The organism is Planktothricoides sp. SR001 (genome assembly GCF_001276715.1).
Lineage (GTDB): Bacteria > Cyanobacteriota > Cyanobacteriia > Cyanobacteriales > Laspinemataceae > Planktothricoides > Planktothricoides raciborskii.
On sequence record NZ_LIUQ01000031.1, the window covers coordinates 1 to 57,671 of the forward strand.

The 57,671-nt window shown below is 43.1% G+C and carries 45 protein-coding genes, 2 tRNA genes and 1 pseudogene; 22 read left to right on the forward strand and 26 right to left on the reverse strand.

Going from position 1 to position 57,671, the window contains the following annotated elements:
• On the reverse strand, window positions 1-1,669 hold a 1,669-nt coding region (locus AM228_RS17670), incomplete at its 3' end, for an ATP-dependent Clp protease ATP-binding subunit (protein ID WP_054467646.1).
• A 494-nt stretch (window positions 1,670-2,163) separates the two neighbouring features.
• On the opposite strand from AM228_RS17670, the gene AM228_RS17675 reads away from it, so the two are divergent.
• From AM228_RS17675 to AM228_RS17685, 4 genes are all read left to right on the forward strand, one after another.
• Complete coding sequence (locus AM228_RS17675; RefSeq protein ID WP_054467648.1) at window positions 2,164-3,024, forward strand: alpha/beta fold hydrolase; 861 nt, start codon at window positions 2,164-2,166, stop codon at window positions 3,022-3,024.
• Window positions 3,025-3,027: 3 nt separating this feature from the next.
• The gene (locus AM228_RS32935; protein ID WP_156331868.1) at window positions 3,028-3,474 is read left to right on the forward strand and encodes a hypothetical protein; all 447 of its coding nucleotides are present in this window, start codon (window positions 3,028-3,030) and stop codon (window positions 3,472-3,474) included.
• 20 nt (window positions 3,475-3,494) lie between these two features.
• Window positions 3,495-5,516 (forward strand): bifunctional serine/threonine-protein kinase/formylglycine-generating enzyme family protein, encoded by a 2,022-nt coding sequence (locus AM228_RS32940; RefSeq protein WP_054467650.1) that lies wholly within the window; start codon window positions 3,495-3,497, stop codon window positions 5,514-5,516.
• 229 nt (window positions 5,517-5,745) lie between these two features.
• Entirely contained in the window at window positions 5,746-6,414 is a 669-nt protein-coding gene (locus tag AM228_RS17685; RefSeq protein WP_054467652.1) for a hypothetical protein, read from the forward strand.
• 35 nt (window positions 6,415-6,449) lie between these two features.
• Here AM228_RS17685 and AM228_RS17690 read toward each other — a convergent pair whose 3' ends face one another.
• The 3 genes from AM228_RS17690 to cobN form a co-directional block, all read right to left on the reverse strand.
• Window positions 6,450-6,731, reverse strand: coding sequence for a DUF433 domain-containing protein (locus AM228_RS17690; RefSeq protein ID WP_054467654.1), 282 nt, complete (start codon window positions 6,729-6,731; stop codon window positions 6,450-6,452).
• 445 nt (window positions 6,732-7,176) lie between these two features.
• Complete coding sequence (locus AM228_RS17695) at window positions 7,177-7,467, reverse strand: hypothetical protein (protein WP_054467655.1); 291 nt, start codon at window positions 7,465-7,467, stop codon at window positions 7,177-7,179.
• Between the two features lie 353 nt (window positions 7,468-7,820).
• On the reverse strand, window positions 7,821-11,792 hold the full coding sequence (gene cobN / locus AM228_RS17700) for a cobaltochelatase subunit CobN (RefSeq protein ID WP_054467658.1): 3,972 nt from the start codon (window positions 11,790-11,792) through the stop codon (window positions 7,821-7,823).
• 718 nt (window positions 11,793-12,510) lie between these two features.
• On the opposite strand from cobN, the gene AM228_RS17705 reads away from it, so the two are divergent.
• The gene (locus AM228_RS17705; protein WP_082348931.1) at window positions 12,511-14,823 is read left to right on the forward strand and encodes a GAF domain-containing hybrid sensor histidine kinase/response regulator; all 2,313 of its coding nucleotides are present in this window, start codon (window positions 12,511-12,513) and stop codon (window positions 14,821-14,823) included.
• Between the two features lie 119 nt (window positions 14,824-14,942).
• On the opposite strand, the gene AM228_RS36275 is transcribed toward AM228_RS17705, so the two are convergent.
• On the reverse strand, window positions 14,943-15,077 hold the full coding sequence (locus AM228_RS36275; protein ID WP_255353221.1) for a hypothetical protein: 135 nt from the start codon (window positions 15,075-15,077) through the stop codon (window positions 14,943-14,945).
• Window positions 15,078-15,352: 275 nt separating this feature from the next.
• Window positions 15,353-15,598 (reverse strand): hypothetical protein, encoded by a 246-nt coding sequence (locus AM228_RS17710; protein WP_072160822.1) that lies wholly within the window; start codon window positions 15,596-15,598, stop codon window positions 15,353-15,355.
• A 12-nt stretch (window positions 15,599-15,610) separates the two neighbouring features.
• Here AM228_RS17710 and AM228_RS32945 point away from each other — a divergent pair, with 12 nt between their 5' ends.
• Entirely contained in the window at window positions 15,611-15,751 is a 141-nt protein-coding gene (locus tag AM228_RS32945; RefSeq protein ID WP_156331869.1) for a hypothetical protein, read from the forward strand.
• Window positions 15,752-15,888: 137 nt separating this feature from the next.
• Here AM228_RS32945 and murJ read toward each other — a convergent pair whose 3' ends face one another.
• Window positions 15,889-17,544, reverse strand: a complete 1,656-nt coding sequence (gene murJ, locus AM228_RS17715; protein WP_054467662.1) for a murein biosynthesis integral membrane protein MurJ — start codon at window positions 17,542-17,544, stop codon at window positions 15,889-15,891.
• 181 nt (window positions 17,545-17,725) lie between these two features.
• Between murJ and AM228_RS31075 the strand changes: the two are divergent.
• From AM228_RS31075 to AM228_RS35400, 4 genes and pseudogenes are all read left to right on the forward strand, one after another.
• A pseudogene (locus AM228_RS31075) lies at window positions 17,726-18,059 on the forward strand (aconitase family protein); the annotation flags it as partial.
• 391 nt (window positions 18,060-18,450) lie between these two features.
• Window positions 18,451-19,611 carry a hypothetical protein gene (locus AM228_RS17725; protein WP_054467666.1) on the forward strand — a complete coding sequence of 387 codons (1,161 nt, stop codon included), beginning with the start codon at window positions 18,451-18,453 and terminating at the stop codon, window positions 19,609-19,611.
• 156 nt (window positions 19,612-19,767) lie between these two features.
• A complete protein-coding gene (locus tag AM228_RS35395) occupies window positions 19,768-21,153 on the forward strand; it encodes a hypothetical protein (RefSeq protein ID WP_054467667.1) in 1,386 nt (461 codons plus the stop codon).
• A 67-nt stretch (window positions 21,154-21,220) separates the two neighbouring features.
• On the forward strand, window positions 21,221-22,297 hold the full coding sequence (locus AM228_RS35400; protein WP_054467670.1) for a GUN4 domain-containing protein: 1,077 nt from the start codon (window positions 21,221-21,223) through the stop codon (window positions 22,295-22,297).
• Window positions 22,298-22,593: 296 nt separating this feature from the next.
• Here the strand turns inward: AM228_RS35400 and AM228_RS17745 are convergent, their stop codons facing one another.
• Window positions 22,594-23,421, reverse strand: coding sequence for a transposase (locus AM228_RS17745; protein WP_231636845.1), 828 nt, complete (start codon window positions 23,419-23,421; stop codon window positions 22,594-22,596).
• A gap of 177 nt (window positions 23,422-23,598) precedes the next feature.
• Here AM228_RS17745 and AM228_RS32950 point away from each other — a divergent pair, with 177 nt between their 5' ends.
• Window positions 23,599-23,814 (forward strand): hypothetical protein, encoded by a 216-nt coding sequence (locus AM228_RS32950; protein ID WP_156331870.1) that lies wholly within the window; start codon window positions 23,599-23,601, stop codon window positions 23,812-23,814.
• Between the two features lie 191 nt (window positions 23,815-24,005).
• Here AM228_RS32950 and AM228_RS17750 read toward each other — a convergent pair whose 3' ends face one another.
• A complete protein-coding gene (locus AM228_RS17750) occupies window positions 24,006-24,710 on the reverse strand; it encodes a diacylglycerol/polyprenol kinase family protein (RefSeq protein ID WP_190879947.1) in 705 nt (234 codons plus the stop codon).
• Window positions 24,711-24,784: 74 nt separating this feature from the next.
• Here AM228_RS17750 and yidD point away from each other — a divergent pair, with 74 nt between their 5' ends.
• From yidD to AM228_RS17760, 3 genes are all read left to right on the forward strand, one after another.
• On the forward strand, window positions 24,785-25,006 hold the full coding sequence (gene yidD, locus AM228_RS29860; RefSeq protein WP_072160823.1) for a membrane protein insertion efficiency factor YidD: 222 nt from the start codon (window positions 24,785-24,787) through the stop codon (window positions 25,004-25,006).
• Between the two features lie 236 nt (window positions 25,007-25,242).
• The gene (locus AM228_RS17755) at window positions 25,243-25,866 is read left to right on the forward strand and encodes a hypothetical protein (protein WP_156331871.1); all 624 of its coding nucleotides are present in this window, start codon (window positions 25,243-25,245) and stop codon (window positions 25,864-25,866) included.
• A 79-nt stretch (window positions 25,867-25,945) separates the two neighbouring features.
• Window positions 25,946-26,419 (forward strand): TspO/MBR family protein, encoded by a 474-nt coding sequence (locus AM228_RS17760; protein ID WP_054467677.1) that lies wholly within the window; start codon window positions 25,946-25,948, stop codon window positions 26,417-26,419.
• Between the two features lie 244 nt (window positions 26,420-26,663).
• Here AM228_RS17760 and AM228_RS17765 read toward each other — a convergent pair whose 3' ends face one another.
• Window positions 26,664-27,515: an Npun_R2479 family HD domain-containing metalloprotein gene (locus tag AM228_RS17765; RefSeq protein ID WP_054467679.1), complete on the reverse strand. Its 852-nt coding sequence runs from the start codon at window positions 27,513-27,515 to the stop codon at window positions 26,664-26,666.
• Window positions 27,516-28,066: 551 nt separating this feature from the next.
• Here AM228_RS17765 and AM228_RS17770 point away from each other — a divergent pair.
• Together AM228_RS17770 and AM228_RS17775 are read left to right on the forward strand one after the other, a co-directional pair.
• Window positions 28,067-29,998 (forward strand): efflux RND transporter periplasmic adaptor subunit, encoded by a 1,932-nt coding sequence (locus AM228_RS17770; protein WP_054467680.1) that lies wholly within the window; start codon window positions 28,067-28,069, stop codon window positions 29,996-29,998.
• 93 nt (window positions 29,999-30,091) lie between these two features.
• The gene (locus tag AM228_RS17775; protein ID WP_054467683.1) at window positions 30,092-33,214 is read left to right on the forward strand and encodes an efflux RND transporter permease subunit; all 3,123 of its coding nucleotides are present in this window, start codon (window positions 30,092-30,094) and stop codon (window positions 33,212-33,214) included.
• Between the two features lie 238 nt (window positions 33,215-33,452).
• On the opposite strand, the gene AM228_RS17780 is transcribed toward AM228_RS17775, so the two are convergent.
• Window positions 33,453-33,821 (reverse strand): EamA family transporter, encoded by a 369-nt coding sequence (locus AM228_RS17780; protein WP_054467685.1) that lies wholly within the window; start codon window positions 33,819-33,821, stop codon window positions 33,453-33,455.
• Between the two features lie 70 nt (window positions 33,822-33,891).
• Window positions 33,892-34,827, reverse strand: a complete 936-nt coding sequence (locus tag AM228_RS17785; protein ID WP_054467687.1) for a glycosyltransferase family 2 protein — start codon at window positions 34,825-34,827, stop codon at window positions 33,892-33,894.
• Between the two features lie 357 nt (window positions 34,828-35,184).
• Here AM228_RS17785 and AM228_RS17790 point away from each other — a divergent pair, with 357 nt between their 5' ends.
• On the forward strand, window positions 35,185-36,420 hold the full coding sequence (locus tag AM228_RS17790; protein WP_054467743.1) for an MFS transporter: 1,236 nt from the start codon (window positions 35,185-35,187) through the stop codon (window positions 36,418-36,420).
• 366 nt (window positions 36,421-36,786) lie between these two features.
• Here the strand turns inward: AM228_RS17790 and AM228_RS17795 are convergent, their stop codons facing one another.
• The 3 genes from AM228_RS17795 to AM228_RS17800 all read right to left on the reverse strand — a co-directional run bounded on the left by AM228_RS17795 (window position 36,787) and on the right by AM228_RS17800 (window position 37,903).
• Complete coding sequence (locus AM228_RS17795) at window positions 36,787-37,662, reverse strand: TIGR02452 family protein (RefSeq protein ID WP_054467689.1); 876 nt, start codon at window positions 37,660-37,662, stop codon at window positions 36,787-36,789.
• Between the two features lie 88 nt (window positions 37,663-37,750).
• Window positions 37,751-37,821, reverse strand: a tRNA-Leu gene (locus tag AM228_RS32955).
• A 10-nt stretch (window positions 37,822-37,831) separates the two neighbouring features.
• Window positions 37,832-37,903: transfer RNA gene (locus tag AM228_RS17800), tRNA-Glu, on the reverse strand.
• Window positions 37,904-38,507: 604 nt separating this feature from the next.
• On the opposite strand from AM228_RS17800, the gene AM228_RS32960 reads away from it, so the two are divergent.
• A complete protein-coding gene (locus AM228_RS32960) occupies window positions 38,508-38,654 on the forward strand; it encodes a hypothetical protein (RefSeq protein ID WP_156331872.1) in 147 nt (48 codons plus the stop codon).
• A gap of 346 nt (window positions 38,655-39,000) precedes the next feature.
• On the opposite strand, the gene AM228_RS17810 is transcribed toward AM228_RS32960, so the two are convergent.
• The 3 genes from AM228_RS17810 to AM228_RS34350 form a co-directional block, all read right to left on the reverse strand.
• The gene (locus AM228_RS17810) at window positions 39,001-39,396 is read right to left on the reverse strand and encodes an alr0857 family protein (protein WP_054467693.1); all 396 of its coding nucleotides are present in this window, start codon (window positions 39,394-39,396) and stop codon (window positions 39,001-39,003) included.
• 66 nt (window positions 39,397-39,462) lie between these two features.
• Window positions 39,463-39,990, reverse strand: coding sequence for an HNH endonuclease (locus AM228_RS17815; RefSeq protein ID WP_054467695.1), 528 nt, complete (start codon window positions 39,988-39,990; stop codon window positions 39,463-39,465).
• A gap of 74 nt (window positions 39,991-40,064) precedes the next feature.
• Complete coding sequence (locus AM228_RS34350; RefSeq protein WP_197285336.1) at window positions 40,065-40,343, reverse strand: hypothetical protein; 279 nt, start codon at window positions 40,341-40,343, stop codon at window positions 40,065-40,067.
• A gap of 91 nt (window positions 40,344-40,434) precedes the next feature.
• Here AM228_RS34350 and AM228_RS17820 point away from each other — a divergent pair, with 91 nt between their 5' ends.
• The gene (locus AM228_RS17820) at window positions 40,435-40,770 is read left to right on the forward strand and encodes a hypothetical protein (protein ID WP_054467697.1); all 336 of its coding nucleotides are present in this window, start codon (window positions 40,435-40,437) and stop codon (window positions 40,768-40,770) included.
• Between the two features lie 54 nt (window positions 40,771-40,824).
• Here AM228_RS17820 and AM228_RS17825 read toward each other — a convergent pair whose 3' ends face one another.
• The 5 genes from AM228_RS17825 to glyS all read right to left on the reverse strand — a co-directional run bounded on the left by AM228_RS17825 (window position 40,825) and on the right by glyS (window position 47,500).
• Window positions 40,825-41,691, reverse strand: coding sequence for a 3'(2'),5'-bisphosphate nucleotidase CysQ (locus tag AM228_RS17825; RefSeq protein WP_054467744.1), 867 nt, complete (start codon window positions 41,689-41,691; stop codon window positions 40,825-40,827).
• Between the two features lie 213 nt (window positions 41,692-41,904).
• The gene (locus AM228_RS17830) at window positions 41,905-42,714 is read right to left on the reverse strand and encodes a PEP-CTERM sorting domain-containing protein (RefSeq protein ID WP_190879943.1); all 810 of its coding nucleotides are present in this window, start codon (window positions 42,712-42,714) and stop codon (window positions 41,905-41,907) included.
• A 743-nt stretch (window positions 42,715-43,457) separates the two neighbouring features.
• Window positions 43,458-44,834, reverse strand: coding sequence for a UDP-N-acetylmuramoyl-L-alanine--D-glutamate ligase (gene murD / locus AM228_RS17835; protein ID WP_054467701.1), 1,377 nt, complete (start codon window positions 44,832-44,834; stop codon window positions 43,458-43,460).
• Between the two features lie 63 nt (window positions 44,835-44,897).
• Window positions 44,898-45,113, reverse strand: a complete 216-nt coding sequence (locus tag AM228_RS32965; RefSeq protein WP_156331873.1) for a hypothetical protein — start codon at window positions 45,111-45,113, stop codon at window positions 44,898-44,900.
• A gap of 215 nt (window positions 45,114-45,328) precedes the next feature.
• Window positions 45,329-47,500: a glycine--tRNA ligase subunit beta gene (gene glyS, locus AM228_RS17840; RefSeq protein WP_054467703.1), complete on the reverse strand. Its 2,172-nt coding sequence runs from the start codon at window positions 47,498-47,500 to the stop codon at window positions 45,329-45,331.
• 440 nt (window positions 47,501-47,940) lie between these two features.
• On the opposite strand from glyS, the gene AM228_RS17845 reads away from it, so the two are divergent.
• The gene (locus AM228_RS17845) at window positions 47,941-50,109 is read left to right on the forward strand and encodes a DUF262 domain-containing protein (RefSeq protein WP_054467705.1); all 2,169 of its coding nucleotides are present in this window, start codon (window positions 47,941-47,943) and stop codon (window positions 50,107-50,109) included.
• A gap of 164 nt (window positions 50,110-50,273) precedes the next feature.
• Here the strand turns inward: AM228_RS17845 and AM228_RS17850 are convergent, their stop codons facing one another.
• Entirely contained in the window at window positions 50,274-51,335 is a 1,062-nt protein-coding gene (locus AM228_RS17850; RefSeq protein WP_054467707.1) for a hypothetical protein, read from the reverse strand.
• A 179-nt stretch (window positions 51,336-51,514) separates the two neighbouring features.
• Between AM228_RS17850 and AM228_RS17855 the strand changes: the two genes are divergently transcribed.
• Both AM228_RS17855 and AM228_RS17860 read left to right on the forward strand, forming a co-directional pair.
• Window positions 51,515-52,561 (forward strand): YhcG family protein, encoded by a 1,047-nt coding sequence (locus tag AM228_RS17855; protein ID WP_231636846.1) that lies wholly within the window; start codon window positions 51,515-51,517, stop codon window positions 52,559-52,561.
• Between the two features lie 116 nt (window positions 52,562-52,677).
• A complete protein-coding gene (locus tag AM228_RS17860) occupies window positions 52,678-53,787 on the forward strand; it encodes a DNA cytosine methyltransferase (protein ID WP_197285337.1) in 1,110 nt (369 codons plus the stop codon).
• 60 nt (window positions 53,788-53,847) lie between these two features.
• Here the strand turns inward: AM228_RS17860 and AM228_RS17865 are convergent, their stop codons facing one another.
• Both AM228_RS17865 and AM228_RS17875 read right to left on the reverse strand, forming a co-directional pair.
• The gene (locus AM228_RS17865; protein ID WP_054467711.1) at window positions 53,848-54,066 is read right to left on the reverse strand and encodes a hypothetical protein; all 219 of its coding nucleotides are present in this window, start codon (window positions 54,064-54,066) and stop codon (window positions 53,848-53,850) included.
• Between the two features lie 213 nt (window positions 54,067-54,279).
• Window positions 54,280-57,546, reverse strand: a complete 3,267-nt coding sequence (locus AM228_RS17875; protein ID WP_190880318.1) for an S-layer family protein — start codon at window positions 57,544-57,546, stop codon at window positions 54,280-54,282.
• Between the last annotated feature and the right edge of the window lie 125 nt (window positions 57,547-57,671).

Consider the following 57,671-nt stretch of genomic DNA (forward strand, 5'->3'; position numbering starts at 1 on the left):
CGGTTTTGCCCACCCCGGTCGGCCCAGAGAAGATAAAAGAGGCGATGGGACGGTTGGGGTTTTTCAGTCCGACCCGGGCGCGACGAATGGCGCGGGATACGGCTTTGACCGCATCGTCTTGTCCGATCATCCGCTGGTGCAGGGTGTCTTCCATGTGCAGTAGTTTTTCCGATTCGGATTCGGTCAGCTTGTTGACCGGGACGCCAGTCCAGGAGGAGACAATGTGGGCAATGTCTTCTTCGGTGACGACTGGGGCAATTTCCGGGGTTTGGCTGCCGTCTTTCTTTTTGTTTTGCGCGATCGCCCGAATTTGTTCTTTTATTTCCAATTCGCGATCGCGCAGTTCTCCGGCTTTATCGTAGTCTTGAGAACGCACCGCCTCATCTTTTTCTTTCAGGACTTGGCGCAGTTCTTTGTCCAATTCCTTCGCAGCAGGAGGCAACTGGGAGTTAATTAAACGGACTCGGGAACCGGCTTCATCAACTAGGTCAATGGCTTTATCCGGGAGATAGCGGTCGGAAATATAGCGATCGGACAGTTTCGCCGCTGCGTCCAGGGCTTGATCGGAAATTTTCAGTTTATGGTGTTCTTCATAGCGATCGCGCAAACCAAAGAGGATTTCGATCGTTTCTTCTACGGTCGGTTCGCCTACCATCACCGGCTGAAAACGACGTTCCAGGGCGGCATCCCGTTCGATATGCTTGCGATACTCATCCAGAGTGGTTGCCCCAATGCATTGGAGTTCGCCCCGGGCTAAAGCCGGTTTGAGAATATTCGCCGCATCGATCGCCCCTTCCGCTGCCCCAGCCCCAATCAGGGTATGGACTTCATCAATCACTAGGATAATATCTCCCTGAGAGCGAATCTCATCCATAATGCTTTTCAGCCGTTCTTCAAATTCGCCCCGATACTTGGTTCCCGCCACCAGCAAGCCGATATCCAGAGTGACAACCCGCTTGTTTTCCAGGATGTCGGGGATATCTCCCGTGACAATGCGTTGGGCCAGACCTTCGGCGATCGCGGTTTTGCCGACCCCCGGTTCTCCAATCAACACGGGATTATTCTTAGTCCGGCGACCGAGAATTTGGATCACCCGTTCAATTTCTTTCATCCGACCCACCACGGGATCGAGTTTGCCCTCGACGGCCAATTGGGTTAAATTCGTGCCAAACTCATCCAGAGTGGGAGTTTTTTGTCGGCCTTTGCTGCCACCAGCCCCAGGGGTGACTTCGGCAGTTTCTCCCAGCATCCGAATCACCTCAGTGCGGACTTTGCTCAGGTCAACTCCCAAATTTTCCAACACTCGTGCCGCCACCCCTTCCCCTTCGCGGATCAACCCCAGGAGCAAATGTTCTGTGCCGATATAATTGTGACCTAATTGGCGGGCTTCTTCTAAGGATAGTTCTAAAACCCGCTTGGCGCGAGGAGTGAAGGGAATTTCCACCGCCACGAAGCCAGAACCGCGACCAATAATTTTTTCTACTTCAATCCGGGCATCTTTAAGATTTACCCCCATTGCCTTAAGAACTTTGGCCGCGACCCCAGTTCCTTCTCCAATGACACCCAGTAAGATTTGCTCCGTACCCACGAAGTTATGGCCCAGACGGCGGGCTTCCTCCTGAGCGAGCATAATCACTTTAATTGCTTTTTCTGTGAAGCGTTCAAACATGGCTTTTTTCCCTCAAGAGACACTTATGGCACTAAATTCCCTGCGAAGGTACAGAGATGACTTTTCATATAGTGCTTTAAATTTAGCTCAAATTACAAGGCGGATTACCTCACTGTTTTTAGATATGTTTACCGAAGGCAAACCTACTTTCCATGAGATCGATCCCTGTTGTGCCACATTATAGAGTCAATTTGTGTTTCTGGGGGCACGAAATCTGAATGGCTGGTTTTTGGTCGTCCAGGGAGAATCCGGCGCCGGGGAGTCAGAGCCGGCGATCGCACCGATCCTTCCCTTATCCCTACCATAAACCCTGATGAGCTTCTAAGTTTACAGGCAGGAATAAATGCACCACAGACTCCATTAGAAGAAAAACTGTCATTCCCGCGCAGGCGGGAATCCAAAGCTTATCGGCGGGGAACGAAAAGTGCAATTAATTATGTTCACCTACTTATGTGATATTTCTGAATAATAAATCGTTGATTCCTGGTTAATCTATGGCTACACATCAAACATTAAATTTAGGGGATATTCAGCTTTCTTATTGGGAATGGAACCAAGGGAAAGAACCATTGCTGTTGTTGCATGGGTTGGCTAATCATGCCCTGGTTTGGGCAAGTTTGGCCGAATATTTACGCGATCGCTATCATATTGTGGCGGTGGATATGCGCGGACATGGTGATAGCAGTAAGCCCAAAACTGGCTATACCTTTAAAGAGGCGATCGCGGACTTAGAAGCATTATTAGACCATTTAGGGTGGCAATCTACCCATATCGTCGCTCATTCTTGGTGTGGCAAACTAGCCCCAATTTGGGCAGTAAAATCCCCCCATCTAATTCGCAGCATGGTATTAGTTGACCCGATTTTCATCACCAAAATGCCAGCGGCCATGAAACTCACCTTTCCTATTTTATATCGAGTCTTACCATCCTTAAAAGAAATTGAACCAGTCCCCACATATCAAGCCGCAGAAAACCGCGCCAAAGCATTACCCCTTTATCAAGGATGGAGTCTGGAACAACAACAAATATTTCAAACCGGAATAGAACAAAAACCCGACGGAACTTGGGCAAGTAAATGTACCATTGAAGCCCGAAACGAGATATTTGAAGAAGTAATGCGCGTCCCCGGGCTTACCGAACCGATTCAGATTCCCACTTTATTTGTGCAACCGGAAAAAGGGGTTAATCGGATGGAATGGCAACTCAAACCTTACAAAACGTACTTAAAAAAATTACGCATTTGCCAAGCCCCAGGCAACCATTGGCCATTCTTAGTAGAACCGGCAGCATTTAACCGCATTGTCGAAGAATTTCTAGCCGAACAACAACCCCAGAAACCGGGTTTCTTCAGATAAACTTTGCCACCAACCAACAACTTTTATAGAAACCCGGTTTCTTCTTTGCCGAAGTCAAATAACCCAAAAACCCAACCCCAGAAACCGGGTTTCTTCAGACAACCTTTGCCACCAACCAACAACTTTTATAGAAACCCGGTTTCTTCTTTGCCGAAGTCAACTCCCCAGAAACCGGGTTTCTGCTGTAAATATCAAAGTTATCTGTTTTTAGCGAAAAAGAAACCCGGTTTCTTGAGGTTACTTGCGGGGGTAGAGAAACCGGGTTTCTGTTGTGGATATCAAGGTTATCTGTTTTTAGCGAACAAGAAACCCGGTTTCTTGAGGTTGCTTGCTGGGGTAGAGAAACCGGGTTTCTTTAGACAAACTTTGCCACCAACAAACAAATGTCATAGAAACCCGGTTTCTTTTTTGCCGAAGTCGAAGCGCCAGAAACCCGCTAGAATAAAATAGCCCTTACCCACATCAAGCAGATGAGTCTGTGCATCAACCCCAACTGCCAAAAACCGCAAAACCCTGACAATCAGCTATTTTGCCAAACCTGTGGATCGGAACTTCTCCTCGCAGGACACTACAAAGTCACTCAACTCCTCAGTGACAAAGGAGGTTTTGGCAAGACTTACCAGGTGGAAGATTTATATGACAATAACAAAGTCAAAGTCTTAAAAGTGCTGACTTTGAACATTGCCAAAGCGGTGGAACTTTTCCAACAAGAAGCAGCAGTTCTCAAGCAACTACGGCATCCAGGAATTCCCCAGGGAGATGGATATATTGAATTTTTTCCCAAAAATAGCCAAAATCCCGTGCATTGTTTTGTCATGCAATATATCGAGGGGATGGACTTAGAAGAATATCTGGGGCAACGGGGGCGTCCCATTGACCAAAAGATGGCTTTAAAGTGGTTAAAAGAAATTGCGGAAATTCTCCAAGTGGTGCATGGAGAGAATTTTTTCCACCGGGATATTAAGCCTTCTAATATTATGCTCCAACCTAATGGCAAGTTGGCCTTAATTGATTTTGGCACAGTCAGGGAAATGACCGGGACTTATATGGCTAAACAAAATAGTGGGGCAATTACGAAAATTAGTTCCGCAGGGTTTACCCCACCGGAACAAGAGAATAACCGGGCAGTTCCCCAGTCGGATTTTTTTGCCTTGGGGCGAACTTTTGTCTATTTGCTGACGGGGAAACTGCCCACTGACCCGGCAATTTATGATTCCTATAATAATGAGTTAAAGTGGCGGGGGTTTACTAAAGAGATATCGCCACTGTTGGTAGATTTTATTGATGAGTTGATGGCAGGAAAAGCCAGTCAGCGACCGGATAATCCCGGAGTGATTTTACAGAGATTAGCAGAAATAGAATATCAGCTTTATCCGCCACCAAAACCGATACCAAAACCGCAGCCACCAAAACCAAAGACTCAAACAGTTCCTCCTACTCTTGTTTCTCAGCCATTTTTGAGTCGCCGCAAGTTGATTAAAATTGCGGGGTTTGCGGGAGTGGGAATTATGGGAGGGTATGTGTGGCAGGAAGTTTGGTCAGATCCCCCCCAACCCCCCCTTAAAAAGGGGGGGCAAGAAGATTCTCCCCCCGTTTCAAGCGGGGGGCAAGAAGATTCTCCCCCCGTTTCAAGCGGGGGGCAAGAAGATTCTTCCCCCTTTTCAAGGGGGGCAGGGGGGGATCGCTTTTCTTTTACAACGGTGAAAGTAAATGATCGAGGAGAAAAAATTAACTCCGAATCACTGCAAGCAGAATATTCCAGAGAAGACTTAGGTAATGGTGTCACTCTGGATATGGTGGCTATTCCAGGGGGGACATTTATGATGGGTTCCCCAGAAACAGAGAAAGAGAGAAGTAGCAGCGAAGGGTCGCAGCGTTCGGTGACAGTACCCGCTTTTTTTATGGCTAAATACCCCGTGACTCAGCAGCAGTGGCAAGCAGTGATGGGAAATAATCCCTCTAATTTTAAAGGGCTAAATCGTCCGGTGGAAAATGTTAGCTGGAATGATGCAGTGGCATTTTGCCAAAAGTTATCGCAAAAAACGGGTAAAAATTATCGTTTGCCTTCGGAAGCAGAATGGGAATATGCTTGTCGCGCAGGAACTACCACCCCTTTTTATTTTGGGGAAACGATTACTACGGATTTAGCGAATTACGACGGAAACTACACTTATGGTAATGGGCCAGAAGGGGTATATCGTAGGGAAACTACTGATGTAGGCAGCTTTCCGCCCAATGCTTTTGGACTCTACGATATGCACGGGAATGTCTGGGAATGGTGTGCAGACCATTGGCATGAAAATTATAATGGTGCGCCGACCGATGGCAGTGCTTGGACATCTCGGGGAAATTCTAATCTGAGGCTGTTGCGTGGCGGCTTCTGGTACGACGGTCCCTGGTTTTGCCGTTCGGCGCATCGTAACTACCACGTTCCGGGCCTTCGGTATCGCTTTGTTGGCTTCCGTATTGGGATCTCCCTGCCGAGAACTTAATTTCCCTCTGCTCTTTTTCCCTCTTTCCCTCCCCCCTTCGCGCTTTGCGCGAAAAATTTTTTTTTCAAAAATGGCTGCCAACCTTATCCGAAAATAAAATATATCCGCGTTTGTCCCTAAGAAAAGAAACCGGGTTTCTGTGGTGATATCCGCAGTTATCTGTTTTTCGCGAAAAAGAAACCCGGTTTCTGGGGGTTTCTTGCGGGGGTAGAGAAACCGGGTTTCTTTTGTGGATATCCGCAGTTATCTGTTTTTTGCGAAAAAGAAACCCGGTTTCTGGGTCCCAACAGGAGGCGATCGCGACACAAGAAACCGGGTTTCTGTTGTGGATATCCGCAGTTATCTGTTTTTTGCGAAAAAGAAACCCGGTTTCTGGGGGTTGCTTGCGGGGGTAGAGAAACCGGGTTTCTGTTGTGGATATCCGCAGTTATCTGTTTTTTGCGAAAAAGAAACCCGGTTTCTGGGGGTTTATTGCGGGGGTAGAGAAACCGGGTTTCTGTTGTGGATATCCGCAGTTATCTGTTTTTTGCGAAAAAGAAACCCGGTTTCTGGGGGTTTCTGGGGGTTGCTTGCGGGGGTAGAGAAACCGGGTTTCTTTTGTGGATATCCGCAGTTATCTGTTTTCAGCGAAAAAGAAACCCGGTTTCTGGGTCCCAACAGGAGGCGATCGCGACACAAGAAACCGGGTTTCTGTGGTGGATATCAGAAGTTATCTGTTTTTTGCGAAAAAGAAACCCGGTTTCTGGGGGTTGCTTGCGGGGGTAGAGAAACCGGGTTTCTGTTGTGGATATCCGCAGTTATCTGTTTTTTGCGAAAAAGAAACCCGGTTTCTGGGGGTTTCTGGGGGGTGGGAAAAGATCGCGCATTCTGCCACCAATACATTAACATCTTCATCTAAGTACAAACGAATAAATAAACTATTCACAATACTATTCACAAATCTCTCACTAATGGATCAATCAGTTCATCGGGAATGCGGTTTTGCTCGATATAACGATTAATTTCCGCTTGATGATCGCTGTAGTAAGTTAATGCGCCAAAAACTTGTGCTAAAGTTAAATGAGGCATTCCTTTGGAAATTTCTTCTGGTGCGACACCCATGCGCCAAGTTTCTACAATTGCTCTAACGGGTGTACGAGTGCCTCGGACAATTGGTTCTCCGTGCAAAATCTCATCATCTCGTACAATGTAAAGATACTCTGTTGCTTGAACCATGATTACCTTCAAAATTCATAAATTATTGATGGGTTAAGGCTCGGTTTTAATTCGCTTTTGAAACCCTAAATTTAGGGCAAGCTAACGCACCATACCACTGGCATTTTTATTTTACCATAAAAACTATCCCAGAAACCGGGTTTCTGTTGTGGATATCCGCAGTTATCTGTTTTTTGCGAAAAATAAACCCGGTTTCTGGGGGTTTCTTGGGGTTGCTTGCGGGGGTAGAGAAACCGGGTTTCTGTTGTGGATATCAAAGTTATCTGTTTTTTGCGAAAAAGAAACCCGGTTTCTGGGGGTTTCTTGGGGTTGCTTGCGGGGGTAGAGAAACCGGGTTTCTATTGTGAATATCAAAGTTATCTGTTTTTAGCGAACAAGAAACCCGGTTTCTTTGTCCGCTAAATTAATTCACTAGGAGTCATAATATTGGTATCGATTAAAATCTTCATAGGTCGTATTTTTCCTTGAGGGCTTCCCATCGTGCTTCATCTGCATCGAAATCGGGGGGCGCAGGTTCGGTCTTTTCAAATAAACCGGCAAATGCTTTAATTTTGGAAGCGCGTTTGAGTTTTGGCTGTTCTGCTGATTGTTCGGGGGCTGACCCGTTAGGTTCTGGATTTGCCGTCATCGATCGCAATAAAATAATTTCTACTTCTCCTGGGGGAATATTCAGCGGTTCCGCTAAAATTAAATTACCGGCGCGATCGATGGTTCCTGTGGTTTTGTAAGCTTGCATATTTTATCTCCTTATTTTACCCTCTATTGTAGCACTTGGGGGTAGAGAAACCGGGTTTCTGTTGTGAGTATCAAAGTTATCCGTTTTTAGCGAAAAAGAAACCCGGTTTCTGGGGGTTACGATAAAAACCTGTAGGGGCGAAGCATTCGGGCGATTAATTTTGGCAAAAAACCGATAACCTCATACCCGAATGCTTCGCCCTAATTTTGGGGTGACTGGGTTTGTTCACAATATCAGGGCGGCATTGCATTCGGGTATGAAATTATGCTAAATATCGGAGATTAATCGCCCGAATTCTTTGCCCCTACAGACTATCTCAGAAACCGGGTTTCTTGAGGTTTCTTGGGGTTTCTCTATCTTATATCTGATTTACTCTCAATAATTCCCTCCGCTTCTAATACCATATTCCGCAATCCTGAAATCATTGAATCCGGCGCATTTTGCCATAAACCCCGTTCTTTTGCTTCTAACAACCGTTCCGCCATATCCCGCAATGCCCAAGGATTTTTCTGCTGGATAAAATCCTGCACTTTCTCATCAAAAATATAGGCATTTGCTACCCCTTCATACATATAGTCTTGCACGCAATTTGCTGTAGCATCGTAGGCAAATAAATAGTCTACAGTCGCGGCAATTTCAAACGCCCCTTTATATCCGTGACGCATTACCCCAGCGATCCATTTGGGATTAATTACTCGCGATCGATAGACCTTGGCAATTTCTTCCCGCAATTGTCGCACTTTCGGTTTTTCGGGAATGGAATTATCCCCAAAATAAGTTTGCGGATTTTTGCCGGTGACAGACCGAACCGCTACGGTTAAACCTCCTTGAAATTGATAGTAATCATCGGAGTCTAATAGGTCATGTTCGCGGTTATCTTGGTTATGTAATACTATTTGCATTTCTTTTAACCGCTGGTTAAATGCTTCGGGGGCAGAATGCCCTTCCACATTGCTAGTAGAAGTGCCGGTATAAGCATAGCTACTCCAATTAATATAAGCCCGGGCTAAGTCTTCATCAGTTAACCAGTTTTGTTCTTCAATTAACCCTTGCAGTCCAGCCCCATAAGCCCCCGGTTTACTACCAAAAACCCGATAGTGCGATCGCGCCTTTGCCTGTTCTGAATTAAGTCCTAATTCTTGCCAAATTTTAGTTTCTGTTTGTACTTGAAAAGCCAAAGGATTTTGGTCTGGGGGTTCCTCCAAACTTGCCACCGCATTTACTGCGCGATCGTATAAATCAATCAAATTCGGAAAGCCATCCCGGAAAAAACCAGAAATTCTTAAAGTCACATCAACCCGAGGACGACCTAACACCGATAAAGGGATAATTTCTATATCCACTACCCGACGAGAAGGGCCATCCCAAACCGGACGAACGCCTAATAATGCTAACGCTTCGGCAATATCATCTCCCCCGGTTCGCATGGTGGAAGTTCCCCAAATTGATAACCCTAAAGTTTTGGGATATTCGCCATTTTCTTGAGTATAACGTAAGATGACTTCATCCGCCGCTTTGCGGCCAATATCCCAAGCGGTTTCTGTGGGAATAGCGCGAATATCTACGGAGTAAAAATTGCGTCCGGTGGGCAATACTTCCGGTCTGCCTCTGGTGGGAGCACCAGAAGCCCCACTAGGCACATATCCGCCATTTAATCCATGTATTAATTGGCTAATTTCTTGCGGAGTTTCTTGTAGGGCTGGAAAGAGAAACTGGCGAATCCAGTTTAATTCTTGTTCCGTGGATTTTCCGGGTATTGCCGATAAATTTATTTTTAGATTATCCTGTAGGGGCGATTCGCGAATCGCCCCTAAATTTAGGGTAAAATTAGAAAATTTTCCGGGGTTTTGCATCACCTGTTCGACTAATTCGGCGGCGATATTTTCTAACTGTTCGATCGCTTCTCCAATATGCCCATATTGGGGATGGATGAAAGCGGGATCGACGGTTAAGGGGTCAAAATCTAGCCCTAAATCTTCTGCTAATGCACGAGTTAATCCCATCCGACCCACACCAGGACAACGGGCGATCGCGACGATTAAATCTCGTAATTGTCTGCCTTGGGGACATTGACCAAATATATGCAGCCCATCGCGAATTTGTGCCTCTTTTAACTCACAGAGATATCCGTCTAAATTGGCAATAATATCGGTAATTTCATCATCCTTAGCGGCGGATTTTGACTGATTTACATTATTATTATCCGATAAAGATAACTCCTGGTGTAAATTTTGGTCAAAAATCAACTTACTGAGGCGATCGCGAATAATTGAGACCCGTTTTGGGTCTAAATTTTGGGCTTCGTAATACTCATCAATCAATCTTTCCAATTCCAACAGCGGCCCATACAACTCAGCGCGAGTCATTGGTGGGGTTAAATGGTCGATAATCACCGCCTGGGCGCGGCGTTTTGCCTGGGAACCTTCCCCTGGGTCATTGACAATAAACGGATATAAATTTGGCCAAGGCCCAAGGGCAATTTCGGGATAACAATTTTCCGATAAAGCTACCCCTTTACCCGGTAGCCATTCTAAATTTCCATGTTTGCCGATATGCACCATTGCATCAGCCTGAAAATGCTGTTTTAGCCAATAGTAGAACCCTAAATAATGATGAGTCGGTTCTAAATCCGGTGCATGATAATTGAAACTAGGGTCAAGGTCATAGCCTCTAGAGGGTTGAATTCCCACAAAGATATTCCCCAACTGAATCCCAGAAATGGGAATATCACTATTTAATATAGTCTCTGGATTTTGCCAGCGATCGCTAATTTGGGCTTGCACTTCTGGCGGCAATGTGCTAAAATAACTCTGATACTCTCCCTGGGGTAACTGTTGCCAAACCGGGCGAAATGTTTGCCCTTCTGGGTCATTAGTAATCCCCGTAGTTAGTCGAGTAATTAACTCATCTCCATCAGCGGGAATATCGCTGACAAAATAACCCGCTTTTTGCAAAGCTTTGAGGATTTCCACACAGCTTGCGGGGGTATCCAAACCCACCCCATTCGCTAAACGACCATCACGGGTGGGATAATTAGCTAAAATTAAAGCAATTCGGCGTTTTTCTGGAGGAGTTTGCCGCAATTTTGCCCAATTTTTTGCCAAGTCAGCCACAAATTCAATGCGATCGCGCACCGGCTGATAAACTACCACGGGAGTTTCAATATTATTATCCTGAGTTTGGACTAATTTAAAAGAAATTGCCCGACTAATAATCCGTCCATCTACCTCTGGCAATGCCACATTCATCGCCAAATCGCGAGGGGAAAGTCCTTGAAATCCCGATCGCCATTGTTCCTCAGTGCCACTACTCAAAATAACTTGCAAAACTGGCACATCAAGCTGTTGCCAAAATGAGATATTATTTGATGATTTAGTATAATTTTGATCGTTAGACTGAGAATGAGACTGAGAATTACACTGAGAACTAGACACAGACTCTTGAGCGATCGCAAATCCGGTAGTATTCAAAATAACTTGAATATCTTGAAAATAAGATAAAATTTCGGCTTGCACATCGCGATCGCGCAAGGAAGAAACAAACAAAGGCACCGGGTCTAAACCTCTTTTAGCCAATGCCGCACAAAGGGCATCAATGGGGGCCATATTCCCCGCCAAATAATGAGCACGATAAAATAAAATGCCTATTTTAGAGGCAAGAAACGGGGCAAGAAACCGGGTTTTTTGAAAAAACCCGGTTTCTGAGGTTTCGGCAAGATCCCCGGTTTTTTCAAAAAACCGGGGATCTAAAAACCCGATATCTGGATTTGTTGACAGCCAATCATATCGACCCACCCTGGGCACCGAAACCGGCGCCGGAGGTTGATAATTTTTGCCCAAACAATTGTCAGCAATAAATTTCAGGGCATTCCGGGTATTTTCCACCCCGCCCTCGGTCAAATAGCGCCAAACTTGGTTAACCACCCGCAGGGGAACCGTGGAATGACCCATTAAATCTGGATCCGGGCGATCGTCTCCCGGCAACACGATCAAATAGCCGCCGGTTTGTTCCACCGTTGCTTTCACCACTTCCAACCCATAAGACCAATAAGCGCGACCCCCCAGCAGCCGCAAAATAATCGCCTCAGCCTTAGCCAAAACCTCCTCAGCATAAGTATCAATACTCAACTGCTGCTGAAGTTGTAACAAATTCGTCACCCGTAACCCAGGGAAATCCTTGGGCAATTGGGTGATAGCGGCAGAAAACACTTGAATATCCGTATCCGCAGCAGTGAGGAACACCACTGGCGCCGGGGTTTGTTCCACAAAAATGACCCCTTCCGTTTCAGAATTCCAGCCTCCGGGAATTGCAGCGAGACGGTGCATAATAATTGAATCTCCGAAAGTACAGCAATTCAGTTTAGACCATTTTTGCTGAAGCGGTAGAAAGGAGAAAGGGAAACCAGGTTTTTTCGCGATCGAGAATTTGGCAAAAACAAGAAAAAATCTGGTTTCTGGGACAAAGACCCCAGACAGATGTGGATAAGTCCTAATTTCTGAAATCTGACCAAAATATTAAAACTTTAGATAGATTTTTAGATTTTTCTGGATCGATATGGTATATTAAACAGCCAAAATTTACTAAAAACTACTCTGTGATACTCAGAACCCAAACAGGAACTACAATTAATCTGTATAATCTATAATAGACATTCATCCATCCCATTTACTCGCACTCAAATTAATTCTTTAGGAATAAGTCAGCCATTATCGAAGCGAAATCATTGGCGAAATCATCCCTCGACGGTTATATAAATTTAGAATAACTTAATAAATATTAAGGTTTTTTTGCGATCGCCTAAGCTACAATCATTCATTAAATAAAATTATTTGGTGCTATAATCAATCCAGGTTAAATTTTTCATGGCCTAAATATATGACTTAAAAATTAAAATTTATGAATTATTAATGCTAACCATAATAAAAATCAAACCCGGAAATTTTAAAGTTAATTATTTTTTTAGATTTTTGCCAGGGTTTGAGAAACTATTCTTTATGGTGTTTTCGCTTTAAATGTAATGTAAAATAAGATCGTTTTTGAGATATGCTAGATTTCGAGATAAGTTGTGAATTAAGTGGTGATGTAATCCCTCGGTTGTTCCGGGCTTTTGAGGAAATGATTTCCCCTCTAAATGCTTTATGGATTAGGGAACATTTGGCGTGTGATTTAGTGGCGACGGTCACCGCAACAAAATGTGAAGATTTTACTTTATTTTTGTCAGAAAAATTTAAAGCCCTAGTCTTGATTGGTGAAAAATCATCCGCCACCAGCCACCCAAGACAGCGAATTCAGATCGGTTTAACTTTTGAAACCGAGGCGATCGCGAGTTTTTGTAATCAATTAAGCAGTTTATCAGACTTATCCGGCGATCGCATAGCCGAAATAAAAGCAGCCTGTCAGCCCCTTGAACCCAACGATGCTAAAATCCAAAGTCAATTTACGATCCGCTTACTAGAACTTATCTCCAGCGAGGGAGCGAGCGAAGCCGAAACATCGCTGCTGAGTTATGAAAATGAATATCCATATGTGTCAATTTGTCAACCAATTGAAAATGCCTTACAGCAACAGATTAAACAAGAAAAACTCCTGTATCAAGTCACCACTCAAATTCGCCAAAGCCTAGAATTACCAGTTATTTTGTCAACAGCGGTTGAAGAAGTGCGGCGGTGTTTAGATGTGGATCGACTTTTAATCTATGAATTCGCTCAAAACCACCTACTTAAAAACTCAGACAAGTCATGCAAAAAAGAGCATTCGGCTGTCCCACCGAGTCAGACCGAATCTAATCATTATTGGGGTTGCACAACCTATGAATCGAGAACCTCATCAGAGATTCCTTCGATTCTAGAGTTAGAATTGCAAAACGATTTAGTCTCCCATTTAGACTTAAACAATATAACATCTAACCCATTGACTTTAGCCATTAGTGATATTAATATCGCCTATAAAAATCAAAAAAAATTATTAGAATTTATGCAAAAAGCTCAGGTGAAGTCTGAGCTATTGTTGCCAATTGTGGTCGAGGAAAAACTTTGGGGTCTCCTGATTGCTCATCAATGTTCTACAATTCGTGAATGGCAAGAAAACGATCGGCGATTTCTCCGAGATATTGCCGATCATTTGGCGATCGCTATTAGTCAAGCCTTGCTATATCGTCAGCTACAGGAACACAAACAAATTTTAGAAGAAAGATTTCACCATCAGAACCAAGACCTACGGGATGCCTTGATTGCCGCCGAAGCAGCCAGCCGATCTAAAAGTGAATTTTTGGCGGCGATGAGTCACGAATTGCGGACTCCTTTAACTTGCGTAATCGGGATGTCTTCCACCTTGCTCCGTTGGTCATTTGGTCAACTGAGTGATAAGCAACGCCATTATCTAAAAACCATCCATGATAGCGGCGAACATCTCCTAGAATTGATTAATGATATCCTGGAAATTTCCCAACTCGAAGCGGGCAACGCTGTGTTAAATCTGCAAAAAATTTCTTTAATTCAAATGGCGGATCAAATGTTGAGTAAAATGTCAGAAGAAGCCCGTGATAGCGAAATTTCTTTACAGAGAGACTTTCAGCTTAAACCAGAAGAAGACCAGCTAATTGCTGATTCCCGGCGAATTCAACAAATTTTTTATAACTTATTAAGTAATGCCATAAAATTCACGCCTGCTGGAGGCAAAGTGACTGTCAGAGTTTGGCGAGAATCTCATCATATGATTTTGCAAGTTGAAGATACCGGGGTTGGCATTTCTCCAGAGCATAGACCGCTGATTTTCAATAAATTTCAACAGTTAGACAGTTCATATCATCGCCGATATGAAGGAACGGGACTTGGTTTGGCTTTAACCAAACAACTCGTAGAACTACATGGCGGTTGGATTAATGTCACTTCAGAAGTGGGATTTGGGTCAATTTTTACCGTAGGATTACCCATTAAAAAATTTAACCATAATCCATCGGTCAGCGACATGGAAATGAATCATAATCCCCTAGGGGGAATTGTTTTAATTGAAGAAGATGAAGAAACTGCCACATTTTTTTGTGACTTGCTCACCAATGCTGGTTATCAAGTGGTTTGGCTGGTTGATGCCATTCATGCTCTAATGAATATAGAAGTGTTACAACCTAAATTAGTGATTATTGATACTCCTTTATCGGACATTGAAGATTGTGAACTCATCGAAGAGTTACGCAGCAACGACTCAACCAGTTTATTAAAAATATTAGTATTAATGAGTCCTGAGTTGCTCCCAGAAGATTTGACAAATTTTTGGGAAGCTGGGGCTGATGACTATTTACTTAAACCCATTAATCCAGAGTTTTTTATAAATAAAATAAAGGCTTTTTTTGCAAGTTAATTTTATGGAGATGGGGAATGTTTTTGAGGGGATATTACGGCGGTACAATATGACAGGTTCACCGAAGAGTAACATCCGGCGAAAACGCCCCTTTTTGCCCTCGTCCGATTCCACTTCCTTTAGCCTACCGGCAACCAAATAGTAGTTAAAGAGGCGATCGCGCCTCTGGATCCGATCAAAGCGGCATCGCGCTTTTTAAAGTATAGGGAAGTGGTGCGATCGCGCCTCACCACCTTCCGATATTTTCTCAGCAATATATTATGCTTAAACTAGACAGTATGTTAACGGTCAAGCCTGAACATCAGTTAGTTGAGTTATGAACAAGATTCAAAATTTCTGATGGTTTCAAAGGATTTACTTTTGGGATTCCCTGAAAATGAGTAATATTGTAAGTAGCCAAATAATCAATTTTGTAAACATCAAAGCCGCTATCCGAATATCGAATATTTTAGCTGAAGTGATGTTATGATTTACTGCTAACTCTAAGACTTTTTATACTCTCTCTTCAGTAGAATAAAGAATTTCAAAATTACTGTTCAAAATTCTGGTTAAAATAAGTAGCTTGAATTAATTCTTTTCTATCCAACAATAAATTTTTTTCATATATTTTTTCCCGATTCAGATATTCGTCTTTAACTCCTAACTGAAATGTAGGAAAAGGATATGTTTTCTGTGGTTTGATGGCAATTGAAACATCTACTTCATCACCTTCTCGGAGATTTTCCGGCAAGGGTTCTATGAGAATAATGGTTTGTCCTTGTATGTAGCCTTTCATGGGGTTGAGGATATGATAAGGTTTAACTTCTATGATTATAGAACAGAATTTACCAGCGATCGCGCCTATAAGATGGAAGGGCAAAGCATTCGGGGAATTATTTTAACTGTGAAAACGCGATTAACTGCCGGTAAGGGCAAAGCATTCGGGTAAAAAATTACCTGTAAAAACCGAGAATTAGCTGCCCGAATGCTTTGCCCCTACACCCCTACTATCCTACCTCAGCAATATCGTCCATCAACAATCAACCAACAACAAACAACAAACAACCAACAACAATCAACAATCAACTATCGCCCTAACTTTTGCCGCACACGGTCTACAAAAATATCCACTTCTTCTAACTTTAATTGGGTGGCAATTAAGGCAAATACCGCTAACCCTCCTAAACCCGCGATCGCTAATTCTAAAATCACAATTAGGAAACCCTGAGTGCCTAAAATTTGCTCAATACCCCACAAGATGCCCCAACTGGCAGCCCCGGCAACGAAACTGGCAGCAGTTAAAGAGGCGATCGCGCCACTCCAACTTAAAATCGGCAACCCATTTAATTTCCGGTCTAGCAACCACAACAATGCCACCATCGAGGTAATATTCACCCCAACTGTTGCCAAAACCAAACCCGGTGCCCCAAGACTTTGGACGAACAAATAATCGAGAATAGCATTGAGGACAATATTTACCATACTGACGCGAAATGGCGTTTCCCCATCTCCCAACGCATAAAACACGCGCACCACCACATCACGACCGAGATAAAAAAACATCCCCACCCCATAAGCCATCAACATGGGGGCGACAAACGCCGAAGCTTCTGGATTAAAAGCCCCCCGTTCATACACCACCCGGACAATGGGCACCGCCAAAACAATCATTAAAATGCCCATTGGTAGCATAGTAATTCCCGTCAACACTAACCCTTGGCGAATGCGGTCTTTTAATTCCGGCCAATTTTGCGGGTCGGCTAACCGGGAAAACACCGGCATTAAGGGCACCAACAACATATTAGAAATAATTCCTAACGGGGTTTGCACTAATAAACCGGCATAACCCAACGCGGCAGCCGCTTGAGGAATAAACGAGGCAAACCATAAATCCGTATAAACATTAATATGCAGCATCCCGGAGGAAAGGGTGGCCGGACCCATTACCTGCATCACTTCTTTCACTCCGGGACGGTTAAATTCAAACCGCAGCCGCAATGTACCCAAACCGCTACGCCATTGGGCAATTAACTGGACTAACCATTGCAAAATTGCCCCAGCGAGGGTGCCCCAAGCCAAGACTCTACCACCGAGTAAGGCATATTCTGGGGCAGTAATTTGGCTACCGAGATCCAAGGCTAAAATCCCGATCGCGCCAATTAAGGCCACACTAGAAAATAGGGGACTAATGGACGGCAACCAATATTGATCCGCAGCGTTTAAGGTGCCAAACCCAATGCCAATTAAACCCGCTAACATGGCCAACGGTGCCATAATTCTAAATTGTTCAATGGCAATATCTTTGGTCATTTGTAGGGTTTGAAAATTTTCCGGGGTCATGCCCTGGGCTAATGCTTGGGCTTCGGTAATATTCAATCCGGGCGCTACCAAAGTCATCAGAGGTTCGGCAAATATGACTAAGGCGATCGTCACCAGCAGCAATAAGCTAGTGACTAAGGTATTGATGGTTTCTACCAAGGGCCCGGCTTCTTCTTTGTCCCGCTTCGCCAATACACTGATGATGGCACTGTGAAATGGGCCATTAATTCCACCAAGGAGGATTAACAAAAATCCGGGAATTACATAGGCGTAATTATAGGCATCGAAGGCGGCACCTACCCCAAAAGCAGCGGCGATCGCTACTTGACGGACTAAGCCAAAAACTTTACTAATCAATGTGGCTACGGCCACAATTCCGGCAATTCCCGCTAAAGAACGAGCGGCTTTTTTCTGTTCAGACACGAATGGTTACGAGTTCCTATAGTGGTTTTCCTTATTTAAGCGTTAATTGGCAGTATTCTGATGGGTGAAGGGAGAAATTTTTATGATTAGTAATGTGATATGAATTACTCTTGGGGTTTAATTATATAGATATAGGGCGTTGTCCGACTTGGCGATTTATGGTATCTTATCTTTGTATTGGTCAGAAATACCCGAATGTTCTCCATGTATGGGAAATCAAGCCCGTGTAGAGGATAATCTCACTGTATTCTTTACCTCAACCCGTAATTTTAATCATCATCTGGGTAAGGGAGCGCAAGTCTATTTAGGTTCGGCGGAATTAGCGGCGGTTTGTGCTATACTAGGTAAGATTGCCACTCTTGAGGAATATATGACGATTGTGGCGCTTTCATGTTAATCCGTTTAAGGGTGATTTATACCCTTATCTCAATTTTGATGAGATTGAGGGTTTTGAGGATCTCGGACGGGTGATTCCTGTGGACAAGATGTTTAAGTTGGGGGATGTTTTGGTTTAGTATAGTTATGGAGTCAGTTGTCATAACTCACTCCTTCAGTTACTTTATAATATCAGGTAAAACTAATTTAAAGATTAATTTATATGAAGTTAATTATCAAAAATTTAGGATCGATTTAGTGCATAGTGGGGGCGGCTAGAACTGAGATTTCAAATAAAAAATCGCCTAAAAGCTTTGTCAAGTAAACTTTTGAGCCTAATTTTTGCAATTGGATTTGCATAATTTTGGCTACTAGCCCCGATATTAAGAATAAGGAGGATTTTTTACCCCCCATGTCTTATCGTTCTATTTGTAAAGTTTTGTAAGTTTTGTAAGTGTTGTAATTTTAATCCGCCAACCTCAATAGTGTAGCCCTAGACTATCAGATTTTACCAGGAGAGGAATTTTAACTATGTTTTCACCAATTCCCCTGACTCCCGTCTTTTTCAATCCCAATGATTCCCAAGATGGGAATAGTTCACCGGATTTTGGACATGATAATCATACACATATCGATACTTCTCATAACCTAAATGAACAGCATAGTAATCTGCTCTCTAATAATGACTATTATGGAGATAGCTATGGACTAAACCATAATAGTTTTAATGATTTAGATGCTCATCAACATTTTGATCCCAATCATCCTCATGGGATCGTTATCGGTAATCCAGCGGAAGAAATGAACAATTGGCATCAACAAATATCGTCAGATGCTTGTGGTATTGCTACTCAACAAAGTGCGATCGAACATATTAATCATCAATCTTATTCTCAAGAACAATTACTAAATCATGCTCAAGAAAATCATTGGTATAGCTCCCATATTGGTACACCTGCGGAAGATTTTGGTAAATTAATTACTGAACAAACTGGTGTAAATGTAGAGCATCACTATGGCGTTACAATTGATGAAATAGCTACTAAATTAAATCAACATGAGGAAGTTTTTGTAGGAGTAAGTGCCGATATAATTAACTTACCAGATCATAACTCAATTCTAGGACAAACCGCGCCTGATTTATTTGATACTCATCAATATCAAGGAGCAGAAGCTAATCATGTTGTGCAGGTAATTGGTGTTGAACTTGACCCAATTAATTCTCATAATTCCTACGTTATTGTTAATGATTCTTCATCACCAGATGGACGAGGTTTAGAAATTCCTTTTGATCAGTTTCAGGAAGCAATGAACGCTAGTCATGGTTATATTGCTTCTACTGAAATTCATCACAATAATTTAGCAGAAAACCACGATCATGGTATGGCATTCAGAGGCTGTGATGATTATGGATTTGGTAGCGATCGCAAGGATTTCTATATAGATGGACATATTCGGGGTCATTGTGTAGGACGCAAATTTTATACTGATTCATCATATCATGGTACTTATACTACTTACAAAGGTCGTATTGGTACAGATATGAATATTTACGATTCTCAAGATATTAAAGTTGGCTATATAGATGATTGTGGTCGTATTCATAATGCTCAGGGAGTAATGGTAATTTCAGACACTAATCATAGTGGTTTTGCTAATGCAGCTTATTATTTACTAAATTTGATAGGATAGGTGTATAGTTATGTTTTATTTCTCAATGTTTTTTTGAGAAAATTATGACTAAAACCCTAGAAAAATCTCAGGTAATTATATTTTAGAAAATAGGTTGGGTTAAGCGTAGCGCAACCCAACATCAAAACAAAACAAAACAAAAAAAGTTTTAATTTTATGAGTCTTGGTTCTATTATTAATGGTATTGCTAAAGTAGCAAGCGCGATCGCCCCCGGATTAATGGCAATTAATCAAACCCGCTCTATAACTACTCAAGCTAAATCTGTAGAATTAGCTCAACAGCGAGATCATGCTAACTTTGAGCTTGGTATTAAACGCATGGAATTTGACGCTAAAATGGAATTAGCACGTCAAGCAGTGAGAGCAAGAGAGCGTCAAGAAGACAAAGAATTTAGCTTACAACTTAAACAAATTGAAGCAGAAACCCTAATTCAACAAGAAAAAATGCGTCAAGTATTTAACGCATTAGAAGCCCAAAAACAAAGGGAATTTACTGAGTCGATCGAACAATTCAAAGCAGAATTACAAATAGCACTCCAAGCTGATAGTATCGCCTTTCAACGCTGGAAAACCGAAACAGATCGCCAATTTTCCCTAGAAATTACCTTACTTAATGCTCAAATTAACCGTCAAAGAGACAAACAAAACCGAGATGATCAAAGGCGCGATCGCAATAATCCCGTCTTTTCTGTAGCTGATGACATCCTCAAAACCGTTGAAAATCGCTCAGAAATTCCCTTAACTGTCTTCTTTTCTCCACCCGTCTTACGTTACGATCCCCTACCTAATGCTACCGCCCAGAGTCAATTTCCTATGATGGAAGCCACCCTTTCAGGAGCATTACGGGAATTATTCGAGCAATATACCCAGAAACAACGCCCCATTAAATTTATGGCGGGGGAATGGGTGACTAAAAATCGCCGTGCGGAGTCAGCAGTTAATGATATCTTCAGGGAATTAAATTCTATTCCCGTATTAGTCTTAGAAACGGAAGTAGAAGAATCATTTTTCAACATTAATATCGGTTTTTGGAATAATGACTTTGATGACGCAAGATTTAAAACCGTAGTGCGTAAATTCCGCTGGCAAGATACAATTAGCGAAATTTCCCAGAATCTCCTCAAAAAATGGCAACTTGAAGGGCGACAAATTCAAACAGACTACGATCGCGCGGAATTTAGTCGCCGTAGTAGAGAAACCTTCACCCATTATATGGAGCTTTTACACTGTATTCATGTGGGGATGGTGACAGATGAATATTTCTTAATTTACGCCCCAAATCGTCAATTACCCCTCTTACCTAGCCTATTGTCTGATTTATTCGATGAAGCTAATCTTCCTGATGAGGAGCGTTTAAATCTCACTAAAGCCGTGATCGACTATTCTAATCAATTGTTTGATGCTTTAGAGCAAATAGAACCAGCGATTATGATAGATTTACGTTTACAATGGGCAAATATTCTCCAAAATATTCCTTCTCGTTATACCTTTGAGGAGCAGGTAGAAAAAATCATGCAAACTTGGTTAAAACAAAGAAAGTAGAAAGTAGGTTGGGTTAAGCGACAGCGCAACCCAACAAAAAACGCCCAAAAAACTTTGGAGGTCAAAAATGACTAATCAACTTACTAGAGAGGAGCTTATTACTGAAATTAGCAAGAATCTTTTACCAGAAGATGCTAATTTTGTCAAGTCTCTTAATCAATTGTTGCAAAACTTAGGAGAAACCCATTTTCTCAATATTGCTACATCCTGTTATCAGCGTGGTTTGGAGCATTTACAAGCAAAAAACTATGATTTTGCTCGTCTTGACTTCGATCGCACTATGAAACTTAATCCTCAAGCGGATGTCTATTACCAGCGTGCTAAGGCTTTTTATGGTTTAGAAAACTATCAAAATGCGATCGCAGATTTAGATAAAGCCACTACTTTACAACCCCAACGAGCAGAATTTTACGATTTACGGGGAGATGCTTATGTAAAATTAAGGAATTATGAGATGGCTTTAGCTAACTATAATCAAGCGGTAACTTTAGGATATTCTAGTCAGAAATTGACTGATTTACAACAAGAATGGAATAATAAACTCCGTCAAGAAGAGGAAAAACGCCAAGCTGAGGCTAAACGTAAGGCTGAAGAAGAAAAACGGAAACGAGAAGCTGAGGCTAAACGTAAGATCGAGGAAGAAGCAAGACGTAAGGCTGAGGAAGAAGAATTAAATCAGTTAAAATCAGAGAAAGGCATTGATTATCGTCCATTACGGGATTATTTGAAAAATGGTGAATGGCAAAAAGCTGATGAGGAAACCTCAGCCCGAATGTTAGAAGCTATGGGCAAGTCTAGTTGGGGTAGTGTTTATAGTAGCGATCTACAGAATTTTCCTCGCACTGATCTACGCACTATGGATAAGCTATGGCTTAAGTATAGTGATGGTAAGTTTGGTTTTTCTGTGCAAAGGGATATCTGGACTTCCCCGCAAGTTGGTGGTAAAGTAGGTGAGTTAGATTATGATAAATATTGTAAACTCGCCGATATCGTTGGTTGGCGCAAAGGAGGAAATTGGTTGAGCTATCCCTCTGGTTTCACTTTTAATACAAATACACTACCCGGACACCTCCCGGGGGCGTTTGGGGGTATTGTGGGGGCGGCAAACCGTAATAGTTTCTCTTTTCTCTGCTCTAGACTATAGCACATAAAGCTTTTACGGAAAAATAAGTATTTTTTATCAAAGGTTTTGGCACGGTGTGTCAGGTTTGTAGGGTTTCATTACCTGTTAGGGGGGCGTTAAAAAGTCGGGGATTTGCAAAAATTTATGCTTCCAAAATTAAGCTATTTAAAATCTCCGACTTTTTGGAGTTAAATTGTAGCATATTATACATAAAATATGTCATAAATCTGTATTTAGACACAAGAATCCCTTGTAGGGGCATGACATCAATTTCTCCTTGACACCAGTGAACGATGCCATACCCCAGAGCGTGAAAATCAATAATATTCATAATTATTGAGAAATTCCCCGACATGGTGAGGATTATAACAATTAGCAAAGATAAATTTTTCAGCTACCTCAATAATTTCAGGATTATTTTCTCGCCATATTTCATATTGTTGTTTAGCTTCCTCATCAACTTTTTTATTTTTGTTATTTTGCTTATTTTTATTATTAGTTGATTTCTTTTTTCTGGCTAATTTAGGTAACAACTTACTACCCCAATGAAAACCTTTAGATTTTTTTTCTTGAGGTTGATATTGATAACAAAACTTGCGATATTTTTCACTACATTCCGTTAAGTTTTCTCCCAATGCAAGGAAGGCTGGATGCCAAGTAGTTAAACCATCATCACCTAGTCTTTCATAGACTCCATAATTACTAAAATCATAGAAAAAACCCTTTTGCATACCTGCCGCTTGAGGGTTAGCATGAATATATCTAAGAGTATTTAAACCCCGTCTTAGATCGCTATTAGAAAAGCTAGTAGAATGATATCTTTTTTCCCAAAAATGTCCTGTGCGGTTTAACATTCGATTAAAACACATAGCAGAAAACCAGTTAAGATAGTGCATAATTTTTGGTATATCTTCTGTTTTTTGTGGCTCTATTAAATAATGAATATGATTAGACATTATACATAAACAATAGAGCTTAAATTTATATTTTTGTATAGCTTTTTTAAGGATATATAAAAATACTTGACGACATTCTAAACGGGTTAAGCGAAATTCACGATTATTACAACGGGAGGTAATATGAAAACAAGAGTTACAATAATTTTTAACCATGACATGACATTCAATCATTTTGATATCAACCATTAAATCACAATTTTAAACTATTCAGCAGTAGGTTGGGTGGAACGAAAGTGAAACCCAAGCCGATCTAAGGGTGTTTGTTGGGTTTCGTACCTCAACCCAACCTACTAAAAATACTGGTAGGTTATTAGTAAGGCGATCGCTTTTCTGGTAGGAAGATGGGCGATCGCTATTTTATTTTTGGATAAGCGATCGCTTTTTTATTGGGCAGTGTGCGATCGCTATTCTGTGGCAAAGGTGCGATCGCCTGTGGTTCAGAGACCGGGTTTCTTTTTGGAATTCTCGGTCGGGAGGCAAAAACAACGGAGAACCCGGTTCTCTCCTTGTGGGCAAAAAGGCGATCGCCCCTTGGCTGAATTCTTTGTGTCCTTCGTGTCTCTGTGGTTCAATTCTTAAAAAATTATCTTGGCGATCGCTATTTTATTTTTGGATAAGTGATCGCTAGTCAGAAACCGGGTTTCTTATTTTAAATCTCGGTATTGTGACAAAAGTTATCTCAGAAACCCGGTTTCTTTTCTTTCTTGTCCCCTATGAAACCCTCCTGCCGCAGCAGAAACCCTTATTTCCTGCTCCTGGTACTCTTTTGTTTAAGAAAATAATAGCTGATTCAATAAAAAACAGAAAGCGGCACTACCCAGAGGCACAGTCAGGTTATCAATCCCAATTTTAGAAAAAGCTTCTAAGACTGTCGCAAGAAAGGCAACCGCGATCGCACTGAGCCAAATTTGCCAATGATTTCCCTGCACCGAGCATAAAATTAACACCGTAAGTCCATAACTAATCAAAGCCATCGTTAGTGACCCTTCAATACTCTTTTTTTCCCCCCACAATTGATAGGGATGTTTACCAAATTTTCGACCAATTAAGGCGGCAAAACCATCCCCAAACGCCATAATTAAAATCCCGATCGCCGCATAATAGGGTTTTTCCAAAGGCCAAAACCAGGCAATTAATAGGCCAATACTCACCGCATAGAAAAAAGTCCCCCAACTGTGGCGACCGACACTATTAATCCCAGGAAATAAGGGTAAAATATAAGATAATAAGGCGATCGCTGCTGCAAAAACCGAGGCAGCAATCCCCACCCAAGCGGGAACCTGCAACCACCAGGCGAAAAGAATCACATTACCAGTGCCAATGTGAACGATTTTGCGGACAATTTCTGACTCTGCATCGGTGACTTGATACAGCGCTTCCGCTAAAACCAACACAAAACCCAACCAAATACCGACCACGGTAATTTGTACCCATAAACCGGGAACCGATGGCAATTCCAAGAGTGAAGTGAACAAGGTAAGAATTAAACTAATAACAACCACAAACATTATCACTCTATTAGACTATATTAGACTATGGGGCTGAGGCTATGAAAAAATTAATGATTACCTTGATTCACGGTTATCGATCGCTCATTTCGCCGCTATTTCCACCCAGTTGCCGATTCCACCCCACTTGCTCTCAATACGCGATCGAGGCGATCGAGCGTTTTGGCGCTATTCGTGGAGGTTGGTTAGCCACGAAACGGATTCTGCGGTGTAATCCTTTCCACCCAGGGGGCTATGACCCAGTGCCAGAAAAGATAGATTGATATTTGAAGAGAGGGTGTAGGGTGTAGGGTGTAGGGTGTAGGGAAGCGGGGGTGCAGAGGGGCGGCGGTTCGGCTTCGCTCACCGACCGAGGAGCTTCTGGAGCAGAGGCGAAAAAGAACACCCCAGCACCCCAGCACCCCTTCCGGTTCCCTGTTCCCTGTTCCCTGTTCCCTGTTCCCTGTTCCCTGTTCCCTGTTCCCCAACCAACAACAAACAAATAACAATTATTTTCGCTATGATGATACGGTCAAAAAAAAGTGAAAAAAAGAGTTTTACCACGATCGCTGGTAAACTTGATCCCAGATTATGTGGCGATATTCATGGTAAAAAACTAAAACGATTATCGGTAACTTTGTTATTTCTATATTTAATTATAGCTGGGAGTAGCGTAAAAGCATCAAATGCTCAAATTGCTAACGGGGAAACACTCAGAGAACCTCCTTTAGATTTGAGATTTTTAGAACTGGGTATTCCCACGGAACCAGAAAATGTTATCACTGCTAATAATATTGCCGAAAGTGGTTTAACAATTCCTAGTTTGTGGTGGGTGAAAGAACAATTTGCAGGTAAACTTTTAGATAATTGGTTAGCGTATCCCAATAGAAATCAACCGGGAGGTCGTGTGGATTTGGTGGTGAACCGACAAGTTTGGAGTTTGTTGGATTATTTACAGCGCTATGAATTCGTAAACCATTTTGGCACGGCGGCTAAAGAACAGCAGTATAATACGAGAGTTTTTAACCGACAGGGCGGACTGTTGGCGGCTTATACTTGTGATTTTAATGTAGAACCTTCGGTTTGTGAAATTTGGCTGGATTCTTCGGGTTTCCAAGGCACTCGTCAACCACTCAGTCCATAAATGAAGTATTCTAGAAAATTGGCATTTTGATGGCTCGGAAAAATTTCAGACAAAACCTAAAATAAAGAAGCAAATTATAATGATTAAATCTTGGATGGCGATCGCGGCAATAACTGTTTTAGTAGCGATCGCGGTAAATCGACTAAATGTGGATGATGTTCGCTGGTTTAATCGGCTACAACGACCAAAATGGCTGACTTTTGAACGCTTAATTCCTTTAATTTGGACAATTATTTTTATTTGCGGGGCTTGGTCAGCGGTGATTGTGTGGGAAAGCCGCCCTGGAACCCTAAGAACTTGGGTATTTATGGCCTTTTATTTAGGGTTAGAAATGGTGACAATTGCCTATACTCCCGTGATGTGTAAACTCCAAAGTTTAAAAGCCGGAACAATTATTGGGGGAACCGGGGCAATTTTAAGTGTAATGTTAGCGGTCAGCGTTTTTCCGGTGTCTTCTTGGGCATCTATTTTACTCTTGCCTTATGTGCTTTGGAGTCCCATTGGTACTTATACAACTTGGGCAATGATTGGGTTAAATCCTGATAGTGAATAAGCATCTATTAATGTTATTCTTTATTGGTTATTTTTTACAGCGTTTTTCATCTGAATAGAATAAGTAAGGGCGAAGCATGACCGGATTAAATGTCTGCTTTTAAGCCACAAATATCTGCGGTCATGCTTCGCCCCTACGAAAATTTGTGGTTTAGCAACCTGAAAACCGCTGTATTCGGCTCGGCAAACAACAAACAACAAACAACCAATAACCAATAACCAATAACTATTCGATAAAAGTTCTTTTAATTTCTACCTTCTTCTTCTTGCTGTTCGTGTTCGACGACAAAAACATTAGAATAAAGGTTGGCAATAATTTGTTGACCGTGCTGAGTTAAGGAGAGATAACTTAAAGCATCTTTCACATAAGGATAAACCCCATGCCAATAAAACTTAGCATAATTTTTTCGCAAGTCTCCGGGATGCCGATACCCTAAAGCTTTGTTGGTTCCGGTTTCTTCAAATTCATAAAATAATGCGCCAATTTTCTTTAAATAACGGGGATCGCTGAGTTGACCAATTAAATCAGCGGCTCGGACTAACCCCGGAGAGTTGATGGTATCTTGATGATCTTCGGCTTTGGGAACGGGAAAACGAGTCAGTTCTATATTTTGTTTAATTAATTCCGCATCGATTAATTTATGACCGCCAAATCTTTCATCAATAAACAGTTTCGCCCGGTCTACATGATAAGGAGTTAAGCTGGCATCGGATGCCCCCGGTTGAAGATAAACCATGTCGCCATTTTTTCCGGTGGCATAATATCCGTTTTTATCTTGGCGACAAACTCCCTTGACATAGCCGATGTCATGGCAGACTAAGGAAATAATATAGTGTAACCAATCTTCGCAGGAAATGCCCCCTTCCCGAATATGTTTTCCTCGGAGAATTTCCTGACCCACTAGGGTGACTAAAATGGTGTGTTCGACATTATGGTATAAGGCGTCACTATTGGCAATATTTTCTAAGGCCATAGACCCAGCCCAGGCAATAATTTCCGCATAGTCTGGTTTGTAGCCTCCGTAGGTTCGACGGTAGCCATCTTGGATTTTTTGCACAAAGGAGTCAATCAGTAGTTCAGTCGCGTTAAAAAACATATTTTTTGACAACGAGAAATTGTGACGATAGACGATCGCAGAGGCGAGACCTTTCCCTTTTTTTGGGTGATACCAAATTCGCTGGCTCAATAAACCATTTTATTATAATCCCCTAAAATACTTATGGATTCCCGCTTTCGCGGGAATGACATATTACTTTATCAGTGGGTTTTGCGAACCGTATTTGGTACGGTTTATTCGGGAAATTATGCCATCTCTGGATCTAATTTAACAGAGAAACTGTGATGCCGGTTTGGTGGGATTGGGGGTTGGGGTCTTTACCCCTCAATTGCCCGATCGCCCATAGCGTCCCGTAGGAAATCGCCTCTTGCTTCTGGGATGGCTTTACTGGTTGTTCAACCAGCCACTTGACACTGTTGAAAGCCGACGAAGAATCCCTACCCGATTTACTGGGCGATCGCCTCTAAGTTTTTCTGCTTACGGCAATCGATGCCAGACGGCACAGGACTGAATATGAACAATCTAAAATTTTGGCAACTTTTCTTTACATTACGTTAATATTAGTTACATGGTCGTCAAGGGAAAGAATCATGGGCTATGAATCTTTATCAAATCTAGAAGACGCAGTTAAAGAGGATCCTAAGCGTCAGGAAACTGCCGATTCCGCGATAGCGGAGGCTTTTGCGAATCGCACTGAGGATCTAGCCGCAACATCCGAGATTGATGGGGATGAAATAGGCGATTCCCTACCGGGATCCGCTTTGCGCCATCGCGCCGCTGATGTAGCGGAGGATGAAGACGAAGCGGAGGATGAAGTCGAGAAAAAATCAGAATGGTTGTTACGATCGCTGCCGACAATGGCGGTAGGCATCGTCATTGGGGTGGCGATCGCCCTTGGTGGCATGGGTTTTGCCGATACAGGTAAGGGTAATGCCCCCGCAACTAATTCCGATGGGAAAGTGGCTGCTGCCGGTGCAACCGGGGCAGCACAAGTAAACCTTCCAGGAGCCAGCCAAACTGTCACCGTGGCAGGGGTGAAAAGCGATCGCATTGCGCGAGCCATGGAAGCCACTGGAACGGTTCAAGCCTTAGATTTGCTGCCGATTTTGCCCCAATCTCCTGGCTTACAAATTCAACAAGTTTTAGTCGATGAAGGGGATTTTGTCACCGCTGGTCAAGTCATGGCCATTTTGGATGACTCCGTAGTGCGATCGCAGATATTAGATGCCCAAGCCCAGGTAGAATCCCTGCGTTCTAGCCAAATCCAAACCGAAGCCGGGGTATGGCAGGCGAAATCCGCTTTGGAACAAGCGCAAGCCGGTGAAAGCGAGGCACAGGCAGCAATTTCCCAAGCACAGGCGGCGAAATCAGAAGCGGAAGCAGGACTAAGAAGCGCGATCGCTGCCAAGTCGGAAGTTGAAGCCGCCCTAGCTGGAGCACAAGCGGCGAAAGTGGAAGCCGAAGCCGGACGAGCGCAAGCGGTGGCCAATCTTGCCAGAGCCAAAGCCGAATTAGCCCAAGCAGAACGGGAGTTACAACGCTATCAATCATTAGCCAGTGCGGGCGCCATTTCTCAACAAGAACTCGATAACCGCCTGACTACAGTGGAAAATGCCCTGGAAGCGGTGCGGGTGGCGGAGGCCAATATTAAAAGTGCCGATGCCCGAATTCAAAGCGCCGTGGCTAATATCAGCAGTACCGAAGCGCGGGTCAAGAGTGTCGAATCCAATGTCAGCAGTGCCGCCGCCAGAGTAGAAAGTGCCGTGGCTAACATTCGTAATGCCGAAGCCCGACTGGAAAGAGCCGCAGCCAACGTCACCAGCGCTCAGTCCCAGGTAGAAAGCGCCCGCGCTACGGTCAACAGTGCGGCGGCCAATGTTATAAGCAGTCAAGCCAGGGCAGAACAAGTCCAAACTCAGGGCGATCGAACCCTGGTTCGGGCTCCCGCCAGTGGCATTGTGGCCGAACGAATTGCCCGCGTGGGGGATGTCACCAGTGGCTCTGGCAAACTTTTTTCGATTATTGCTAATGGTGAGTTAGAACTCCATGTCAAAGTCCCGGAAACCCAGTTACCTCTGGTCAAAATTGGCGCTAGTGTCAAAGTGACATCGGATGCAGACTCGCGAATTGACCTACAGGGAACCGTGCGAGAAATTTCCCCTTTGATTGATGCCAATAGTCGTCAAGCCACGGTCAAGGTTAGTTTACCAAGTAGCGATTTGTTGCGATCGGGGATGTTTTTGCGGGCGGCTTTAACCACCAGTACCACGGAGGGATTAATTGTCCCGGCAAAAGCTGTGTTACCTCAAGCCGATGGCAGTTCGATTGTTTATCGCCTTAAGGACAACGACATCGTAGAAGCACAACCTGTTCAGGTTGGTCAAGTCATTAACGCTGTGGGTAATGACCTATCCAAGGCCACTATAGAAATTCAGTCGGGTTTAGAGGTAGGCGATGCCATTGTAGTTGATGGGGCGGCTTTTGTGAAAAATGGCGATCGCGTCAAAGTAGTTGATAATTGATAATTGATAATTGATAATTGTCAATTATTAATTATTAATTATCAATTAATGCCAACCACCAACAATCAACCACCAACCACCAACAAATAATAAATGTCATTTAATATTTCTGCTTGGTCGATTAAAAAACCCGTCCCGGTCTTGGTCATGTTTATGATCATGACTTTTGTTGGCTTAATGTCCTTTAGTCAATTGGGCATTGATTCTAATCCCAATATTGATATCCCGATAGTCAGTGTCACTGTCACCCAACCGGGGGCAGGCCCTGTAGAGTTAGAATCCCAAGTCACGAAAAAAGTTGAAGACGCGGTGGCGGGCTTGGGTAATATTGACGAACTGAGTTCAACAGTCACCGATGGGGTTTCTACCACGGTGATTAATTTTGTCTTGGGAACGGATACCGATCGCGCCACCAATGATGTTCGCAATGCGGTTTCCCAAATTCGTCAAGAATTGCCCCAAGATGTGAATGACCCGATCGTGCAACGGTTGGAATTTGCCGGTGGGCCAATTATGACTTACGCGGTGGTGTCGGAGCGGCGATCGGTGGAAGAACTGAGCGATTTAACCGATCGCACCATTGCCCGTGCCTTGTTGCAAGTGCCAGGAGTGGCGCAGGTGAATCGGTTGGGTGGGGTTGACCGAGAAATTCGGGTGAATTTAAACCCCAAACGGTTGCAAGCCTTGGGCATCACTGCCACCGATGTGAATAATCAAATTCGGGCGTTTAACATTAACTTACCTGGTGGGCGATCGGACAGTGCCGGAGTCGAACGCAATATCCGCACCCTGGGTTCTGCCCCCACCGTGAACACCCTGAAAAGCTACGGCATTATCTTACCTAGTGGCGAGTCAGTCCCCTTGGAAAGTTTAGCGGAAGTGGAAGATGGGGTGGCGGAAATTCGCCAATCCGCTCGCTACAATGGTCAGCCCGTAGTCACGTTCTCGGTATTACGCAGCAGTGGCAGCACCTTGGTCAGCGTGGAAGAAGGGGTGCGCGAGGTAGTGGCGGAATTAGAAAAAACCCTCCCTGAAGATATCAACTTCGAGTTGATTGTCACCAGGGCCGACTCAATTCGCGAATCTTATCAAGGATCCGTTGAGTCTTTGATCATGGCCTGTGTGCTGACTACGATTACCGTCGGGATATTTTTGAAAAATTGGCGATCGACCTTAATTACCGGGAGTTCCTTGCCCCTGTCGATTATTCCTACCTTTGCCGTGATGAAATCCCTGGACTATACCCTCAATGGGATGACTTTGCTGGCTCTATCTTTGGCGGTGGGTAACTTGGTGGACGATACCATCTGCATGATTGAAAATATCGACACTCACCTGAATATGGGCAAACGTCCTTTTCAGGCTGCCCTCGATGCCACATCAGAGCTTGGTTTTGCCGTAGTTGCCACCACTGCCACCATTGTGGCAGTCTTTTTGCCCGTGGCTTTTATGGGTGGAGTACCGGGTCAGTTTTTCCAACCGTTTGGGGTGACGATCGCCGTTTCCAGTATGTTTTCTACCCTGGTCGCCATCACTATCACCCCGATCTTCAGTGCTTATTTACTGAAAGAGAGAAACTCGGATTCTGAAAGAAACCCGGTTTCTGGGGTTTCTAAAATTCAACCCTATCGCCGCTTGCTCACTTGGGCTTTAAAGCATCGGATTACTACCTTATTAATGGCCTTAGCATTTTTTATTGGCAGTTTGCAGCTAGTCCCCTATATTCCCAAAGGTCTATTTAGTAGCGGCGATATTGGTTTAAGTACGGTCAATATTGAATTGCCCCCTGGTTCTACTTTGCAGGATACGGAAATCGTGGCGCAACGCACCACGGCACTATTGCAGGAAGAACCAGCCGTAAAAAGTATTTTGGAAACGGTTGGCAGTGGGGGAAGCGATCGCAGTGTTAACAACGCTGTAATCTATGTGAATTTAGTTCCCAAGAGCGATCGGGAAATGTCGCAACAAGAATTTGAGCAGCAAATGCGATCCAAGTTTAAAGAAATTCCCGGCGCGAGAATTAGTTTTGCCTCCAGAGGTGCCCGCAGTCAAAGCAAGGACTTATCCATTGTGCTGAAAAGCAATAATCCCCAAGAATTGAAAATGGCGGCAGATACGGTGGAAACCCAAATGCGTCAAATCCCCGGATTAGTAGAAGTCTCATCTTCAGCTTCTTTAGTTAAACCAGAGATTTTGATTAAACCCGACCCCCAGCGGGCCGCAGATTTAGGAGTTTCCGTACAGGCGATCGCCCGGACTGCTTCCCTAGCCACTATTGGGGATACGGAATCCAACCTGGCCAAATTTGACTTGAGCGATCGGCAAATTCCCATCCGAGTGCAGTTAGCCCAGGAATATCGCGACAACCTCGAACTGCTGAAAAATCTGCAAATCCCCAGCCAAAAGGGAATTTTGGTGCCCTTGTCTGCGGTCGCTGATATTACTCTGGGGAGTGGACCCGCACAAATTGAACGATTTGATCGTGCCCGACAAGTTACACTGGCCGCCAATTTAGAAGGCATATCCCTGGGACAAGGACTCGCCGCTGTCCGAGCATTACCGGCAATGAGTTCTCTGCCCCCTAGTGTAGAGGAACAGCCTTCGGGCAATGCCGAAATTATGCAAGATATTTTCGGTCGTTTCTTAGGCGCACTTTTCCTGGCGATACTTTGTATCTATGCCATTTTAGTCTTGCTTTACAACAATTTCTTGCATCCTATCACCATTCTGGTATCTTTGCCTTTATCTGTGGGCGGAGCGTTTTTAGCCCTATTAATTACTCAGAAAGAGTTAGGATTATTTGCCCTAATTGGTATGGTGTTATTGATGGGGTTAGTAACAAAAAATGCCATTTTGTTAGTAGATTGCACGTTAGCCAACCAAGAAGAAGGATTAAAGCAGTTTAAAGCCGTATTAGAGGCGGGAGTTTCTCGCTTACGACCGATTTTAATGACTGCCTTTTCGACAATTGTAGGGATGATTCCCAATGCTTTGGAAATTGGGGCGGGGGCTGAGGTCAATTCCCCAATGGCGATCGCGGTTCTTGGCGGTTTTTCCACTTCCACCCTACTAACTTTAGTGGTCGTGCCGGTTTTATTCACTTATATTGATGGGTTCCAGCGGTGGTTTTTTGGTCTATTTACTGGTAAAAATCGGCGGCGTCGCTTAAAATCTGTAGCGAAAGCTAGGAAAAAACAGGTCAAACAGAATGCTTGAGTAGGGGGCGGGTTCATGCCCGCCTTTACCCAGTTGTAGTTGTAGGTTGGGTAGAGCGAAGCGAAACCCAACCCCCGCTCCTTTGTGTCCTTCGTGTCTTTGTGGTGAATCATTCATTATTGAAGGAATAATTTATATTTTAAGTTGTAGCAGTTTCCGCTCCTTTGTGTCCTTCGTGTCTTTGTGGTGAATCATTCATTATTAAAGCAATAATTTATATTTTAAAATGCTCAAATGGTCATTGTTTCCATACGACTAAAATTACCCCATTGACAATCAGACTCAAGCCGAGAATACGAGTGAGGGGAATGGTTTCTTTGAAGATCCAATAACCCAGTACCACGGCAAAAACATAGCTGAGGGCAGTACATGGGCCAACAATACTCAGTTTTACACGGGTGAGGACTAAAATATAGGCGATCGCGCCCAAACCGTAGCAAGTCAAACCCACCATTAACTCTGGAATTGTCACGATATTTAATACATGAGTAAATAAATTACTCAGATTAACTTTTCCCAGTTTCAAAGCCCCAGACTTTAAAAAAAACTGTCCGGATACGTTAGCGATAATAGACATTAATAATAAGCAAATTTCGGCAAATTTCATGGAAATAAATATTTTTTTGTTCGTGTTTGTTCCTTGTTACATTAAGCAAATAAAGACCAATGAGATTAGATCATTGATGCTTTGGTAAAGAATAAGCCAGATAGACCATCCGTTTAAATTCCCTCCGACCGCGAGCCACTGAATCTAAAATTAACCCACAAGTTAAGCTTAAAAAAGCTAACAACATAATCGAAGCGGCCAAAATTGCCGTAGGAAATCTGGGTACTAATCCGGTTTCCAGAAAGGTGGCAATCACCGGAAAACCCAGTATCAAGGAAATGAGTGCCAAAACGATAGCAATGATACCAAAAAACAAGAAAGGCTGAATTTCTTTAAAAAGCAATAAAGCCGTTCCTAAGACACGAAATCCATCGGTAAAAGTTCTGAGTTTGCTACTTGAATCGGGATGTCTTTCTGTGTAAATCGTGGGTTCTTCCCCAAAGGGAATCCTTAATTCTAAAGCATGAATGGTTAACTCTGTTTCCGTTTCAAATCCACTGGATAAAGCGGGAAAAGATTTCACAAATCGATGGGAAAATACTCGATAACCGGACAGCATATCTTGTAGTTTAGCGCCAAACAGAAATTGCACGCAGCCGGTTAAAAATAAGTTGCCCGCCCGATGACCGGGACGAAAGGAAATAAAGTCCCCTGTGAGCGATCGCCTGATACCTACTACCATATCTAATCTTTCATTTAATAGACGTTGGATTAGTCGGGAAACTGCGGCGACTTCATAAGTATTATCCCCATCGGCCATAACATAAATATCCGCTTCAATATCCGCAAACATTCGCCGAATTACATTCCCTTTTCCCTTTTGGGGTTCAAAGCGGACGATTGCGCCCGCTGCTGCTGCTTGGGTGGCTGTATCATCCGTGGAACGGTTATCGTAAACATAAATCTTGGCTTCGGGAAGTACCGCCCGAAAATCATTGACCACTTGGGCAATGGTTAACCCTTCGTTATGGCAAGGGAGCAAAACCGCAATCTCCTTTTCTGTCATTTTTACCTCATGTAGGGTTGATTCGCGAATCAACCCTACAATATATTTGTGGTTCACTTGAATAGAAAGCGCTGTAGGGGCGAATGGCCATTCGCCCCTACATGATTCGTTGCATCATATCAAGGGCTGCTATTACTCAGGATGATTAGTGCTGTTTCATTTATTAATTTTCTGTAATATTACTTAAGAAAAGTTATTACAATATAGTAGGGGCAAAGCATTCGCGTAACAATCTTGGCGATTCTCCAATCAAATTTCAGCGCGGTAAGCTTTGCCTTTACGGTGGGCGATCGCCGTTCAGGAAACGTCCCGTAGGGAATCGCCGAAAAATCATAACCGTTGGATGAGGTGGATGCTTTGAAGGTTTTTAGTCAGTTGGAGCCGCACTTGCGCCGCAGCTTGTTAACCTTATTTGCTGCGGGCTTATTATTTTGGTCAAGTATTGCTGCTTTACTGCCCACGTTGCCTTTGTATATTCAATTCGTGGGGGGCAACAGCCAGCAAATAGGTATTGTCATGGGTTCCTTTGCCATTGGACTGCTGCTGTTTCGTCCCATGTTGGGGCGCATGGCAGACGATCGCAGTCGCAAGTTAGTCCTATTAATTGGCGTTGCGGTGGTAGCGATCGCCCCCTTGGGCTATCTATTTATCACATCCATTCCCTTATTAATGGTCTTGCGGGCATTTCATGGCATCAGTGTCGCCGCTTTCACCACCGGGTTTAGTGCCTTAGTTGCCGACCTCTCACCGCCAAACCAACGGGGTGAATTAATTGGCTATATGAGTTTAGTCAATCCCATCGGAGTGGCGATCGGGCCTGCCCTGGGCGGATTTATCCAAGCTGGTTATGGCTACCCGCCATTATTTATCACTTCATTTGCCCTAGGAGTCGTGGGGTTGTTTTGTGCCAACCAAATCACCGAAGTCAAAGGGGAACCAAAAGATAGCCATCTTTCCCCTCAGCAGCAGCCATCATTTTGGGGACTGTTGCTGACCGACCGACTCCGCATTCCGTTTGTGGTCATGTTAATGATTGGCTTAGTCTTCGGAATTATCAGTACCTTTATCCCCTTGTTCATCCAAGAGAGCAAAATTGACTTAAATCCTGGATTATTTTATAGCGCTGCTGCGGTTTCCAGTTTTAGCCTGCGGTTTGTTACGGGTCGTGCTTCCGATCGCTACGGTAGAGGACTATTTATTACCGCCAGCTTAGTCTGCTACACCATCGCCATGATCGTGCTCGGTTTCGCCCATTCACCCCATAGCGTGCTGGCAGCAGCGGTCATTGAAGGAGCGGGGGCGGGTACATTGATTCCGATGATGGTAGCACTAATGGCCGATCGCTCCTTAGCCAAAGAACGGGGTCAAGTCTTTTCTCTTTGTATTGGTGGATTTGATTTGGGAATTGCCTTGGCAGGGCCAATTTTAGGCTCTTTTGCCGATCTGTTGGGGTATCGGACTTTATTTGCGATCGCTGCTGGTCTAGCGGTGGCAGCATTAATCGTTTTCCTGACTCTATCCAGCAAAGACTTGCGACATTCTTTTAAGTTTGCGCTGGGTCGAGAAAAAGATATCTATGCTTTGAGCGAATAAACCTAACCATAAACCTAACAATAAAAAAGCCAAAACAATATAATGCTTTGGCTTTTATCAATTATCAATGATCCATAATCAATTATCCATTATCCATATTTCATCAATAGGGTTAGAGCTAAAATAGACAGATGCGACGATGTAAACCCAACTCTTTCGTTCATGGTTAATCTTTAGTGGCTGAACCCCGCAACTCGCTATCTCCTCGACATAGGTGAATACCTCTGGAGAATACGTTCGTAGGATATTGAGGCTACGGTTAATATCGGCATTAATGACTCGATTAGTAATTGTCGGTATTTCTGCCAGTCTAGAATTGCTCTTGCTTCGCCTTTGGGGAGTTTTTATGGTTGTCGATCGCCCGAATCAATTTTTCTGTTGCCTGTTGCCTGTAAATTCGGGAAATCTCTTTTTAAATTCATTAATAATATTCTGTTGTTTGCTAGTATCTAGAACAGAAAACAATACGGTTTTAAATTTATTGGCAAATTGACCGTTGGGTAATAAGTAATCGCCGAACATTTGAGCGACGATCGCCGGGTCATTTCTAAAGACTCCACAGCCCCAAGCGCCTAATATTAGAACATCGCATTGATAACTAGCAGCTAAACTTAAAATCTTGGCACCGCGATCCCGCAATACTTCAGGGATTTTGTTCATATCTTCCGGTTGATTTCTAGCAATCATTCCCGCATTCGGGGCGGCACTGGTAATAAAATCAACCCGATAAGGGGTTTCTAATAAAGTTCCGTCATCTTTACGGAATACTGGACAACCGGGAGAATAAATCATCCGATTAGAATATAAAAGCGATCGATTAGCCCGATGAAATTCATAGTATTGAGGACAGTTTAAAAGGCTTGGATAAAGTGCGGAACTTCGGGCTAAACTTTCTTCTTGGGCTTGGGCTCCATTGAGAAATCCACCGCCCGGATTTTTCGCCGAAGCAAAATTCAGGACAGCAATTTTCCTGATTTGTTTTTCAGTGAGCGATCGCGCCATCCGTTCTGCACCCATCAGGGTAGTTTCATTTCTCACCTCAAATTCCGTGCTAGAAAATGCCCCTGGTTGGGATAAAACCTCTGTTTCTAAAGTAGATAAACTATCAGGATCATAGTATTTTGTGGCCGCGACACAAGCTGTTATATGATGACCAATTTTAATTTCTGTACCCTTGAGGTTCAGGTAGTAACCTGTTTTGAGAATATTCAGAGTATCTTGGGCGATCGCCTTTCGGTTCATAATGATTAGCTCCGATTTACAGTGACTAATTCAATGGTAGCCAATTCACTGACAACGGCACCGCGACCAACTCCCATCACATCTTTAATGGCGGGGGTAGGAGTCGAACCTACTTATTTCAGCTTCTGAGACTGACAAGCTACCGTAGCTTATCCCCGCATTTCATCAATAGCCCCAACGGGATTTGAACCCGTGTTTTCTGATCGAAAGTCAGAAATCCTCACCACTAGACGATGGGGCCTTTGTAATTGGCGCAAATTCTCCGAAGAATGAATCTTTTTAAAGATTTATCCGCAGGATTTGGGCTTTTTTTGGACGTAGCAGCAGTGAGCGATCGCTTTTTTTGGGTTTTGCTGGATTGGCTGCTTAAGCCGTTTGGCTCTCTCCTGTCCCTCACATTTGTATACTACATTATATACTACATATTGTCAATGGGTGGGACGAAAAAATTTTTATTTAAAGAGTGCTTCTCTAGATATCAGGCTAAAACTCTTGTTTTATAAGGATTTAAATAAAGATTTATGAAAAAATACGCAGAGATTACAGGGTGAAAACGGCTAAAATGATGTAGTATGCGTAAGTACAGGTTGGCAATTTATATATTAAGTAAAGATTAAACCGTGAGGGGCGATCGCCCTAGATTTCCGTGGGACAATATGCTACAAATGAGGGGTCAGACCCATCAGGGTGCTAGGTCGATGAATAGAGACAGCACTCGAAGATCGGTGGCATCCACAAAATTTCTCAGTCACTTGTGAATGATTCACCCCAAGAGAGTTCTCAATTATGAATACTCACGCTCGCTGTACCCTGTCTCAGTTAACCAGTAGCCAATTGAATGTATTTTGAACAGTGGTCGAATTACTCGCGCCGATCAAAATGCGTTGCTGAAAATTTTTGCCTGGGAAAATCCCATGAGTAAAGAAGACCAAAGGCGACTTAAACAAGTTTTTGATAGTCTGGATATGGGGTTATTGCAAGTAATTGATTAGTGGTATGGCATCAGTTAAAGATTGAATCTGAGTGAGTCATAATGTTTGGTTTGGTATCCCTGATGAGCGATTGATTTCAGCTTTTTTATGACGATTCTTCTCCAGATATTTTTTGATATTTTTATAATGAGCAATTTTTTGGATTTTACCTGATGTGTTTTTTCAAATTTAATATGATTCAATATCCCAAGGGGCGCACAATGTTGTGCGCCCTTGATATTTTCTGGAAAATTTTGCGGTTTTTCGGAATGTAGGGGTCAACAGCCGTTGACCCCTACATGACGCAATTTTCTAGACGCAATTTTCTAGACGCAATTTTCTAGACGCAATTTTCTATAATTGCGATTTAATCGACTTCTTTGAGCAAAGATGCGCCGGTTTGAGCCTGTTCCCAGCATTTAAACAGATATAATTCCGTGCGATCGCTCATTACCGTGAGAAATAAACCCTCAGCCGTATGGGAATTAGAAGCAATCCAAGTCCCTTGTAAAGTGACTTCGATGTAATCTTCATCGGCAACAGACAACTCGATTTTTTCACTGTCATAACGCAGGGCCTCTGTATGAAGCACATTCACCAAAGGCAAATCTGCGGGCAGCAAAAACGACGCTTTGCTGGGTTCGACGAGGACACTTTGACCAACTCGCATAGCCAAAATAACTCGCCGCACAACTAACTGCTCCAGGGAGTCAGCCAGAAGCTCTAGGTTAAAGCCGGTTTCTGTATATGTAATCTTCAACATTTCCGGGTAGGGATTCTTTTCCTGTGAGAGTGCTTAATCTCTTGGCTGAGGGTAAAAAAACATTTCTCAGCCTGATAACTGCTGTTCCCGCCAAAAATGTTCGGCAAAAGCAACAGCGGGGTGGATAGGGGCGCGTGGTTTGGTTAACAGTGGCATTCCCGCTTGTTGCGGAGTGCGATCGCCCTTGCGGCAATTGCAAGAATTGCAAGCAGTGATGACGTTATCCCAAGTATGACTACCCCCTTTGGATCGGGGAATTACGTGATCTAAAGTTAAATTTTTGTGACTGCCACAATATTGGCACTGGTGACGATCGCGCCTAAGTACCTCTCGACGGTTCACTGGTGGCACTTTCCAGATCCGTTCATTCCCGGTAAAGGTTAAACGAATTTGAGTGGGTACTTGCATCACTAGAGAAGGCGATCGCACCGCTATACAGGTGCAGCCGATCTCCGAAGGGCTGAAATCCAAAGGTTCAGCTTTTCCGGTCACTAACAGCGCGATCGCTCGTTTAATATTGACCCGACTAATCGGTAAATAATTTTTAGAAAAAACCACCACCGACTTACTTAAGACGTCTGTTATCCCAGTCACGACTTTGCTCCTGATTAAAATAGCCCCCGCTTCACCAAGAAAGCGGGGGCTAGAGAATTTAAAGTCTTTTAAGCCTATACTGGCACAGCATAATTATGGCTGTACCTCCCGCGATATCTATTCAGTTGTGGTCTATCCAACCGATAGTCTTCGGTTGAATCTAAATTTTCATTAATCTCTTCTACAGCATTGACTGCTGTAAACAGGCACGATGCTCCCTGTTTCTCGCCACCGGGCTCAAAATGGCATATCCCCAGCATAGCGGTTGTCCAGATGCCATTGATGTCATCTAGACCACTGCCAAAGCTACTGGCGAAATGCCGTGTGAGTGAATAGGTGGATGAGTATGTCACAGGTTTCCTCGTTGAAAGCTACTACTTGAATCCTACAAAAAACATACTACACTAATAATACAGATATGTCTACCCATAAGAGGAAAAAATTATGTCCGCAATCACAAAAACCCCAACCACCGAAATGGAAGTCACCAGCATCCGTCTAGAGAGAGAGCTAAAAAACCAACTCAAAGCGATCGCCGGGAATCAAGGCTATCAAGCACTAATTCGGGAAGTGCTCTGGAAGTTCGTGCAGCATAAATCTGGAGATGTGAAATCTTACCTTTCGCGATCGGATATTCGAGCCAGCTTTGATGCTACAGCGCAACATGAGGAACGGTGCGCCATTACTGGCAAGATTATTCGACCCAATGAACCGATGTTACTTGGACTGACCGTGACCGGAGAAATGATACCCCTCAGCAAAGAGAGTTTAGCTGGCTAGGGCTGATGCTCCCCCGTGCCGAACGTCTGGCGATCGGGGGAGCCGTTTTGTCGATCATAGATTTCCGGCGCTTAAAATTGCCCGAACTGCCGCTAACAGCTTGCCATGACTAGACCCATTACTGCCAATCAAGCAGCCCCATTGGTTCACATCCTCGGAATCATAACTCAGGGGTTCCCCGTTGAGATGGGTTAATTTTCCCCCCGCTTCGGTGAGAATTAATTCCGGGGCTGCCAAGTCCCAATGTTTAGGGGCTGATTTTCCCGAAAAGGAAATATAAATATCCCCTTGTTGTTCCACGATCGCCGCAATGCGGCAACCAATACTGCCGATTTGATATTCTTGGCGACAGGGTAAAGTATGTAAGATTTTTTTAAATTCTGGGGTTTGCCGGTGTTTTGTCACTAAAATGGTTAAGTCTTCCAGGCGATCGCGCTGAGAAACTTGTAGCTGCTTCACCTCACCACTGCGAGTTTCTACAAAAGCCCCCATACCTTTTTGAGCATAATATAATTTCCCCGCTTCTGGAACCACGACCACCGCTAACATGGGTCTGCCTTCATAGACCAAGGCAATATGCACCGCATAGTAATCATTATGGTGAATAAAACCCCCGGTTCCATCGAGGGGGTCAATAATCCATAACCAGGAATTTTCGCCTTTAAACGCTTGATGGTGATCGGTTTCTTCGCTGAGATAACTAAATTCTTCCTGACCGAAGGCAATGCGTAATTTTCTTAGGATATACTCATTGGCCGCTAAATCCGCAGCAGTCACTACCCCATCTTTTTTTTGTTGAATTCCCAGGGTTAAATTCGCGGTTCCGTGATAGTAACCTTGCAGAATATCCGCCGCACCCCAACCAACTTGACGGGCGATCGCGCCGATTTGTTTTAGTTGTTCATCTGTCAAACCAAGCACGATATTATCCCTTTTAAAAATTTGGTGGCTTTTAGCAATATCGGCTTCATTTATCAAATGAGCCGTTGGCTATTGGCTGTTTTCTTCTATCATTGCACGGTTATTTTATCACAATTTATTAATAAAAAAACCAGAGGGGCGATGTAGCGATCGCCCCTCTGCTTTGATTTATTTAACCAGGCCGGTTATTTTCAACTGGCTATGGTTGAGGAATTAGCTGGCTTTGTTGGCTTTGCGTTTGCGAGCCGCAACTAAAGCACCACCACCGAGAACAGTTCCTAAGATAGTCAGAGGTTCTGGTGCAGCTTCGGAAACCATGCCGCCACCTTCGTCACCACCACCGCTGGATACTGGAGTGCTAGGAATAGAAGGTTCTTCGACAACCGCCGGTGGTGTGCTGCCACCAGTGCTAGGGGTCGTGCTACTATCATAGTTACCAGGGATAGCAGCGCTGCCGGTTTTGCTGCTTTCAGCACGGCCATTAGAGGTATTGCCAACACTCATCAGACGAGTACCAATCATGTCAGAGCTAAAGTCAGCGAGGGAAACCCCAGAGAGTTTGAATGTAGCAGTTTGATAGTCGTCTTTGCCGCCTTTGAGACCTTCGGAGCCGATTTCCACCCCTAAGTTGAAGCTGGCTTTCATGCCGTTTAGATCCGCACTGTTGCTAACTCCGCCCTTCGTGGCATTGCTGGCACCGCTGATACCTGTCACCGGGCCACCACCGGCACCTCTGACACTGACTCCACCGGCATTGGGAAGGTTAAACCAAACAGCCCGCAAGTCGCCAGTCCATCCTGCGGAACTCGGTACGACGTTAACTTTGACTTCTACTCCTCCGTTGACTTCTTTTAAGTTGACGCTGACGGTGGGATAGTCTTGGGTATTCGAGTTGGTCTTGTCGGTGAGGGTCAGGGTTTTTTCAGCGGCTTGGGCTGGCATGACTGATAACATGGCAGAGGCGATCGCCATCGTTCCAGCAAGTACAGCACCTTTAGATGTAAAAAGTTTAGTGGTCATCATGGTCATTTCTCCTGTTCTTTGGTAGCGAATCTCAATGCGTGAGTAGTTTTCTAACGGTGGAGGGTGTTATTGCCTAGCATCGGTGTTGTTGTAGAACTACCACATTGCCGAAGATATATTTTTCACCCTGAGAACATCTGGAGCCTGATAAAGAAATCCCTGGACATCTAAAATAATTAAAGAGCACACCCGTTAACAGTCACCTGGTTATTTTTATTTTAAGCAATTGCTCCAGATAGTTCGTTATTTATCTGATTTGCTTCATTTGCTCCGATCATAGCAACATTCATCGGGGTTTGGCAAGGGGTAATCTCGAATTTTACAAAAAAAATATAATTCCTTGATAATTGTAGAAATTTAGGAAAATTTTTAAGTATTGTACTCAGTAGCGATCGCCTTAATGCTTAATTAAATTTTCTGCCTTCGGTTTATATACCGACTTTTTATTCCGTGATTATACGGATATGATATCAATGATTTACGGAGAAAATTTTTAATTTTTTACTAAAAAACATTTTGATAGCTTTTGTTTCACATAGCTGGCAATCAGGCACTCTGTCATAATCATCCTATGTTCCATCAAAAATGCAACCGTAAGGGCGCGAAACCTTGTCGTTCTTAGGGCGCAACCATTGCGCCCCTACGCCCAAATCCTTATTTTTACGGAGACGGTAAAAATCCAATCAGGCCAGACGATCGCTCCTGAGTAGCCCCTGAGTGGTCTGGCCCCCTAAGTATAAAACTTACTTGAGAAATTCCAGGCAGAGTTGCCGGAAATGATCCCCCCGTTGCTCAAAATTTTGATATTGATCAAAACTGGCACAAGCGGGAGAGAGTAATACTACCTTAGCTCCAAGTTCTTGAGCCAATTGAGCCGCCCTGGGAACAGCACGATCCATTGTGCCAACAATTTCATAACGTTGATGGCCAACTTCTTGCAAGCGTTGGGCAAATTGCGCGGCGGCATCCCCAATTAATAACACTGCTGCGGCTTTGGTTTGAATGATTCTGTACCACCCCGTATCATCCCCAGTTTTGGGATCCCCACCGGCAATGAGAATCACTGGCGCTGCTACGGATTTTAACCCGACTTCGGCGGCGTCGTAGTTGGTGGCTTTGCTATCATTAATAAACTCAATGCCTTGCCAAGTGGTAATCAGTTCTAAGCGGTGGGGGACTCCGGGGAATTCCGCAATGGCTTGGGCGATCGCCTCTTTTTTGATCCCCGCCAAACTAGCGGTAGCCACTGCCATCAGCAAATTTTGTTGATTATGGTCGCCACACATTCGCAAAGCATCAGCCCGGACGATTTTTTCTCCTTTAAATATCACCCAGCCATTTTCAATATAAGCGCCCTTTTCTGGATCGCCTAATAGGTGACTTTTTCCCTGGGTGCTAGTCCAACAAGCATCGGGCCAACGAGTAGCTAAATGTTGCCGTAAATAGGGGTCATCGCCATTAATTACCCGATACTCAGACCGTTCTAATAGAGAAGCTTTGATGTTGAAATAGTTCTCGATAGTATAGTGGCGACTCAGATGATCGGGAGTTAAGGTGGTAAAAACGCCAATTCTCGGCGCTAAAGAATTAGAAGATTCAATTTGATAACTGCTAATTTCCGCAATCATCCAATCAATCGGTTTCACCGATGCTGATTTTTGGGGATTGACCGATTCCCAAACCAGTTCACAGGTGGCATAGCCGATATTGCCACAAGCCGGGGCATTAAATCCAGCGGTTTGGAAAATAGCCGCAATTAAAGCTGTTGTGGTGGTTTTGCCATTAGTGCCCGTAATACCCACCCAGGGGGCTTGGTTCAAATGACGCCAAGCGAGTTCCATTTCGCCAATAGTTTCAATGCCCATTTCTCGCGCTTTCACCAGGGGAGGAATATCCCAAGGAACTCCGGGACTGACTACTACTAATTCCAGGGATTTATCTGGGGTAAAAACATGGTCTAAATTGACTTCGATGCCAATGGCAGTAAGTTGTTGTTGTTGTTGGCGCAAACTGTCAGAATTGCCGCGATCGCTCACGGTGACTTGCCAAGCTTTTTGTTGCAATAACTTCGCTGCGGCAATTCCTGATTTTCCTAAACCGATGATATGGGCTTTTGACATAGACGGGATATTTGATGAATGAAGATGACTGATGAGCAGCCGACGGAGGTTAAAACCTCCGTCTCATAGCTCAAGTCCATTAAAATGGACTGAAGCGAACAGTTTAAGATAATTACAGTCGTCTTTAGAGGACTTACAGCAATTTTCTCCGCGAATAAACCACAAATTTTTGTAGGGGCGAAGCATTCCGGCAGATAATTTATTACTTAGAATATTGTACAGGCCCGCGCATTCCGTAGGGGCGAATGGCCATTCGCCCGTACAAGGGCGAATGGCCATTCGCCCCTACAATATTTTAAGCAATAAGCTATCTACCGGAATGCGCGGGTCCCTACTGCCGGAATGCGCGGGTCATACCGTGGTTTAGTAATCTGAAAACCGCTGTAAGCTTTTAGCAGGGGGTTTATAGCCCCCTGCGGGTGATGACTGCGGGTGAGGACTGCGGGTGATAACTGCGGGTGATAACTGCGAGTTATGAGTGCGAGTGTTGCTATCTAACTTTTAACGATCGCGCCAAAATCTGCTAAAACACGAGCATGATTCCGCAATAATCCCAAAAGATTTAAGCGGTTGCGTTGAATTGCCGGATCTGAATCCATCACTAGGACACTTTCTGGGCCATCAAAAAAGTTGCTGACCGTTGGGGCAATTTCTGCTAAAGCATCGACTAATTTTTGATAATCTCGTGCTTCACGGGCGGCTTGGGTTTTGGGAACTAATTGCACCAGAGAATCATAAAATTCTTGTTCAGAAGATTTTTGGAATAGTTTGGGATCGATCGCTTGCTTAGGTTCTAATTCAATGGTATCGAGTTCTCCTTGTTTGGCTAAACGGGAGGAACGGTTTACGGTTTCATAGATATTATTTAGGATGCCATTATTGCGGATAGATTGCAAGAATAAGGCGCGATCGCGCAAATCCAACAAATCTTTTAATCCCCGTTCCGTATATTCTGGGTCATTTTCCCCTAATACCGCATTCACCAAATCATAATCAACTCCGCGCTCTTCTTGCAACAGAGTTCTAATCCGTTGTAAGAAAAAGTCATACAATTGTGACAATAAATCTGGGGAAGTATCGGGGTAAATTGTGCTAAATTCACAGGCGGCTTGTTCTAGCAAATGATATAAATTAAGGGGTAAATCTGCCGCCCAAATAATATTCACGATCGCCGTAGCTGCCCGACGCAAGGCAAACGGGTCGGAAGAACCAGTAGGCAACATTCCCAAGCCAAAAATACTGACCAATGTATCCAGTTTATCCGCTAAAGCGATCGCTTGCCCTGTGATAGTATCTGGCAAACTATCACTAGCGCCCCGTGGCAAATAATGCTCAAAAATTGCCGTAGCTACTGCCTCGGTTTCCCCAGAAATGCGGGCATATTTTTCACCCATCACCCCTTGCAATTCAGGAAATTCATAAACCATCTGGCTGACTAAATCCGCTTTACAAAGTAATGCAGCCCGTTGGATATCTTTAGCTTTTTCGGCGCTGAGGGATAATTGATCTGTAATGAAACTGGCAATTTTGATAATGCGGTTGACTTTCTCCCGCACCGAGCCTAATTTTTCTTGGAAAGTGACAGTTTCTAACTGGGCAACATAACTTTCTAAAGGTTTGGCGATATCGGATTTGTAGAAAAACTGGCCATCAGCTAACCGGGCTCTAATTACTCGTTCGTTGCCATTAGCAATAATTGCTGATTTTGCCGGATCGCCGTTAGAAATGGTGATAAAATAAGGGAGTAATTCTGTAATTTGCTTACCCGTTTTATCTCCATTTGTCTGATTTTTTAATACCGGAAAATACCGCTGGTGTGTCACCATAACCGTAGTAATTACTTCCGGCGGTAAAATTAAAAAGTCGTCGTCAAATTTGCCGATGACCGCTGTAGGCCATTCGACTAAGTTGGTGACTTCGGTGAGTAAATCGGCGGAAATTTCCGCAATGCCACCGACGTTTTCGGCGGTGGCTTTGACTTCCGCAATGATTTTTTCTTGGCGTTTTTCTGGGTCTACTTCAATATAAGCTTGCCGTAAAGTTTCGGCATAATCTGCGGCGTTAGCAATTTCCACGGGTTGAGGATGAAGGACGCGATGACCGCTAGAAATGCGATCGCTTTTGAGAGTTTCTGAGCCATTTTCTATGGCGATGGGCAGAATTTCTCGGTCTAATAATGCCACCAACCAACGCAACGGGCGAGAAAATCTTAAATCCCCATTTGCCCAGCGCATAAACCGTTTGCCTTCTAGTTTATTAATCCATTGGGGGACGAGTTCCGTGAGAATTTCCGCTGTAGTGCGTCCGGTAATTTTTTTGTTGACAAAGACAAAATCGCCTTTGTCCGTGGGGCGAATTTCTAAGTCGCTTAACTCGACGCCCTGTTTGCGGGCAAATCCTTCCGCAGCTTTGGTGGGTTTCCCATCTTTAAAGGCTGCTTGGGCTGGTGGGCCTTTAATTTCCTCTTCGCGATCGGGCTGCTGGGTGGGCAAACCAGAGATTAAAACGGCCAAACGGCGCGGGGTGCCATAGACTTGGGTGGCTTTGGGGGTGAGAAAGTTTTCTGCCAGGGTGTCCGGAATGAGCGATCGCCACTGAGAAATCGCTGTTTCGACAAAGCTTGCGGGTAATTCTTCTGTACCGACTTCTAATAAAAATGTAGTCATATTCGATCGGGATAACCGCTTGGGGTTTAAGGTTCGTTAGAATAGTGTACCGTGGCTTGATGTTTCACGATTCTACAGTGGCAGGTTTTTCCTAGTGGGGCGGGTTTCGGGGTGCGATCGGATTTCTAAGCTGTTATGGATTTACCAGCAGGATTTTCGCGTAGGGGCTGTCGCCAAGCCCTCTCGCGTAAGTCCTGAAATTTAATAAAAAGTAAAGGATCTTATAAAACTTGTTCTGATATACTTTAAGGCATAAATTTCAAAATTGCAGACCTCTAAACTGATTCAGATATTGCGTGAACCTTTAAGACTCTTTGACAAGAAACTCGCCGCTCAGTTAAGTCAGTTTTTCCTACCCGTTAACTGATGATTTGATGAGAGGGTTGAGGTCAAATATTCAGACATGGCAATGAAGTTGATCAACTAAAGACAGGTAAAATATGAAATACCAGACTGAAACTTTGAAAGAAATATTTCAGGCAGATTCAAATAATAAATTAGTTTTGCCTGATTTTCAAAGAGATTTTGTGTGGGAGCTAGAAAAACAAAAAGGGCTTATTTCTTCATTGTTAGTAGGTCTTCCTATTGGTAGTATTCTTATTGTCGAAGGCAAAAAAGATGATTTTCCTTCAAGGCCACTAATTTTTACAGAAAGGATAACGCCAAAAGAAGACTGTAATTTTCTTCTAGATGGTCAGCAGCGACTATCTTGCCTTAAAAGCATCTTTGATGATTTATTTACAAGGAATGATGATTGGAATGATGTTATAAAAAAGTTATATGGAAAATTGCAAAATCGATGGTTTCTTAAAATGAAACCTGATGAGGGTTTAGATGATATTTTTGGCTGGGAAAAACTAAAATTCGCTAAAAAGGATTTAGAAAAGTATGATCCCGATCAAATACAAGATTTTGTTGTTTGTTATAAAATTTTTGTTAAAGATAAAGATAAAGCTTGGTATCATCCTGCTTATCAAGTTGTTCAGTCTTCAGCAAACGAACAACCTGGTTTGTATGAGCGCAAGAACCTGTTAGCTAAAGAGTATGCGAAACACGGAGTTGTCCCTTTATTTGAGATATATCCTGAGAATGGTAATGATCTTTCATTGCATTCTTTGACTTTACGTGCAATTGCCAATAATAGAAGGGACGAGCTTAAAGCAAAAGTACAAGATGGAAAGTTTTCAGTTGAGGATCTATTAGGGCATTTTAATTCAGATATTTCAAATCTTACAGAGGATGAAATAGATGAGTTTTGGAGTGACTTGGCATCAGAATGGCGGACTAATATAAAAAACGCCTTGGACAGTTTGTTAGAGCAAAAAGTATCTGAAATCTTATTACCCTCTGAGGAAATATCAAGAGCCGCATCAATATTTGAAAAAAGTAATGAGGGAGGTACTCGTCTTAGTAATTTTGATTTAATCGTTGCAAAAAATGCTAAAACCGGAACAGAATCTTTGTCTGATACCTTTAAACAATTGCTCCAAGAAAATCTTGAAATTCCTGATTCTATTTGTTATAGCAAGAATAAGGATTGGCAATTAAATTATATGGAAGCAATGCAAGAAAGTTTAATCAATAAAGTTATTACAGATCAGTTTCTCCTTTTATTATCACTTCTTTCTTCTCAAACTGAAGCAGAGAATGGAGTTGATCACCTTAAATTAGAATATCTTAAGCAAACTACAATCCTAAAATTAAAGCCAGATCAAATTGTTAAACACTCTAAACGAGCCATGAAATCTTTGATTAAAGCTTTTGCCTTTCTACAGCATCGTTGTGGAATTGTATATATCAAAGATTTATCTTATAAATTGATGCTGCTTCCTATTGCTTATCTTTTCTCTATAGAAGAGCCTATTGAGGAAGAGTCGATCAATGAAGAATCCATCAATGTAACTATATGGACTGATGAAAAGCAGATTAATAAAATAGAATATTGGTATTGGTCTAGTTTATTTAGTGGAAGTTATAAAGATAAGCAAAATGAGCGCTGTTTAGAAGATATTAAGTCTCTTTATAAATGGATATTAAATGAAACTGCGAATCCCTTTAAACCACGGGCAGATAAAGTATTTGACCAGCGTGATTATTCAGACGATAAAGTGCTTCTTCTTCAGAATGAACAAACACCTCCAACAGCAATACAAGATGGGATTTTGCAATATATTTTAAGTCAACAACCAAAAGATTTTCTTTTGGATCCTAAATCACCACCTACTAAGCTCAAAGCTTGGGACATTGCGAAAGAAGCCAAAAAACTTGAAAAACATCATATTGTTCCTCTAGGTTGTGTAACTGATATTGGAGAAAATACAAAGTCTTTGCGAAATGACAAAAAACACTTACTCAATAGTCCTCTGAATTTGACCTATATTTCCAAACAAGCTAATAAACAGATAACAGATAAAGAACCCTCTCAGTATTTATCTCTCTTATTGGAGACTATAGTAGATGGTCATCAAATTTCACCCAACATGATTCATGAGATCAAAGAACGTAGACCTTCAAATTATGATGAAGAATTTTATAGGAAAGTGTTTCGAGATAGATTTGATACACTTAAACGGGCAGTAAAAGTAGAGCTAGAATCTTTAATTGATTGAAGAAATTAATGATGGTCATCTAAATTAAATAAGCACTACATTCTGAGAACTTGTTGGAGAAAGTCGCATTCCTTTGTGGTTTGCGACGAGTATTCTCTTCTTATCTCTCTATTTCTTTTAAAGAAAGTCGCATTCCTTTGTGGTTTGCGACGAGTATTCTCTTCTTATCTCTCTATTTCTTTTGCTATAGCCATAATTTTCTGTTGGTCTAATTCTATTCTTTCACTTAAGTTATATGTAGGCCAGTTCATGTATGAATATTCAAAATTAAACCATTTATGTGAAAAAAACTGTTTCCATAGTGATGGATTTACTGGCTTTTGGCTCCAGGGGTTTTCCAAAATTACAATATCTCTCTCAAATGAGATAATTGCCGCATCTATTTTAGTTTTGGGATCTGTGAAACGTCCACAATGACTCATTTTATTGAAATCATAAGGCAGATTCAAACTAAAATTTTCAAAAATAGGAGCACCTTTCCATCCATAAAAAGCATACCAAATATCTCCAGAATAGAAAGCTCCATTTGCAGACATTACAGGTAAAGTTTTCTTAACCATAAGACTTGACAGCATATCCCAACTCTCATCCTGAAAATCTAACCATAGAATAGATGGAGCGTTTTCACTAAATTGACCTTCATTATTTTTTCTTTGATCTATCTTACTGATTACATTTTCTGTAACACTTTCACGAAGTTTTGGCTTGCCAAAAGGGGTACAAATATGTTCGGCAACCGAGACTTTACACTTTTTATTACTATAAGTATTCCCTGTTTTGCTGGCGAACGGATTCTTTATAAATGCACTTAGACTTTTAGCTTCTTCATTATTGATTTGTTTTGCGTGTACTTCTATAAAAACTTTTGGATCCTGATTCATCACTACGAACTCAGGAGTTTTCTTGGATTTACTTGTAATAACTGGCTCGACGGATATTCCACACATTAATAAGTCCCCAAAAGCTCTTATTTCACTTAATGCACTTGAAGAATGCGAATAATCATCTAGAGCTAATAACCTTTTTTTTAATTTTAAAATCCAGTCTCGGTGTTTGGGCAAAATATGCCTTATGGCTATTTCTGTATTAATAGAAACTTGTGAATCTCTTTCTACTTCAGGAAATAGTAATCTTTTTAATGGGTGCTTTCTATCTTGGTTAGGAGCCTTCTTTATAGATTCTAGTTCTTCTTGTTCAAAAATAGAGGTTAGGAACTCTGAGTTCATTTTATTCTCCAATTATTTAAGTACCGATTGCTTCTTCTGTAGAAACAGCAAATATAGATCCGGTTTTATGCGGTAAAAAGTGTGACTCTATTATAATATAATATAAACCGATTATGACCGATCATTAAAACAGTCTTCACCAGAGAACTCACCAACCATACCGCCAAGGAGGACGCAGCGTGAGTAATATCGAACCTATCAAAGATCGCCAACTATTCCAAGAGATTCGCCAACTTATAGACACGGCCAAACAACGCGCCGCCGTTGCTGTTAATGCTGAACTTACCCTGCTTTATTGGCAAGTCGGTCAACGCATCCAAACCCAAATTCTTCAAGGCGATCGCGCTGAATACGGCAAACAAATTATTAACACCCTTTCTGAACAACTAACCCAAACCTACGGGAAAGGTTGGAGTGAGAAACAACTCCGGCATTGTGTCCACTTTGCTGAAACTTTCCCAGACCTAGAGATTGTCTCCACACTGGGGAGACAATTAAGCTGGACACATCTCAAAACCCTTATGTATGTTGATGATGAATTGAAACGAGACTTTTACATCGAACTGGCACAACTGGAAAAATGGAGCGTTCGTCAACTACAAGAGCGAATGAACTCTATGCTTTATGAACGGACTGCACTTTCGCGTAAACCCGAAGAGACGATCCGCCACGACCTCGACCAACTGCGGAAAATGAAGCAAGTTACCCCAGACTTACTTCTCAAAGACCCCTACATTTTGGACTTCTTGCAGCTTAATGATCGCTACCTCGAAAAAGATATCGAAGATGCTATCCTGCGAGATATCGAGCAATTTCTCCTAGAATTGGGAGCAGGATTTGCTTTTCTTGCTAGACAAAAACACCTGCAAATTGATGGAGATGACTTTTATCTCGATCTCCTTTTCTATAATCGCAAATTGAAACGCCTCGTGGCGCTCGACCTTAAACTCGGCAGCTTTGAAGCAGGATACAAAGGACAGATGGAACTGTATTTGCGCTGGCTGGCCAAACACGAACAAGAACCAGACGAAAAACCTCCCCTCGGTATAATTCTTTGTGCGGGAAAAAAACAAGAACAGATCGAACTTCTAGAGTTAGATAAAAGCGGCATTCACGTTGCCGAGTATCTCACCGTCTTGCCTCCGAAAGAAGTGCTGCAAGCGAAACTCCAACAAGCGATCGTCGATGCCAGACACCGACTTGCCAGCGAGGAGCAATCCCAATGAAGGAAGCCTAAACTTTGATTCGAGCAGCCTTTGAACCCTTTGAACATTTTGGCGACTTGTAGTTTGCTATTCTGTAACCCAGAATCATTAACCTGTAGTAGTAGAATATCATATTAATGCAGAAATTATCGAATATGCAAAAAAGTATTCAGCTAAATTTATTCGAGCCTTTATTAGAGATTCCCTACCATTCTCCTGACATTCCATTTCAACCCAAAAAAACCGTGAAGGCGATCGAGCTGTTTGCCGGGGCAGGGGGTCTAGCATTAGGATTAGAAAAAGCTGGCTTAAAAACCCAGTTTTTAGTAGAAATCGATAAAGATGCCGTGGCTACTTTACGACACAATCGACCTGATTGGCATATTATCCATGATGATATTTCTAAAGTTTCGTTTAAACAAATGTCGGCAGATGTAGTTACAGGAGGATTTCCTTGTCAATCATTTAGTTATGCCGGTAAAAAGCTAGGGCTGGAAGATACCAGAGGAACTTTATTCTATGAATTTGCTCGATGCGTTCAAGAAATTAAACCCAAATTATTCTTAGCGGAAAATGTCCGGGGCTTAATCAGTCATCAACAAGGGGAAACTTTAAAAATTATTTTAGCAATTTTAGAGTCTTTGGGTTATCAAGTTCAATATCGATTGCTGAATGCAGTGAATTATGATGTCCCCCAAAAGCGAGAAAGAATTATTATTGTGGGGACTCGTTCCGATCTAAATGTTCAGTTTTTTTATCCTGAACCTTCTCAAAAAATTCTCACCTTAAGAGATGCTCTAAACAATGTTCCGCCCTCCGCAGGAGTCAAATACAGTAAAAAGAAAGCAGAAGTGTTAAAATTAGTGCCGCCGGGGGGATGCTGGAGAGATTTACCGGAAAATATCCAAAAAGAATATATGATGAAAAGTTATTATTTGGGTGGGGGTAAAACTGGGATGGCACGTCGGATTTCTTGGGATGAACCGAGTTTAACTTTGACCACTTCTCCTTCTCAAAAACAAACCGATCGCTGTCATCCCGACGAAACGCGACCTTTTACCGTCCGGGAATATGCCAGAATTCAAACGTTTCCTGATGATTGGGAATTTATGGGAGGGATTACATCACAATATAAACAAATCGGAAATGCGATTCCGGTAAATTTTGCCTATCATTTAGGACGCTCAATTATATCCGCTTTGACAGGATGTTTTGGCGAAAAAATTAATCGAGCGTTTTTTAATTAATTCGAGTCAAAGTAAAAGTAGGGTGGGCAAAATTTGCCCACCCTACGGGATCAACCGAATTTATTGATCGGAAGATGTGTCATTTTCGTGTTCCCCATTACAGTGTTCTTCACAGTTATCGTGACAGTTATTGCGAAGTTCAGTGTTAAAAGGGTTGTCCTGTTTAGTTAAGGAAACTTGAGCGCTGGCAGGTTCAACGACGAATCCCCCGAAGCTAAACCCAGTGGCGATCGCGCCACTCACCGCCGTTAAAACGATTTTAACTAAAGTCGCTTTCATGTTAGACAAACTCCTAAATCGATATTTTAAGCATAGAGAACAAAAATGAAATCAGGATGAAATTGCGATCTTCAGGTAAAAAGCGATCTACAAACGGGATGATAGAAATCGGGTTTCTTTTGGGGATATTAAAAGTTGTCTTCGCAACCCACAAAAGAAATTCGATTTCTTTTTCCCTGTCACCAGAAAGCGAGACTGCCTCTACAAATCTCCTCATTGAGGCGATTCCCCCCCGCCGAAGAGGGGGCAAGCTTCGGGATCCGCTTCGCGGAATCGCAGAAACCCGTTGGCTGACCCGACCAATATTACCGACCCATCGGCATTCATCACCCATCCGGTAGCTTCCACAATGGGGGGACTAGAAACCCGGTTTCTTGAAGAAACCGGGTTTCTTGAATAACTTGAAGAAACCGGGTTTATTGAATCACCCCGGTTGGTTTGACTTTTGTCCTCTATTTCCAGCGATCGCAAATCCTGCCAAACTGTTTGACCCCACAGCATTTCTGTGGGACTTTGGGGCAGACCACCGCGTCCGACGATATAAAACTCATTGTCTTGATTGGCAACACAACCGGAAGTAATTCGATCGCTCGGATCAACCAAAGCTGAGGATAATTCTACCAATCCTGCGGCTGGGTTGGCATCGGGATTATTAATTTCCACGGTGCCATCTACCCCCAACTCAGAACTAGCGGTAATATCGCTTTTAGGGGTTAAAGTAGGGCGAAACTCTGAGCCAAAAATGCCCCGACTGGTAATGTTAATATTGCCGCCATTGCCCCCCACCGCATTAGCGATAATATCGCTATTTTCTAAGGCCACAATTATATCGGCATTAATGGTTAAGTTGCCGCCATCCCCGATATCGCCTTTGGCTTCCACATTGATTTGACTGCCGTTGCGTAAACTTAATAAATCACGCACGTTAATTTCTACGTCGCCGCCAAAGCCAAACGCTGTTGTGGCATTAATATTTCCGCCGCTTTCTAAATTGAGGCGATCGACATTTATTTGCAGCCGTCCTGCGTTGCCAGTTCCTTGATGGTCTACGCGGATTTGTCCGCCGTTGGCGATCGTGAGGCGATCGCTATTCACCGTTAATTCTCCTGTCTTTCCCGTAGGAATTGGCGCAGCAAAGAAAACTTGTTGAATATCTTCTGCCCCCGCAAAAGCATCCGCACTTAGGGAAGAAGGAATGCCAAGACTTGCCTTGCCAGAGATGAAAATATCCGCAGCATTGATCGTTGAATTTCCGGCATTTCCCGCACCCACAGTCCCCGCAGCAACACTCCCTCCGTCTTGCAAAATCAGACGTGGGGTATTGATGACTAAATATCCAGCTTGCCCCAGACCAAAGCTTTGGTTGCCGATTAAACTGAGAATGTTCGGCATCAATGAACTGTAACCATAAATTTCAATTGACTCAGACGCATTAACGGTCAAATTACCACCGTTTCCCGTTCCCGAACCGGGCAGCGGTTCCCCTAATGTAGAGGTGGAAAACAGTCCGACATTTAATATTTCTGCGCCTTCAAGAATTCGCATTTGTCGAGTTGAGATATTCACATCCCCCGCATCCGCTCGGCCAAATGTTAAGCTGCCAATTAAGGTAATATGATCCAGGGCTAAAGGACTAATTCCAGTTAACTCAATGGTGTCGGCATTGATGATGATATCTCCTGCATTGCCCGTACCACCTTCGGGGACAGAAATGCCAACTAATTCCATTAAAGTTCGCGAACTAATCTGTGCCCCGTCAGAAAGGTTAATTTTGCCCGTTGATACTTGAATATTACCGCCGTTTCCCGAACCAAGGGCGATCGATGTAATCCCACTGTCAGCTATGGGGAAAAGCGGGTTAACTCCTCGACTGGCGATCGCGTCTGTGGCATTAACCAAAATATCTCCACCCTTGCCACTTCCTTGAGTCCAAGAAAACAAAAATGCCCCATCTCTAAAACTTAAATTTTCCGCTGAAATATTCAAGTTTCCTCCGGCAGCTTGCCCTGATGTATAGGTGGCAATTCCACTGACAAATATAGGATTAAATGGCAGTGAATTTTCAGCGGTTATCCCTTGGGCAATCACGTTAATATTGCCACTATTGCCGGTAGCTTGTGACCCCGCTAAAGTAGCAATTTGTCCCCCAGATAAAAAAGTCGCTTGTTTGGTAGCAACGCTGATATTTCCTCCAGCACCACTGGCAAAGTTTTCGCTAGAAATCCGACTATTGGTATTTTGTTCTAGCCAAGTTTCTGGATCTATCGCCTCTAAGTTGATTTCTCCTAAATTAAATCCGGGCGGTAAAGCAAATCCGTCAACTATCATTGATTCCGTAGCTTCTACCTGAATATTGCCTGCGGTTCCCGCCCCTTGGGTTAAAGTCTGGATTCTTGCCCCATTATTAATCGATAAATTCGCCGATTTTACCTCAATATCCCCACTATTACCCGTGGCATTAGGTGCTACTTGGTTGACAATCCAAGCACTAAAAGGAAAAGCGGCTACAGTTCCGCCTAATGATAACGATTCAGCGGCATTAATGGTAATCTTGCCACTGTTAGCATCTCCATTAGTTAGGGAGACAATTTGCGACCCCTCTAAGGCAATATTTTTACCTGTAACGGTGATTTGACTCAGAGGATTATTCACCACAGCGGGAGAAAATATGGCGGAACGATTCGCTAAATTAATATTGGCAAATTCATTGACTAAATCATAGTTAACGACTAATCCAATCGGAGTTGGCATTATTCCCACGGTGCCATTTGCTACGCTGCCGATTTGAATTATTCCCGATGGGGCAGTGACAATTCCTCCGTTAAAGTTAATCCCATTTCCGATTAAGGCGAAGGTTTGACCGGGGGCAACGGTTAAGCCTAAATTATCGGTGGGGATGATATCAGTAATGCCGGTGCCATTGACAGAAATTGCTGCCGAATTTTCTCCCATTTGTAACCCAATGGGCACATTAACAGATAGTAGGGGCAATTCCCCCGTGGTTGCCCCCGTTTCGCGAACCGCCCCTACATTTGCCGGAAATTCTCCGTCGGGAAATAACACGCTATTAGCGGTACTGCCAAAGAAAGAACCACCGATCGCTAATCGGGCATTGTTGCCAAATATTAGCCCATTGGGGTTAATTAAAAATAAGTTGGCGGTGCCATTGGCACGAATCAAGCCATCAATATTAGATAGATTATTTCCGGTGACACGAGTCAGGATATTTTGAATGTTGAGGGCATTGTTAAACAACACTTCGGTGCCGGTATTCACGGAAAAATCCGAGAAACTATGAAATAAGTTATTTCCGGCTGCGGTGCCTCCGTCAATTGTAATTAAATTGGCTTCAGGGGTGACGATACTGTTGTTGGGCAGAGTGCCATCAGGGATAATTTGAGCAACAGCGATAGCAGGCCAAAACCAGGGGCATAATAACAAGACAAACCAGAATCGCTTTGATTCTAATATTGGTTTCATATTCAATCTATTCTTTAATCTCATCAGGGATACGCGATCGCTTTTCCGTAACACCCTGAAAAAAAAGCGATCGCTGCGATCGGGCATTTTAACTAATATGCATGATTATAGCGGTAGCAATGCGG

Coding starts and splice junctions, on each gene's coding strand:
- AM228_RS17675 (WP_054467648.1), top strand. CDS start 2,164: ATGGCTACACATCAAACATTAAATTTAGGGGATATTCAGCTTTCTTAT.
- AM228_RS32940 (WP_054467650.1), top strand. CDS start 3,495: ATGAGTCTGTGCATCAACCCCAACTGCCAAAAACCGCAAAACCCTGAC.
- AM228_RS17690 (WP_054467654.1), bottom strand. CDS start 6,731: ATGGTTCAAGCAACAGAGTATCTTTACATTGTACGAGATGATGAGATT.
- AM228_RS17695 (WP_054467655.1), bottom strand. CDS start 7,467: ATGCAAGCTTACAAAACCACAGGAACCATCGATCGCGCCGGTAATTTA.
- cobN (WP_054467658.1), bottom strand. CDS start 11,792: ATGCACCGTCTCGCTGCAATTCCCGGAGGCTGGAATTCTGAAACGGAA.
- AM228_RS17705 (WP_082348931.1), top strand. CDS start 12,511: ATGCTAGATTTCGAGATAAGTTGTGAATTAAGTGGTGATGTAATCCCT.
- AM228_RS17710 (WP_072160822.1), bottom strand. CDS start 15,598: ATGAAAGGCTACATACAAGGACAAACCATTATTCTCATAGAACCCTTG.
- AM228_RS32945 (WP_156331869.1), top strand. CDS start 15,611: ATGATAAGGTTTAACTTCTATGATTATAGAACAGAATTTACCAGCGAT.
- AM228_RS17725 (WP_054467666.1), top strand. CDS start 18,451: ATGTTTTCACCAATTCCCCTGACTCCCGTCTTTTTCAATCCCAATGAT.
- AM228_RS35395 (WP_054467667.1), top strand. CDS start 19,768: ATGAGTCTTGGTTCTATTATTAATGGTATTGCTAAAGTAGCAAGCGCG.
- AM228_RS35400 (WP_054467670.1), top strand. CDS start 21,221: ATGACTAATCAACTTACTAGAGAGGAGCTTATTACTGAAATTAGCAAG.
- AM228_RS17745 (WP_231636845.1), bottom strand. CDS start 23,421: ATGGTTGATATCAAAATGATTGAATGTCATGTCATGGTTAAAAATTAT.
- yidD (WP_072160823.1), top strand. CDS start 24,785: ATGAAAAAATTAATGATTACCTTGATTCACGGTTATCGATCGCTCATT.
- AM228_RS17755 (WP_156331871.1), top strand. CDS start 25,243: ATGATGATACGGTCAAAAAAAAGTGAAAAAAAGAGTTTTACCACGATC.
- AM228_RS17760 (WP_054467677.1), top strand. CDS start 25,946: ATGATTAAATCTTGGATGGCGATCGCGGCAATAACTGTTTTAGTAGCG.
- AM228_RS17765 (WP_054467679.1), bottom strand. CDS start 27,515: ATGTTTTTTAACGCGACTGAACTACTGATTGACTCCTTTGTGCAAAAA.
- AM228_RS17770 (WP_054467680.1), top strand. CDS start 28,067: ATGGGCTATGAATCTTTATCAAATCTAGAAGACGCAGTTAAAGAGGAT.
- AM228_RS17775 (WP_054467683.1), top strand. CDS start 30,092: ATGTCATTTAATATTTCTGCTTGGTCGATTAAAAAACCCGTCCCGGTC.
- AM228_RS17780 (WP_054467685.1), bottom strand. CDS start 33,821: ATGAAATTTGCCGAAATTTGCTTATTATTAATGTCTATTATCGCTAAC.
- AM228_RS17785 (WP_054467687.1), bottom strand. CDS start 34,827: ATGACAGAAAAGGAGATTGCGGTTTTGCTCCCTTGCCATAACGAAGGG.
- AM228_RS17795 (WP_054467689.1), bottom strand. CDS start 37,662: ATGAACCGAAAGGCGATCGCCCAAGATACTCTGAATATTCTCAAAACA.
- AM228_RS17810 (WP_054467693.1), bottom strand. CDS start 39,396: ATGTTGAAGATTACATATACAGAAACCGGCTTTAACCTAGAGCTTCTG.
- AM228_RS17820 (WP_054467697.1), top strand. CDS start 40,435: ATGTCCGCAATCACAAAAACCCCAACCACCGAAATGGAAGTCACCAGC.
- AM228_RS17830 (WP_190879943.1), bottom strand. CDS start 42,714: ATGATGACCACTAAACTTTTTACATCTAAAGGTGCTGTACTTGCTGGA.
- murD (WP_054467701.1), bottom strand. CDS start 44,834: ATGTCAAAAGCCCATATCATCGGTTTAGGAAAATCAGGAATTGCCGCA.
- AM228_RS32965 (WP_156331873.1), bottom strand. CDS start 45,113: ATGGCCATTCGCCCTTGTACGGGCGAATGGCCATTCGCCCCTACGGAA.
- glyS (WP_054467703.1), bottom strand. CDS start 47,500: ATGACTACATTTTTATTAGAAGTCGGTACAGAAGAATTACCCGCAAGC.
- AM228_RS17845 (WP_054467705.1), top strand. CDS start 47,941: ATGAAATACCAGACTGAAACTTTGAAAGAAATATTTCAGGCAGATTCA.
- AM228_RS17850 (WP_054467707.1), bottom strand. CDS start 51,335: ATGAACTCAGAGTTCCTAACCTCTATTTTTGAACAAGAAGAACTAGAA.
- AM228_RS17860 (WP_197285337.1), top strand. CDS start 52,678: ATGCAGAAATTATCGAATATGCAAAAAAGTATTCAGCTAAATTTATTC.
- AM228_RS17865 (WP_054467711.1), bottom strand. CDS start 54,066: ATGAAAGCGACTTTAGTTAAAATCGTTTTAACGGCGGTGAGTGGCGCG.
- AM228_RS17875 (WP_190880318.1), bottom strand. CDS start 57,546: ATGAAACCAATATTAGAATCAAAGCGATTCTGGTTTGTCTTGTTATTA.